Genomic DNA, 52658 nt, shown 5'->3' with positions numbered 1-52658 from the left:
TGCCCTTGCTGCAGCAGCAGGGCATCAAGATCCGCGCCCATGATCCCGAGGGCATGGCGGAAGCGAAGAAGCAGCTGCCGGACCTCGACTATCGCGACGATCCCTACGCGGCGATCGACGGCGCCGACGCGCTGGTGATCCTGACCGAGTGGAACAGCTATCGCAGCCTCGACCTCGACCGGGTCAAGGCGCTGCTGAAGGCGCCGGTCTTCGTCGATCTCCGCAACATTTATCGTCCCGCCGAGATGCAAGCCGCCGGATTCCATTATTCCAGCCTCGGCAGGACTGCATGACGAAGCCTGCCGTCCTGGTCACCGGCGGCGCCGGCTATGTCGGCAGCCATGTCTGCAAGGCGCTCGACCGCGCGGGCTTCCTGCCGGTCGCCTATGACAACCTCGCGACCGGCCACCGCTGGGCGGTGAAATGGGGGCCGCTGGAGGAAGGCGACGTGCGCGACGGCTATCGGGTCGAGACCGTGCTGCGGCGCTATCGCGCCACCGCGGTGCTGCATTTCGCGGCGCTGTCCCTGGTCGGCGCATCGGCCAAGCAGCCGTTCGACTACTACGACGTCAACGTGAACGGCGCGCTGTCGCTCAGCCATGCGATGCGGCAGTGCGGCTTGCGCAAGCTGGTCTTCTCCTCGACCTGCGCGGTCTATGGCATGCCGGAGCGGATGCCGATCGAAGAAGAGGCGCCGCGGCTGCCGGTCAACGTCTATGGTCGGACCAAGCTCGCGGCCGAGCACCTGTTCGCCGACCTCGCCGCCGCCGGCGAGATCGACGTCGTCATGCTGCGCTACTTCAACGCCTGCGGCGCCGACCGGGACGGCGAGATCGGCGAGGCGCATGAGCCGGAATCGCACCTGATCCCGCTGGCGATCCAGGCGGCGCTCGGCGCAGGCGGGCCGCTCTCGCTGTTCGGGACCGACTACCCGACGCCGGACGGAACCTGTCTGCGCGACTATATCCATGTCGAGGACCTGGCCGAGGCGCATCTCAAGGCCCTGACCTTGCTCGAAACCAAGTCCGGGGCGCATGCCTTCAATCTCGGCACGGGGATCGGCGTCTCGGTGCGCGAGGTGCTGGCCGCGGTCGGCAAGCTCGCGGGCAAGCCGGTGCCGGTCAACGAAGGCCCGCGCCGCGAGGGCGATGCGCCGCAGCTCTATGCCTCGCCGGCCAAGGCGGAACGCGAGCTTGGCTGGCGCGCCCAGGCGACCGACATAGAAAGTATGGTCGGGTCTGCAATAAACTGGCATCGGAAACCACTCCCGGCCGCCTAAGATCACCCGCATGTCCGACCCTGCCCAGAAGGCGCGGCTGCGCCACGCCGAGCTCGTCCTCATCCTTGCCGTGCTCAGTCTGATCGCCCCCCTGGCGATCGACATGTATCTGCCGGCCCTGCCCTTCATCGCCGCCAGCCTCGGCGCCACCGACGCGCAGGCGCAGCTGACCTTGCCCACCTACTTCGCCGGCTTTGCGATCGGCCAGGCCTTCTACGGCCCGATCGCCGACCGCTTCGGGCGCAAGCCCCCGCTCTATTTCGGCCTGGCGATCTACATCGCCGCCTCGATCGGCTGCGCGCTGGCGCCCAACATCGAGACCCTGATCGCGCTGCGCTTCCTGCAGTCGGCCGGCGGCTGCGCCGGCACGGTGGTGGCGCGCGCCATGGTGCGCGACCTCTTCTCCGGCGCCGATGCGATCCGGGTCTATTCCCGGGTGCTGCTGGTGTTCGGCGTCGGCCCGATCCTGGCGCCGATGATCGGCAGCGGCGTGCTGATCTGGTTCGGCTGGCGCGAGATCTTCTGGCTGCTCACCCTGATCGGCGTTCTCTCCATGGTCCTGATCTTCGTCCGCATGCCGGAATCGCTGAAGCCGGAGCATGTGCGGCCGCTGCGCCTCGAATCCGTCATCGTCGGCTATTGGCGCCTCTTCACCCATCGCAACTTCGTCGGCTATGCCCTGACCGGCGGCACGATGATGGCGGGGACCTTCGCCTATATCGCCGGCCTGCCCTTCGTGATCGTCAACGTCTACGGCTATCCCGACTATTATTTCAGCGCGGTCTTCGGCATCAACGCGGTCGGCTTCATCATCGCGAGCCAGGTCAACGTCGTGGCGCAGCGGCGCAGCTCGCCGGAGCGCGTGCTGCTCACCGCCCTGCTGATCCAGATCGCCGCCGCCGCGGTCTTCGTGGTCGACGTGGCCGCCGGGATCGGCGGGCTGTTCGGCATCCTGCTGCCGCTGTTCGTCTGGATCGCGACCATGGGCTTCGTGATCCCCAACACCACCGGCCTCGCCATGGGCCCCTTCGCCGCCAATGCGGGTGCGGCCTCGGCGATGCTCGGCGTGCTGCAATTCGTGCTCGCCGCCTTGAGTTCCGGCCTGCTCTCCTGGCTGACCAAGTTCGACGACACCGCCCTGCCAATGATCGGCGTGATGGCGGGCTTCAGCCTGCTCTCGCTGCTGATCAACCGCTTCGTGGTGAAGCGGATGGCGTAAGCCGCGCGCCTGCAGTGGCGCATCCCGGACGACACGGACGGGTTGGCGCCCCGGCGGGGGGCAAACTGCGGCAAGCTGCTGACGATGCAGCGTTTCCCGCTAGCGGACGGCGCCGCCGAATCTCAATTCTGTCCGGGTTGGGTCCGGGTTACCGTGCGGCGTGTGGGTCGGCGGAAGCTCAATTCTGTCTGCGTCCGGTCTGTGTTGCAGGTGCAGCAACCGGCGCTGCGGCGACCGGCGCGCGGGACCTTTACAGCCTGCACCATTCTCGAAGGCCGAAAGGCGGACCAAGTCTCTGACACGGCAGGCCTTTGTCCCATCCGCCCGCGCGAAACGGATTCCTGCTGTGGTAAAGGCCCTGTAAAGGTTCCGGCTGCGCCGGTGGGAATGGGCGCGCCTTGGTCTCGGGCGCGCTTCGTTTGATGCGTCGTTCGACGCGGAGTTCACAATCTCAAACAGCGCGCTGAGTGTAGCACAAGCGGCGTCGTTTGTCCGAAACGCAGTGGGATGAACTCAGGTTGTTTGCTGCGGAAGTGGGTCTGGTACTGATCACCGGCGGCAAGAATTCATCGCTGACCCCGATTGCTAAGACTTGTGGTCCGACAAATGGAGGCTTGCTGTACCTTCCAAGATTCTTGCTTAGCGGAGAAGTTGTTTAATACGCTCTTGCAGGGGAAGCGCACTCGGAATGTTCGCCGAAACCATGATCGCCGCGATATCAAGAACTGCTTGACGCGCAGGAGGATCGCCCGCGAGTGCGCGCCTATCTTTATTGATAGTTGTATCGAGCAGTTCAACTAGGGAATCGGGCAAGCCATTGCGCCACCACCGCGTCGGTCGCTCGCTTTGCTTGAGTCTAGACGAGATCCAGCATAGGCCGGCTAGCCTTAACGGCGCCCCTGCATCCGCTGTGAGAAATCGATTGAATCTTACGAAGCAATCATCATCGTGCCCCAGATGACCTTCCGCCCAGCGCTCGTAGAGGTCTCTGAATTTAGACACCGCGCCTGGAGCGCTTTGCGCCAGGATCCTTTCGTTTCCGTAGCCCAAAAGGCTGCACAGCATCCGTTCTCCATAGGACCAATGATCGCCGCTTCCCCAGTCCCGAGCAAGCGCGTACTCAATCATCTCGCGCCATACGACTTCAAACGGAACGATCGAAGAGCCTCGGCCGAGCGCCTCGAAGATACCGAGGATATACTGTTGTATTGCGTAATGAGCATTCGGCCCATGGCGGAGGACGGATTCCCACAGAGGGCGCGCCGCTCCGGCGGGAGCACTTAGGGTTAGATCTGCCAACTTTGTCAGGACACCATACCCGAACTGTTGGCCAGGAATATCATACTCTCCAGACTCTCTACGCTCCGCTTCAGCTCGAGCAATATCGAACTGCCAAAGCTCAAGCGCAATCCGGGTTTCCTCGGACCACTCTCCTGGGCTGCCGCCAACAAGCAACCAACCAAAGACATTCCCAAGGACATGTGAGTCGAGGAGGGGCGCTCGCGGCTTTGGGCGCCTCCCTCTGAAGCGCAGCTCCTCCTTCTCATACGACCGTTCCCGTCGCGCAAAGAGGAGCTTTTCGGTCAGAGTTGCAACGCGCTGGAACCGAAATTCATCGACGGGAGCGTTTACTCCGGCGATCTTGAGCTTCCGGAAACTGGCCAACCATTTGCTCCACAACACCTCACTTTGCTCATCGTCACCGAAATGGGGTGTCAGTAGAATCAGCGCCGACCACAAAACACCCAGATGAAGCAACCGCCACCAGGACGCCCCCAGACTCTGCCGGTAGGCATGACCAATCGCAAAGACAAGCGACGACGCCGCGCCGCTACCGCTTGTCATGAGCATTAGGATCGCCTCCTCCCATTCGCTGGCTTCGGCACCACCTTTCCGCCAGCGATGCATCGCGGCATAGGTAAGGAACTTAAGCTTCTCGTCGCCCGGACCAATCCGTCGCGATCGCATTTCTTCAGCGGAAGAAGGGATAGCCGAAAGGCCGCCCCTTATTATGTCCAGGATCTCCTTCTCTGCTTCGGGGTTCTTCAGGAGCCAGGATTCACCATTGACGACGAGCGTGGCCGCTAAGGCAAACCGATAGGTGTCGTTCCACCCGGCCTCGCCTCCTTCATCATTGGTAGTCTCGGCTTCCTGGAGCAGGCTGAATACCTTCTCCGAACTGTCTAAGGTGATCGCCTTCTGACCCGCGAGCACCTGTTCGAGCTGTTCTGGCATAAGTAGCTGTTGGCGGGACGCTTGGTGCTCGGCGTCCCAATCGGACACCTTTTTTTGCAGCCACTCCGGGACAACGAAGGCCATCTTCTCCCGACCCGTCTCAGGATCGACCTGGCGGTGATGGTTGTCTCGATCGAGCGCGGCACTGATCAGTTCGAACTCGATCAGTTCCTTTCGATTTTCCGGTTTTACCCATTGAGCGACTGCTGCCTTGACATCGGCAGCGAATGCATCATCCGCATTTAGCAAGTCTGAAATGACACTCAGAAGTACCTTCTGGCGATGAGGCGCAAGCACCCATGACTTGGCGAGCGCAAATACGAACTCATTTGGGGGCGGCATCGTCCAGGCGCTCATGTTCCAGGATAAGTCGCGCACGCGATATTGGTCCCAATCGAAGCAATCGAAATTTGTCAGCAGAGATTTGAGCGGGCTTAAAAAAAGCTCCGGCCGATACTTTCCTACGTTGATCAGCAGCCCGATGACTGCAGCCGATGGGCATTCATGCAGGAGTCGGTGAAGATGAGGTGTCAGATCGATGCCAGCGCTTACTTGCAGCGTCAGCCACCGTTCGACCGAATCCAGTGCAGATGAGAGAGATCCAATCCGCATGTCGTTGTGCTGAGTCCAATCGAAAACGTCACGACGGCCGAAGTACTGTCTTTGCGTCCCGTCTGAGGACGTGAGGGATATTCGCGGGGCCTCACCATCGCGATCCTTAACGACCTGCTCCTTCCAGCGATCGGTGCAGAAGTTGACCAAGTCGATCACCGTGCCTAGTGCCGTGTCCGGCGACACTTGTAGGAAACTGAAGAGGGGGCTCTTCCAGTAAGCGGTCGGGTAGCTATCCTGCGCGTACTCCAATCCTAGCTCGATCTCATACCGGCTGCTGTCGCGCTCCGGCTCGTCTTCCACGATCAATGCCAGCAATATCTCTGCTGCCGCCGCTGGCCGGACGACCATCAGCGGAACGAGCCCGTTCTCCTTGAAAACCGCTGTCCGGAGGTCGCGGTCAGTCTTAAACTGGGCACCAATCGGCCAAGGCGGTAGCTCTTCACTACTGGAAAGGAAAGTGGGCAAATTTTCTCGCCGTGCGTTGTTCAGTCGGTAAATCGGATCGTCGCGCAATCTCTGCTGATGCTTCTCCTCTCTGAGACGCAGAATTGATTGCACGCGGTCTAACACGTGCGTCGAGAGATCACGGCGGCCGCAGAGCTCGAGCGCCCACTGGGAGACTTCTTCCGGAAGTTCAACTGCAGCAGCAAGCGCAGCGGTGTATGGCGAGAAATCCTGCACAGCGTAAATGGTGCCGCTCCACTTTTCGACTTGGATCGTCCGTGCCATTTCGAGTGCTAATTCCGCTGCCTCTCGACGAAAGCGAACCGGTGTCCCGTCCGAAAAGAACCGAGGCGTTCCCGTCAGCCAAGCCTGCAACGCCTTTGAGAGGGATGGCAGCACCAGCCCGCTCAGCCTTTCGCGATGGGTGACGACGAAACCCAGCAAAGGGAACCATTGACCAATGACGACCGTCCGAAATTTCGTCTCCATGTAGAGGGCAAGGTCGGACTGAATCGCTGAGGCGCCTCCCTTCGGGACGGTGGCGAGATGATGGAACCGATTCAATAGGCGATTGAGATAGAAGCCCTCATTCGCCATCAGGAGATCCACCCGCTCACCCATGAAGCGTTCGGCGTCCGGATCGAGGCACAACGCGTCCAGAAGGAGATCACTTGCAGATGTGAGCCTTTCCGCTTCCGCCGCCTTGAATCCGACGTCCCAGCCAGCCTCCTGGTCCTCTGTTTCGCGTAACAGGAACTGCCCAAGCATTCGAAGGGCGTTGGTCCAGAGAGGATTGCCGGCGAGGGCGGCCCACCGCCTCGTATCCGCTGCAAATGACTTTAGATACTGATACCGAGCCCAGTCGGCCGCCAAATCATGTTCAAACTCTATGGATTTGGTTCGATCGTTCAACCGCAGCGGCAAAGCCGCCGGACGGCCATCGAAGACTTTAAGTTCGGACACTTCGATGCTCGTTAAGGGAAAGCTTCGCTCGAACGAAGCCTCACGCTCGGCGAGCTTCATAACGAAGACCTCAACCTCGGTGCGATCACCCGTCCAAAACCGCCACAACCGATCTGCTATCGCCGTATGCGAAGCCAACCCGGCTGACCTCGCAAATGCGGGCCCAGCATCGACGACCCAGGCGAGTGTCCGGAGATTGGTCAAAACCGCCACTGTTTCGTCATGAGCAGTCAGCCAACTCATCGCAGGAGAAGCCTGCAGTGCTGCCCTAACATCACCCTTCGTGAGGGCTTCCACTCCGAACGGCGCTAAGTTGCGACCGATCAGCAGAGTGTCCGCCCAGTCCGCCCAATTCTGCGGTTGCGTCACGAACACGATGTGCCATGTCGCATCAGCAACTTCTGCCAAGGCCGGACATATGCTTTGGATAAGCTGGTCGATAACCGCCAGCTCGGACGGGTCGATACGTTCGACGGAATCGATGACGAGAATGTTCTTCGGCCTCGACGCCGCATTTAGTACTAACGTCAGATCGTGCCGCAGGCCCAAGGAAGAGCGGCGGCCAGCACTCAACGCTATTTTCAATTCGTCCGGGCCGAACCAGACCTGTTCGAAATCGGCGAATTCACCATCGAGCACAGTCTTGACGAGCGCGGACTTGCCTGAGCCTGATTCGCCGAACACGACGGTGAAGATGTTGTTCGCTATCGCTTGTTTAAGGGTGGCCACCTCAGTAGGCCGTGCGATCTGATGACCGGATGACAATTGAGTCTTGATGCGGCGCTTGTGGTCATATGTCACGCCACGGAGAATCTCCCAATCGGGTGCATAGTCTGGGTGATCGCGGAGGCGAAACTTGGTGCGCAACGCGGACCAGAGTTCCTCAATTGTCAAGGTGCCGGATGAAAGCCTGACCTCTTTCGCCATTGCAATCAGAGCGTCCCAGAGCTCTTCTCCCTCCGTCGCGTCCCTGCTGATCAAGAGTTGGCGACATTGTCCGATCACCTGATTCTTTGTATCGGAATAGGAGGATTGCAGGTCCATTGGAAGAACATGCAGGTGACGAATGAGCGCAATCGTCTCATCGTCTGGCGCTCCTGGCTGGTCATCGTTCGGTTTTTGAACGCTGTGGAAGACCTTGGATTGCTTGGCGGCCTCGCGAATACGGCGCATCGATAAGATGCTATCCGAACCGCTGCAGGCTTTCGTCACTTCCGCCCAAGGTGCGTCGAAATCTGGACGGCTTCCCTGAGTGACCAGTGCAAAGCTATCCCGGCTTCTATCCATGATCCCATTGGGATCGCGCCACATCTTCCAAGCCCGTGAAACGAAATCGGATGGCAGGCCGGCAGAGGTGACTTGGGTGTTGCCTTTCGCCGAGATGGCGAGATGCCGGCCATGCGACGTCGTGACCAAGAGATCATCAATAAGCCAACCGAGGGCTCCGACCTGGGCTTGAAGCATGATGCCAGTGCCCCCGATGCCTGGGATGGTCTCGCCGAACAGCATCTTCACCATCAGCCAGGCACTTATTTGGTCTTCAAAATCAAATCCGGCACCACTGGTGGCACGGAGCGGCGTGACGGCTTGCGGCTTCACGCCGGCTTTCTTCTTTGCCGCTTTATTTTTCTTCGCCAATGACATATCGCCTGCTGCGCGATCGGACGATTCCGAATCGCAAGTGAATTGTAATCCTAGGCGAGTACCCTCTCCACCTCGCGAGCGCCACGCCGCAGCGGCGCGCCATCTCGACCGCGCCGTACTGTATCACTCCGAACTAGACTGACGAGCCCTACCGCCGCGCCTTGTTGTGCCAGGCCTTCAGGCGCCGCGCTGCTTCCGCCATGTCGGCGGTGGCGCCGGCAAACGAGAAGCGCATGAAATGCGCGCCGCGGGCGGGGTCGAAGTCGAGGCCCGGGGTCGCGGCGATGCCGGTCTCCGCCAGCATGCGCTTGGAGAAATCCAGACTGTTCGCGGTGAAATCGGCGACGTCGGCGTAGAGGTAGAAGGCGCCGTCCGGCACCGTGAGCTTGGTGAAGCCGGCTTTCGGCAGCTCGTCCAGGAGCAGCGCGCGGTTCTCGGCGTAGCGGCGGACGTTGACGTCGAGCTCCTCCATCGCGTCGAAGGCGCCGAGGCCGGCGGCCTGGCTGACCGCGGGCGGCGAGATGAACAGGTTTTGCGCCAGGCGCTCGACCGGGCGCATCAGGTCCGGCGGCAGGCCGAGCCAGCCCAGGCGCCAGCCGGTCATCGAGAAATATTTCGAGAAGCTGTTGATGACGATTGCATGGTCGCTGAACTGCGCCGCGGTCGCAGCAGTCATCCCGTAAGTGACGCCGTGGTAGATCTCGTCCGAGATCAGGCGCACGCCATGGGCGTCGCACCAGTTGGCCAAGGCTTCGAGTTCGGCGGGCGTGACCATGGCGCCCACCGGGTTCGATGGCGAGGCGACGATCAGGCCGTCGATCTTGCCCCCATCGATCCTGCCCGCGAGCTGGTCGAGCAATTGCGGGGTCGGCTGGAACTTGGTCTCGGGCTGGGTTTCGATCAGTACCGGCTCGATGCCGAGCACCGAGAGGATCTGCCGGTAGCAGGGATAGCCGGGACTGGCCAGCGCCACCCGGTCGCCGGGATCGAAGGCGGCGAGGAAGGCCAGCAGGAATCCGCCCGAGGAGCCGGTGGTGGCGGCGATCCGCTCGACGGGGAGCGTGCAGCCGTAGAAGTCGGCATAGTGTCTGGCGATCCGCTGCCGGAGCTCGAGCTGGCCCAGCGCCTCGGTATAGCCGAGCGGCCCCGCCTCCAGCGCCGCGGCGGCCGCTTCGCGCGCGCGGCGCGGCGCCGGCGTGCTCGGCTGGCCGACTTCGAGATGCACCACTTCGGGCAGGTTCTCCGCGGCGGCGCGGCGCGCATAGTCGCCGGCCGCGCGCATCACATCCATGACGATGAAGGGATCGATCGCCGAGCGCTTGGAGATCTTCGGCGCCGGCTGATTCACGGCAAGAGACTCATTGATTGTTCACGATGGTGGTGAGGCCGCTGCCGCGGAAGTCGTTCTTAAGCTGGCAGGTGTCGGGCGAGGACGGCGTGCTCTTCGGGCACCAGATCGCGTTCACCCGGGCGAGCTTGTCGGCATGCTCGACCTTGAAGCCGGCGCCGCTGACCGCAGCTTGTGCGCCGGCGAGGGCACCCTCCAGATAGACCGTGCCGGCGCCGTCGGCGAACAGGCGGCCGTCCGCCATCGCCTTCTCGATCCCCTCGTCCTGGCTGGTGACCGAGTGGAACAGCAGCGCCTTGGCGATGTCCGCCGGCACGCCGCCGCCGCCCGCCGCCAGGAAGTAGAGCCGGCCGCTGGAATTGCTGGCCTGCATGATCGGGCCCAGAGCGCTGAAGCCCGCGCCCTTGTCGTTCGGCGCCGGCGCCAGGATGATGCCGGTGCCGGGCGCGATCCGCGCCGAGCCGAAGGGCGCGTTCATGGTGAACTCGCAGGCGACGCCCTGGCCGTCGGAATCCATGGTGACGATGCCGGTCGCGGAGGGGTTCTCCTGCATCGCCGCACCCGGTGCGTCGAGCCGGGCGTTGAGCGCGGCGCCGACATGGTCGGCGGTCGTGACATCGCCCACCGCCTTGGTCGCATCGCCGCCGGGCTTCATCCAGCCCTGGCGATCGGCGATCAGGCCGTTGACCGCCTTCGCGACCTCGGCGGGATTGTCGGCGTCGATGTCGTCGAGCGCCACGATCATCTGCGCGGCGAGCGTACCGCCGGAAGAAGGCGGCGCCGGGAAGAACAGCTCCTGGCTGCCGACCTCGATCGAGGCCGGCGGATAAACGACGGTCTTCGAGGCACGCAGGTCCTCGATGGTCAGGGGCGCGCCGATCGACTGCGCGGCATCGGCCAGGTTGCGGCCGAGCGGGCCGCTGTAGAACTCGTTGACGCCGCCGATCCGGATCCGCTCCAGCGCGGCGCCGAGATCGGTCTGACGCAGGTTGTCGGTCTCGCCGCGCGGCTGGCCGTCCTTGGTGAAGATCGCCGCCATCTGCGGATCCTCACCAAGACGTGATCCGGCCGCTTGCAGCTCGTTGGCGAGCGCGCGGCTGATCGCCGTGCCGGTGCCGGCGAGGTTGGCGCCGGGGTTCACCAGCTGCGCCCAGGGCAGCCGGCCATAGCGCGCGTTGACCGCCGCCATGCCGCGCACGTTGCCCGGCACCGCGACCAGCCCGCCTTTCGCCGCCCGCGGCAGGAAGTCGAAGACCTCGGTGGTCTCCTTCTCGGCGTCGTGCACCAGGCAGACGCCGCCGCCGCCGAGCCCGGCCGCGGAGGGCAAAGTCACCGCCAAGGTGAAATAGGCCGCGACCGCCGCATCGGCGGCGTTGCCGCCGAGCGCCAGCACGTCGCGGGCGACCAGCGCGGCGCGCGGCTCATCCACCACCGCGCCGCCGCGCATGTCGGAATCCCACCAGCTGCCGCCGCCGAACGGGCCGACATTCTCCGGGTTGCCGGCCGCGCGGGTGGATTGCAGCCGGTCGTTGGAATTGGTGGTGACCCGGGCGGTCGGCCCAGAGCCGCAGGCCGCCAGCGCCGGCAGCATGGCCGCGCCGAGCAGCATCGCCTTGGCGCGGGTGTGGGCCCGCAGCAAGCCGCCGAAATGTCCGATTTTCCGCCGCGCGTCGCGGCTTTTTGACCCGTTCTGCCCAGCGGGGGCGACCCTGGATCGCACCGGTAAAGTATGATAGGCGCTAGGCATGTTCTGCTCTCCAAAGGGATCGACATTGCACCCGCGGTTCAGCGGCTCGGCGTCGCTCCAACTTGCTAGGGGCCCGCGGCTGCAACCCGCCCGCGCCGGCACCGTTCTTCAAGGTGCCCGCCCGAGCCGGGGCGAGCATAGAGAAGGACCCAGGATTTGATCAACCGACTGCTTGTCCGCGCCGGTTGTCTGCGTATTGGCAGTCTGGCCCTGGCGGCGGTCGCCCTGCTGGCCGCGTCGCTGCCGGCCGCGGCCCAGGGCGGTGCGCCGCTGATCCGCGACGCCGAGATCGAGGCGACGATCCGCGCCTATGCCGAGCCGGTGTTCAAGGTCGCCGGCCTCGATGCCGCGGCGATCAAGGTGCATCTGGTCAACAGCAACCAGATCAACGCCTTCGTGACGCCGGGCATGAACATGTACATCAACACCGGCCTGCTGATCCGCGCCGACACGCCGAACCAGGTGATCGGCGTGATCGCGCACGAGACCGGGCACATCAGCGGCGGCCACCTGGTGCGGATCCAGGACGAGCTGCACAACGCCATGATCGAGAATATCGTGGCGATGCTCGCCGGCATCGCGGCGGGGGTCGCGACCGGCAATGCCGGCGTCGGCGCCGGCACGGCGATGCTGGGCCAGCAGATGGCGCTGCGAAACATCCTGAAATACAGCCGGACCCAGGAATCCTCGGCCGACCAGGCCGGCATGAGCTTCCTCGACAAGACGCATCAGTCGGCGCGCGGCATGCTGGAATTCTTCCAGAAGCTCGACAGCCAGATCCTGCTGAACACCAGCAGCCAGGATCCTTACCTGCAGACCCACCCGCTGACCCGCGACCGTATCGATTCAGTGCAGCAGCATGTCGATCATTCGCCCTATTCCGACGTCAAGGACCCGCCGGCGCTGGTCGAGCTGCACCAGCGCATGCTGGCCAAGCTGAAAGGTTATCTCTGGCCGCTCGACCAGGTGATGCTGGCCTATCCGAAGACCGACACCTCGCAGCCGGCGCGCTACGCGCGCTCGATCGCCTTCTTCCGCGTCAGCCGGGTGAAGGATTCGATGACGCTGCTGGACAGCCTGATCCAGGAATCGCCGGAGGATCCGTTCTTCATCGAGCAGAAAGGCTGGTTCCTGTTCCAGAGCGGGAACCTGCGCGAGGCGCTGCCGCTGCTGCACCGCGCGGTCGAGCTCAGGCCCGGCGAGGCGCTGCTGCGCCAGGAGCTGGGCCAGGTCGAGCTCGAGACCGAGGACCCGCGCTATGTGAAGCTCGCGATCGCGAACCTGGAATTTGCCGCCGGGATGCAGAGCAACGATCCCGACGTCTGGCGGTTGCTGGCGATCGCCTATGGCCGCGACGGGCAGATCCCTATGTCGCAGCTCTCCCAGGCCAAGCAGTTCATGGCGGCCAACAACCGGAAGGAAGCGCGCATGCAGGCGAAGCGCGCGCTCAAAAGCCTACCGACCGGCTCGCCCGGCTGGATCCAGGCCAACGACATCATCTCCGCCACCGGTGGACCGGACGGCGAGGACGACGATGAATGAGAATTCTCCAATGAAGGACCGAAGATGAAAACCTTGTTCAGCGCCCTGCTGGCGCTCCTGCTCATGGCCCCGCTCGCTTCCGCCCAGGAAGCGGGCATGACCCCCGATGGCATGACCGGGGCGCAGAAGACCGAGATCGAGAAGATCGTCCACGATTACCTGCTGAAGAATCCCGAGGTGATCCGCGAGGCGATCCAGGCGCTGCAGGCCAAGGAAGAGCAGAGCAAGGCTGACGCCCAGACCGAGCTGGTGGCGCGGAACAAGGACGCCCTGTTCAACGACCCGGCCTCGCCGGTCGACGGCAACCCGATGGGCGACGTGACCGTGGTCGAGTTCTTCGACTACCGCTGCCCCTATTGCAAGGCGGTCGCCGCGCCGCTGCAGAAGCTGATCGAGGAGGACAAGGGTGTGCGGCTGGTGATGAAGGAGTTCCCCATCCTCGGCCAGGATTCGATCCTCGCCTCGCAGGCGGCGCTGGCTTCGGTCGGTCAGGGCAAGTATTGGGAATTCCATCAGGCGCTGATGGAGCACAAGGGCCAGTTCGACATGGAGGTGATCAAGGGCATCGCCGCCAAGGTCGGGCTCGACCCCGCCAAGCTCGAAGCCGACATGCAGGGCGACAAGATCAAGCCGGCGATCTCGGCCAACCATGCCCTGGCCAAGACCCTCGACATCGGCGCGACGCCGACCTTCATCATCGGCGACCAGGTGGTCGAAGGCGCGGTGCCGCTGGAGCAGCTGAAAGAGCTGATCAAGAAGGCCCGCGGCAGCTGATTTTCCAACGATTTCCGGCTTTTGCCAGGCGGCGGCACGGCCTCTGCCCGGGCCAAGGGCCGGTTTGGTTGCGATCCCTCGGGGCGCTGGCTATAAGGGCCGGACGACAAGCCCCCCGGCGGGGCGTTCCTTGATTCTTGGCGAGCGATCCTTGGCGAAATCCGCAAAACGCGAATCCACCGATCTCTTGGTGCTGAACGGGCCGAACCTCAATCTGCTGGGGCAACGGCAGCCGGAGATCTATGGCCGCGCCACGCTCGGTGACATCGCGGCCGCGGTGGTCGCGCGCGCCGCGGAATTCGGCTTGAGCGTTGACTTCCGCCAGTCCAACCACGAAGGCCATCTGGTGACCTGGGCCCAGGAGGCGCGTGGCAGCGCCCGCGCCATCATCATCAACCCGGGGGGCTTGAGCCACACTTCGGTGGCGCTGCTCGATGCGCTCACCTTCACCGAGCTGCCGGTCATCGAGGTGCATCTCTCCAACATCCACCGCCGCGAAAGCTTCCGGCATCATTCCTTCGTCAGCGCCATCGCGGCCGGCGTCATCGTCGGGCTCGGTCCCCAGGGCTATGTGCTGGCGGTCGAAGCGGCCGCGAGCATCCTGAAGGCGGCCGGCCCCAAGTCCAAGAAGAGGCGTGCATGAGCAAGTTCGACGTCGATGAAGCGCTGGTCCGGAAACTGGCCGGGCTCTTGAAGGATACCGGCCTCGCCGAGATCGAGTTCGAGAGCGAGGGCAAGCGCATCCGCGTCAACACCGGCGCCGTCGGCGCCGTGCATGTTCCGGTCGCGGCGGCCGCACCGGCCGCAGCCGCGCCCGCCGCACTGGCGGCAGCGCCGGCCTCCGGCGGCGGCGTGCCGGCGGGCGCCTTGACCTCGCCGATGGTCGGCACCGCATATCTCGCACCCGAGCCGGGTGCGGCGCCCTTCGTCAAGGCGGGCGACCGCGTCAACAAGGGCCAGACCGTGCTCATCATCGAGGCGATGAAGGTGATGAACCCGATCCAGGCGCCGGTCTCCGGCACCGTGAAGGATATCCTGATCGCCGACGGCCAGCCGGTCGAGTTCGGCGAAGCCATGATGATCATCCAGTAGCCGAATGTTCGAAAAGGTCCTGATCGCCAATCGCGGCGAGATCGCGCTTCGCATCCATCGCGCCTGCCGCGAGATGGGCATCCGCACCGTCGCCGTGCATTCCACCGCCGATGCCGAGGCGATGAACGTGCGCCTGGCCGACGAGAGTGTCTGCATCGGGCCGCCGGCCTCGCGCGATTCCTATCTCAACATGGCGGCGATCATCTCCGCCGCCACCATCACCGGCGCCGACGCGATCCATCCCGGCATCGGCTTTCTTTCCGAGAACGCCGCCTTCGCGCAGATGGTCGAGGAGCACGGCATCACCTTCATCGGCCCCTCGCCGGAGCATCTGGTCATCATGGGCGACAAGGTGCAGGCCAAGGACGCGGCCAAGCGTTTCGGCATCCCGGTGGTCCCGGGCTCCGACGGCGAGATCAGCGGCGAGGCGGAAGCCAGGCGCATCGCCGAGGAGACCGGCTATCCGGTGCTGATCAAGGCCGCGGCCGGCGGCGGCGGCAAGGGCATGCGGGTCGCGACCTCCGAAGCCGACCTGATGGCCGCCTATTCGATGGCGCGCACCGAAGCCAAGGCCTCGTTCGGCAACGACGCCGTTTACATGGAGAAGTATCTCTCCCATCCGCGGCATATCGAGATCCAGATCATCGGCGACAGCCACGGCAACGTGGTGCATCTGGGCGAGCGCGATTGCTCCTTGCAGCGCCGCCACCAGAAAGTCCTGGAAGAAGCGCCGTCGCCGGCCTTGAACGCCGCGCAGCGCGCCAAGATCGGCAAGATTGCGGCCGATGCGATGAAGTCGATGGGCTACAAATCCGCCGGCACCATCGAGTTCCTGTTCCAGGACGGCGAGTTCTACTTCATCGAGATGAACACCCGGCTGCAGATCGAGCATCCGGTGACCGAGATGATCACCGGCATCGATCTCGTCCGCGAGCAGATCCGCGTCGCCGCCGGCGCGCCCCTGTCCTTCACGCAAGAGGACGTGGTGATCAACGGCCATGCGATCGAGTGCCGCATCAACGCCGAGGATCCGGAGACCTTCCTGCCCTCGCCCGGCCGCATCACAGACTATCACCCGGCAGGGGGCCTCGGCGTGCGGGTCGATTCCGCGCTCTATTCCGGCTACCGCGTGCCGCCCAACTACGACAGCCTGGTCGCCAAGCTGGTCGTGCATGGCCGCAGCCGCAACGAATGCCTGATGCGCCTGCGCCGCTCCCTGGAAGAGATGGTCGTCGGCGGCATCAAGACCAACACGCCGCTGCACAGCCGCATCATCGCCGCACCCGATTTCATCAACGGCGCCTACGACATCCGCTGGCTGGAAAAGTTCGTCGCCGGCGAGATCTAGGTCTCGGCCACCAGCAGCTCCTCGGCATTCCTCGGCGGGCGCAAACCGTCACTGCGTCCGGCAAAATAGCGCGCCGTGATGTCGTCGGCCGAGACATGCCGCACTTCTCTGAAGCCGCAGGCGCGGGCGAGGTCCAGCATCTCCGCCGGGCGGAAGAAGCTGATGAAGGGCGTGCCCCTTGCCGCGGCGCCTTTCGCGGCGAGTTCCATGGCGGGGCGGAGAGCCGGCTCCGACATTTCGATCGGCAGCAGGAAGGACATGGCGAAGGTCGAGCCCGGCGCCAGCGCCGCGACCTGGCGCAAGGTGGCGGCGATCGCGGCATGCGTGAGATACATGCTGACGCCGGTCGAGGCGACCAAAGCCGGTTTGGCGCTGTCGAAGCCGGCCGCCAGCAAGCCGTCCCACCAGGATTCCCCGGCCTCGAAATCGACCGGCACCAGGCGCAGCCCGTCCCGCACGCCGTAGCCGCATTCGATCAGGCGCTGCCGCTTCCAGACCTGCGGCCCGGCCTGGTCGACCTCGAATATGGTGAGGCGCGATGCGAGCTGCGGCCGGCGTTGCGCGAAGCTGTCGAGGCCGGCGCCGAGGATCACATATTGCGCGACGCCGGCCGCGGCGCGTTCGGCGACCAGGTCCTCGATGAAGCGGGCCCGGCCGACGATCGCGGCGCGGAACGGGGCGATGAATTGCGGGTGCATGTCCGGCCGATTGCGCCAGCCTTCCGGCGGCGCCACCAGCTCCAGCCCGACCAGGTCCTCGAGCACCGGCGGGGCCGCGTCGACTTCGAGATGCAGGGCACGCCAGAGTGCTACCCGCACGGCGGTATCCTCCGGCGCGGCGGCTTGCTGGTCAGTCAGCTGGGTTCTCCCGGATGAAAGCTGCGCTGCGGCTTTTGGATCGAATTTTAGCGACCGCCCGCCATGCTAGCGACTCGTCACATCCCGCTGTCAATCCTGTGTGATTCGGGAAGGAAATCGACTCATTCCGGGTGGCCAGCGGGCGCGCGGCGGTGCTAGCCTTCGGAAACCGAATTGCGTGGACCCCGACCGGAATCAATGTCGAACAGGGCAAAGCCGGCCAAGATCACCGCGGAGATGCTGCTCCGCGCTTACGCAATCGGGATCTTCCCGATGGCCGAGGCACGCAACGATCCCGAGCTCTACTGGATCGATCCCGAGGCGCGCGGCATCATCCCGCTGGATTCCTTCCATGTCTCGCACAGCCTCAGAAAGACCATCCGCAACGGTCCCTTCACCGTCACCTGCGACACCCATTTCGAGGAAGTGATCGAGGCCTGCGCGGCACCGGCACCCGGCCGGCGCCAGACCTGGATCAACCAGACCATCTTCGATCTCTGCTGCCAGCTCTATCGCATGGGCCATGCCCACAGCGTCGAGACCTGGGCCGACGGCAAGCTGGTCGGCGGGCTCTACGGCATCTCGCTCGGCGGCGCCTTCTTCGGCGAAAGCATGTTCTCGACCGCGACCGATGCCAGCAAGGTCGCCTTGGTGCATCTGGTGGCCCGGCTGCGCCAGGGCAATTACGGGCTGCTCGACACCCAGTTCGTCACCAAGCATCTCTCCGGCTTCGGCGCGCTGGAGATCCCGCGCGAGGATTATCGCAAGCGCCTGACCTCGGCCCTGGCGCGGCAGGCGCATTTCTCGATCGACATGGATCCGGAAGCGCTCGACGCGCTGATCGGGAAGAAGTAGCAGCGCGTTCTCGCTGGTCCCGCCTCAAGCTGCGGCAAGCCCCTCACCCCAACCCTCTCCCTACGGGCGAGGGGGCGCATCAGAGCGCCCGCAGTCACCCAATCAGAATGGCTGCTGCGACAGCGTTCCCTCTCCCGTAGGGAGAGGGACAGGGTGAGGGCCTTGAAGCTGCGTGAGACCTATCCGGCAGTGCTACTGCGGCGCGGGTTCCGCCGGCGCTGCGGGCTGGGCCGGCGCGGCGTCGGGATTGGCGGCCGGGGGCTCGCCGGTGCTGCCGTCGGCGTTCACGCAGTCGAGCACGGTCAGGTCGTAGACCGGGTGCTCCAGGGCCGAGAGCGCCGGGCTGGAGGCGAACATCCAGCCCTTGAAGCGCTCGACCGGCTTCTCGTCCGGCTTCACCTCGACCACTTCGAGGAAGGCGGAGGCTTCCGGCGCTTCCTCCGGCGGGTGCTTGTCGCAGGCCCGCGCGGTGATTTGCAGCGCGCCGAAGGTGACGGTGCCGCCGACCGGGACCTTGATCTCGGAGACGCGGGCGGTGATCTTGTCCAGGCCCTGCAGCAGGACGGTGTCCATGGGAATCGCGGCAGCCGGAGAGGACAGCAGCGCCAGCGTCGCCGCCGCGAGAGAGATCCGGGTCAGACTCATTTCGGCTTTCGGTAGGGGTTCTTCAGGCCTTCGAGCATGTCGTTGAACACGGCGCGGATCTGCGCCTCGTCGCAACCCATCAAGACCGCGTCTTCCAGGGCGTCCTGGGCGAGACCGCGAATCTCCTCGATGTTCTGATTGAGGACTTTGATCTTTTCAAGGCAGGAGACCGGCTTGCCGTCCGGCTGCTTCCAGGTCGGGGGGGAAAACTCTTTGCCGTCGGTGTCGCTGGTCGCCATGGCTCTTATGTTAGCAGCCGTCGGGGCTCCGACAAGAGCCCGGGAAATCCCCTATTGGACCTGGTCTTCGCTCTTCTTGTCGCCGCCGGACAGCGCCATGCCGATCAGCTTGTTGAGGCTGAGCGCGCCGGTGGCATAGCGGAAGGTATCGCCGTCCTTCAGGAAATCGGAGCCGCCGCCGAGCTGCAGGTTGACGTAAGGATTCCCGAGCAGGCCGTCCTGATCGACATTGGCGGCGGTCTCGGTGTCGAGCTGGACGTCGCCGGCGATGTCGAGGGTGATCACCGCCTGGAAGTTCTTGGCATCGAATTCCTGCTTCACCACGGTGCCTACCTTGACGCCGGCGGCGCGCACGTCGGTGCCCGGGGTGATCGAGCCGCCCTGGTCGAGGCGCATGATCAGGTGATAGCCGTTGCTCGCCTGCTTCACGCCCGAAGCGTTGTAGACGATGAATAGGAAGGCCGCCGCGGCCAGCAGCACCACGGCGCCCATCACGGTTTCCAGCACATTGCGCTGCATCTCGATCGCTCTCCCCATCAAGAGCGCGCCGCCTCACCCCGGATCGGCGCTGCTCGTCTCATCTGGTCTAAATCAGGCCCCTTGGACTCAAGCCGGCGTCCAGGGCTCATAATCGCCGGTCGCCTTGGCGCGGTGCCCGCCCATCAAGGTATGGCCCGGCGGCAGATAGGCCTGGCCGGTGCCGGTCAGGTTCGGAATATGCGGCTTCTGCCAGGCCTTCGGCGCGGTGCCCTGCACCGGCGGCTCGGCCAGGTTCGAATGCAGCCAGGCATGCCACTCCGGCGGAACCTTGCTCGCCTCGGGGGCGCCCTTGTACATGACCCAGCGGCGCTCCCGCTTCTCGCCCTTGGTGCGGCGGTCGATGTAGTAGCGGTTGCCGAAGGCATCCGTCCCGACCAGTGCGCCGTGCAGACGGGTGAAAAGCCAAGTGCCGAACGACATGGGACTCCGAAAGGTTGAGAACCGGCCTGAAATCGGCCGCACTATAGCCAGCGGCACCCTCTGAAGCAAGGCAGCCGGAACCCGGCCGAACCGGCCCAACTGCCCGTCATTCCAGGGATTTTTCCATCACCAGATAGGTCGGAGCGGCGAATCCCGGATGGGCCCGGCGGTCGGTTTCGCGGTAGCCCAGGGACTGGAACAGGGCGATGTTCCCGCCGAGCGCGATCCGCACCTGGACCGCGCAGATCCGGTGACCGCGGGCGCGGACGAAGCCCTCCCCCGCCTGCATCAGCCGCCGCGCCAAGCCCTGGCGCCGGAGGCTCGGATCGACCGCGAGGCGGCCCAGATAACCCATGGGATAGCCGTGCCCGTCTTTCTCCTCGGCGATGATGCAGCCGACCGGCCGGCCGTCTTGTAGCGCCAGGAAGCCGCCGCCGCCGGCCAGCTTCTGCGCGATCAACTCCGGCGTTTCCACGAAGACACTCGATTCCGGCTGGAGCACGCCGCGATATTCAGCGAAGGCCCGGCGCATGACGTCGAGCAGCACGGCCGCTTCGCCGGGCGCGGCGGGGCGGATGACGATCGTTTCCGGCATCGCTGGACAGTAGCGGAACCGGCTTGCGATAGTCAGCCGCCTTTCCGGAGGGAATCCTGAGCACCGAACATCCCAGCGACCCGAGGCGGCGCTATGCGATCGGCCTCGCCATGGTCCTGTGCAGCGCCGCATTCTTCGGGCTGATCACCACCTTCTCGAGACTCGCCTATGACGCGGGCGCTAACCCGTTGACCGTGGTCGAGACCCGGACCGCGGCCTTCGTCCTGGTGTTCGGCGCTTTCCAACTCATCACCGGCCGCGGCCTCGGGCTGCCGCAGCGCAACTGGATCGCGACCCTGCCGATGTCCGTCGGCATCATGGCGATGTCGATCGGCTATCTCGCCTCGGTCTTCTTCATCAAGGTCAGTCTCGCGGTGGTGCTGTTCTACAGCTTCCCGCTGATCGTCGGCGTGATGGCGACGATCAGCGGCCGGGAACGCTTCGCTTTGCCCAAGGCTTTGGCCCTGCTGATCGCCTTCGGCGGCTTGATGATGGCGATCGGGCTCGAAAGCGAGAGCGTCGATTGGCGTGGCGTCGCCCTGGTGATGCTGGGCGCCCTGGGGGTTGCCTGCAATCTCACCTTCACCGGACCCTATTTCGCGGGAGTCGACGGCCTGACCGTCAATGTCTGGAACAATTTCTGGGGGGCGCTGGCGCTCGGCGCCTATCTGCTGCTCTCCGACAGCCTCGCCTGGCCCAGCACGGGCACCGGCTGGGCGGCCCTCGGCGGGGTCGCCACCTGCTACGTTTTGGGGCTGCCGCTCATGTTTGGCGCCTTGAAATACCTGCCGCCGAGCCAGACCGCGGTCATGTTCAACCTGGAACCCGTGGTCTCGATCATCGTCGCCAGCTTGCTGCTCGGCGAGGTGACGCAGCCGCTGCAATGGTTGGGCGTCGCTATCATGTTGGGCGCGCTGTGCTTTTCCGCTCTTCGCGGTGCGAAATCGGAAAGCTAATCGGCCTTTTTCGCGGCTTTTCCTGACAGCAGATTCAGCGACGCGGCTGTTTACGCGGGGGAGCACAATATCTAGGGGCGTCAACATCAAAGATCGCCAAATCTAGAAATTTCTCCGTTGCACCCCGGCGTAACCCGGACGCAATATCTGGCGGTGGGCGCCGGCTGGGTCACCAGTAATAGCGCGCCGCATCAACCCCTTCGATCACTTTGCTGAAGCGATTTCTGCAGAGGGAGGGGGATTCTCTTCGGGGCTAGCGGTTAACCACCGTTTCGAACACGTGACCACGAGTGCAGCAGGGGTCTGAACATGCGCATTGAACGCCGTTTCACCAAAGCCGATCAGTCGCCTTACGCGGAGATCAAGTTCCAGGAATTGACCAGCGAGATCCGGAATCCGGATGGCTCGGTGGTGTTCAAGCTGGACGGAATCCGGGTGCCTGCCGACTGGTCGCAGGTGGCGAGCGACGTTCTCGCACAGAAGTATTTCCGCAAGGCCGGAGTCCCGACGTGTCTGCGTCCGGTCGTTGAAGCCGACGTGCCGGAATGGCTGTGGCGCAAGGAGGCCGATCGCGAGGCGCTGATCAAGCTGCCGGCGAACGAGCGCACCACCGGCGAGAAGAGCGCCGAGGAAGTGTTCGATCGCCTGGCCGGCACCTGGACCTATTGGGGCTGGAAGGGCGGCTATTTCGATTCCGAGGCCGACGCGAAAGCCTTCTTCGACGAGATGCGCTACATGCTGGCTAAGCAGATGGCCGCGCCGAATTCGCCGCAGTGGTTTAACACCGGCCTGCACTGGGCCTACGGCATCGACGGTCCGAGCCAGGGCCACTACTACGTCGACTTCAAGACCGCGCAGCTCACCGCCTCGGCTTCGGCTTATGAGCATCCGCAGCCGCATGCCTGCTTCATCCAGTCGGTCTCCGACGATCTGGTCAACGAAGGCGGCATCATGGACCTCTGGGTCCGCGAGGCGCGGCTCTTCAAATACGGCTCCGGCACCGGCTCCAATTTCTCCAAGCTGCGCGGCGACGGCGAGCGTCTCTCCGGCGGCGGCCGTTCCTCGGGCCTGATGTCGTTCCTGAAGATCGGCGACCGTGCTGCGGGTGCGATCAAGTCGGGCGGCACCACCCGCCGCGCCGCGAAGATGGTGACGGTCGATCTCGACCATCCGGATATCGAGACCTACATCAACTGGAAGGTCACCGAGGAGCAGAAGGTGGCCGCCATGGTCTCCGGCTCCGCGCTCTGCAACCTGCATCTCAACCGCGTGATGCAGGCTGCCCATGCCGGCGAAGGCGAAGGCCGCTTCGATCCGAAGCAGAATCCGGCGCTCAAAGCCGCGATCCGCGAAGCGCGCAAGGCCACCGTCTCGGAGAACTACATCCAGCGCGTCATCCATTTCGCCGAGCAGGGCTATCGCCAGATCGAGTTCAAGACCTATGACACCGACTGGGACAGCGAGGCCTATCTCACCGTCTCCGGCCAGAATTCCAACAACTCGGTCCGCGTCTCCAACGACTTCGTGCAAGCGGTCGTCAATGACGGCGACTGGAACCTGATCCGCCGCACCGACGGCAAGGTCCACAAGACGCTGAAGGCCCGCGACCTCTGGGAGAAGATCGGCTTCGCCGCCTGGGCCTCCGCGGATCCGGGAGTCCAGTTCGACACCACGATCAACGAATGGCACACCTGCCCGGAATCCGGCCGCATCAACGCCAGCAATCCGTGCTCGGAATACATGTTCCTGGACGACACGGCCTGCAACCTGGCCTCCATGAACCTGATGACGTTCAAGGATGAGGCGGGGTTCGACATCGCGGCCTATGAGCATGCCACCCGGCTCTGGACCGTCGTCCTCGAGATCTCGGTCTTGATGGCGCAGTTCCCGTCCAAGGAAATCGCGCAGCTCTCCTATGAATTCCGGACGCTGGGCCTCGGCTACGCGAACATCGGCGGCCTGCTGATGGAGATGGGCATCGGCTATGACAGCGACCAGGGCCGCGCGCTGACCGCGGCGCTCACCGCGATCATGACCGGCGTCTCCTACGCGACCTCGGCGGAGATGGCGGGCGAGCTCGGCGCCTTCCCGAGCTACAAGCAGAACAGCGCGTATATGCTGCGCGTCATCCGCAACCACCGCCGCGCCGCTTACGGCGAGACCGCAGGCTACGAAGGCCTCTCGGTCCTGCCGGTGCCGCTCGACGCCGCGAACTGCCCCGACCAACGCCTGATCGAAGCCTCGAAGCGCGCCTGGGATCGCGCCCTGGAGCTGGGTGAAGCCCACGGCTATCGCAATGCGCAGGCGACCGTGATCGCGCCGACCGGCACGATCGGCCTGGTCATGGATTGCGACACCACCGGCATCGAGCCCGACTTCGCGCTGGTGAAGTACAAGAAGCTCGCCGGCGGCGGCTATTTCAAGATCATCAACCGCACCGTTCCCGATGCGCTGAAGACGCTGGGCTACGCGGCCGGCGAGATCGAGGAGATGGTGCGCTACGTGGTCGGCCACGCCACGCTCCGCGGCGCGCCCGGCATCAACCACCAGACCCTGAAGGCCAAGGGCTTCACCGACGTCGCCCTCGACGCGGTCGAGAAGGCCGTCGCCACCGCTTTCGACATCCGCTTCATCTTCAACAAATACACGCTCGGCGAAGGCTTCTGCCGCGACGCGCTGGGCTTCACCGAGGCCGAGCTCAACGAGCCGACCTTCGACATGCTGAGCGTGCTCGGCTTCAGCAAGGCCGATTACGAAGCCGCCAACACCTTTGCCTGCGGCGCGATGACCCTCGAAGGTGCCCCGTTCCTGAAGGACGAGCACCTGCCGGTGTTCGACTGCGCCAATCCCTGCGGCAAGATCGGCAAGCGCTACCTCTCGGTGGAGAGCCATATCCGCATCATGGCGGCGGCGCAGAGCTTCATCTCCGGCGCCATCTCCAAGACCATCAACATGCCGAACCGCTCGAGCGTCGAGGCCTGCAAGGACGCCTATATGCTGTCCTGGCGGCTTGGCGTGAAGGCCAACGCGCTCTATCGCGACGGCTCGAAGCTCTCGCAGCCCCTCGCCTCCTCGGTGCTGGGCGACGAGGACGCGGTCGAGGATGTGATCGAAGCCAATCCCGCCGCCCGCGCGCCCATGGTCGCCGAGCGGATCGTCGAGCGGGTGATCGAGCGCGTCATCGAGAAGGTCGTGGAGAAGGATCGCGAGCGTCTCCCCGAGCGCCGCAAGGGCTATACCCAGAAGGCGATCGTCGGCGGCCATAAGGTCTATATCCGCACCGGCGAATACGAGAACGGCAAGCTGGGCGAGATCTTCATCGACATGCACAAGGAAGGCGCCGCCTTCCGCTCGCTGATGAACAACTTCGCGATCGCGATCTCGATCGGCCTGCAATACGGCGTGCCGCTCGAGGAGTATGTCGAGGCCTTCACCTTCACCCGCTTCGAGCCGAACGGCATCGTCGAGGGCAACGACGTGATCAAGATGGCGACCTCGATCCTGGACTACATCTTCCGGGAGCTTGCGGTCTCCTATCTCGGCCGCAACGACCTCGCCCATGTGAAGCCGGACGATCTCGACTTCGACGCCATGGGCTCGGGCGAGCGCGAGACCGCCGCCCGCGAGGCGGTGAAGGCCGATCGCGGCCTGGAAGTGGTGAAGAAGATCGCCTCGACCGGCTATGTCCGCTCGAACCTGGTGCTGTTCAAGAACGTCGGCAACACGGCGCTCGCCCAGGAGCATCACGAGCACCACGAAGCGGTGGTGATGGAGCGGAACGGCGCCCCGGCCTCGGCCGGCGTCGCGATCGCGGTCGAAGCCTCGATCACCTCAGCGGAGAGCGCCATCATCGGCCAGACCGTGGCCAAGGCGGTCGATGACCGCATGGCGAAGATCCGCGAAGCCCGGGTCAAGGGCTACGAGGGCGACTCCTGCGGCGAATGCGGCAACTTCACCCTGGTGCGCAACGGCACCTGCATGAAGTGCAACACCTGCGGTTCCACGAGCGGCTGCAGCTAAGACCCCTAAGTCCTTAGTCGAAGGCCCCAGCATCGGGCTCCCGGAGCAATCCGGGGGCCCGATGTGTTTCTGGGGCAGCGGCGCCCTTCAAGAGCAGTTCGGTGGGCTGATTTCCGGCGTGACGCCCATAGCCCTTTGCGCCAAGATTGTTTCTTTGCGCAACCCGAAGGAACTCGACCATCAATTCGACCATGCAGCAGCTTGAACGATCGCCGAGCGCGTCCCCTGCCTTTGAGGCGGGGACCTGCCGGGCTTTCGTCATCCACAACCCGATCTCCGGTCGCCGCGGCGGCAGGCTGCGCAAGGTGCTGGCGCAGCTGGAGGAGATGGGCTGCCGGTTCGTCGTGCAGCACACAACGCATCGCGGCCATGCGCGGGAACTGGCCGCGCAGGTCTCGGCATCCGAGTATGACAGAATTGTCGTCTCCGGCGGCGACGGCACGATCAACGAGGTGTTCAACGGCTTGAACCCCCAGTCGCCGCCGGTCGCGATCGTTCCGCGCGGGACGGCCAATGTACTCGCCGCCGAAATCGGCCTCGGCCTCAACGCCGGCGAGATCGCGCGGACCATCGTCCATGGCGAGCCGCGCCGGGTCAGCCTGGGCGACATCAACGGCCACAAGTTCCTGCTGATGGCCGGAGTCGGTTTCGATGCGCAAGTGGTGGCGACGGTGTCGTCCCGGCTGAAGCGCGCGATCGGCAAGGGCGCCTATGTGCTCGCCAGCCTGCAGCAGATGATCCGCGGCAACTTCCCGCGCTTCCAGTTGCGGGTCGACGGCGTTCCCTGCGAGGCGGCTTCCGTGGTGATCGCCAACGCCCATTACTATGGCGGCAAGTTCGTCTGCGCCCCGGCGGCGCGGCTGGAGAGCGCCGACCTGCAGGTCTGCCTGTTCGGGCATGGCAGCCGCTTCTTCGTCGCCGTCTACGGCTTGGCGCTGATGCTCGGCTTCCTGCCCAAGGCGCCCGGCTATCGCATCCTCACCGCGACGCGGGTCGAGATCCTGCAGCCGGACGGCGCGGAGATTCAATGCGACGGCGACTTCATCGGCCATACCCCGGCCGTGGCGACCGTGACCCCGCAAGCGGCCCGCCTGGTGTTTCCGCGGTAGTATTCGAGCATCGGGCTCCCGGGCCGATCCGGGGGGTGTGTGTTTTAGTGAACGCTTGGAGTCACCCAAGTCTGTCGTGGGGCAGGTTCCGGACGACGCGGTCCAGCAACATGCTGTCGTGTACGAAGCCGAGGATATCCACCACGTTATCGGCGCCGATGCGGAACAGCATATAATGCCGCGGTTCCGCCACTCGGCCGAACTCCGCCGGCACGCGGTTGCGACTATGCTCGACGTGATAAACGCCGATCTCGATACCTCGCGTGCGATGCCAACGGACGGTCGGCTGATCCGGCGCATCGGCAACATTCTGCATGGCTTCGAACAGGAGCGCGTTGTAGCGCTCCCGCGCCTGAGAGCCGAAATTGCTCTCGCTCCAGTCCAAAATTTCGTCGAGCTCCGCGGCGGCCGAGCCCGAGAGTCTGAATTCACCCACGCTTGGCTTTCGGGGCGCGACCGCGCTCCGCGGCGCGCTCGGCAGCGCGGGCATTGAACCGCTGCATCAGTTTCCCCGCTTCCTCCGGCCCTCGGACATGGGCGAAGTCGCCGCGCGCGATGGCCGCCGAACCCCGCGCCGCCACCTTCTCGATGACGGCGATGTTGGCGCGCTGGATGAGAAGATCCTCTTCATAGCGCCGCAGCGCTTCACGCACCACCTCGCTCGCATTCTGATGCCGACCTTCGGCGACCTGATCGTCGATGAAGTCGCTGAGACGCGGGGTGAGGCTGAAGTTGCGACCGGCCATGATCCACTCCTGGGGTTGAGTATCAAATTTTGATACCTGGGACGCAGTTGTCAAGACGCTGCTAAGATCCTGCCCTGAACCGGGCTTTCCCCAGGTCTGGATTGGAGGGAAGATGGCGCCATGACCACGCTTCCCAATCGCCCGAACGCGGCGCTGCTGGTCATCGACATGCAGATCGCGGTCGTGGCCAAGGCGCATGCGCGCGACGCCGTGGTCGCGAATATCGCCGCGCTGGTCGAGCGGGCGCGGGCTGAGCGCGTGCCGGTCGTGTGGGTGCAGGACATGGAAGTCGACGGCGGCAAAGGCAGTGCCGGCTGGCCGCTGGTGCCGGAGCTCAAGCCGCGCGACGGCGAGCCGCTGGTCGAGAAGGCCTACGGCGACTCGTTCGAGGACACCCGACTCGCGACCGTGCTCGCGGGGCTCGGGGTCGGGCGGCTGGTGGTGGCCGGGGCGCAGACCGATCAGTGCATCCGCTGCACCATCCACGGCGCCTGCGCCCGGGGCTATGACGTCATCCTGGTGAGCGACGCTCATACCACCGAGGACCAGGCGGCTTGGGGCGCGCCGCCGCCCGAACAGGTGATCGCCCATACCAATCTCTATTGGGCCCACCACACGGCGCCGGGGCGGAAGGCCGGGACGGCCAAGACCGCGGACGTGGATTTCGACGCCTGAACTGTTACCGGCCGGTTGCGGCAAGGCCCGGGCGGAAGGGCATTTCAGGACATTCAGCTTCAGACCGCCTTCTGGAAGAATTTTAACTATATTTTCCCTGCCCAGCCCCTGCATACCTGGATAGGCTTTTGTCGACGCGTGGTGAATTCGTTTTCAGGGGCGGATGATGAAAATGCGTTTGGCTTTTGCCGTGGCCGGCCTGGCCTTCGGCGCTCTTCTCGGGTCCGCGGTCGCGCAGGCGGCGACCTATGACCTGGCGGCGGATTTCAACGGCGCCAACGGCCCCGGGAGCCCCTGGTCGATCACCTATTCCGGCGGCACCCTGCCGAGCCAGGCCGCCGTGGGCAGCAACGGCAACCACCTGGAGCCGGCCTTTACCGGGCCCTACTTCGGCACCGGCACCAACCTCAACGCCGACAACCCGTTCGCCTTCCTGGCGGGCAGGGACGGTTCGCAAGCCGGTCTCACCGATGGGGACTTCCTGACCGGCGACGTCGTCATCCACACGCCCAACGACGGCAGCGACCTTAAGATTGCCTGGACCGCGCCGTCAGCGGGCATCATCGACAACCTGGTCTTCGATGTCTGGTACGCGCATTCCAGCGTCCCGCGCTCGAACGACGTGGATTTCAACCTGGGGGCCAGCGCCTTCAGCTGGGTGACCTCGACGGTGCTGAACTCCAACCGCCCGGGCGCCGGCGGGATCACCGGCGGCCCGGTCGCGGTCAATGCCGGCGACCTGCTGACCCTGACCTTCGCCAAGACCGCCGGCCAGACTTTCGGATCGTTGACCGGGCTCAACCTGTCGTTCGATTTCACCGCCAGCGCGGTGACCCCGATCCCGGCGACGCTGCCGCTGTTCGTCAGCGCGCTGGCCGGTCTCGGCTGGTTCGCGCGCCGCCGGCGACAACCGGCCGCCTGACGGTTCAGACTTCGCTCTCAGGGGAAAGACCGCCGCACGCGGTCTTTTCTTTTTGTGGCGGGTTCAGAAGAACCGGTCGTTCAGGAACTGCGTGGATCTCCAGAACAGCCCGCGCGTTCTGCGGCTCATGCCGTCCCTCAGTGACCCGCGACCGGCAGCGATCGCCCGTCGATGATCTTCACCGCCAGCGCCAGCGTGTCCAGCCCCTCGACGCAGCCCAGATTGACGCGATAGCCGTCCTTCCCGTTCTCGCCGTCGGCGATGTAGGCGAAGATTCCGCAATGCCTGCAGAAGTAATTGCCGAGGACCTGCTCGTTCCAGAGATAGCAGCCGAGGTCCGAAGGGTTGCCGTGCGGCGTGAAATCCGCGGCCGGGATGTAGCGCGGGCTGAGCCAGGCGGCGCGGCGGATGCAGAGCGAGCAGTCGCAGCGCGCGGCGGTGGTGATCGCCGGACTCCTGAACGAGAAGCGGACCCGGCCGCAATGGCAGCTGGCCTGATAGTCGATCTTGGCTTCCATGCCGCACCTCCCGCTTGAGGTTCCGGCCGGAGAGACGCCAGCGTCAAGCCGGCTCTCCAACCCGCCGCTGCGCGCGGGCATTTATTGTTCAGAGCGCGGAATATCCTCCTGGATCGCTCGTTCTCCCGGAGTTCTCCGGCACCGGGAGGGGACCCGTGCGCAAATGGTTCGCATACTTGGTTATGACGGGCCTGCTCGGCTGCCCGGCGCCGGCGGCTGCGGTTGAGACACCGGTCGCGGCGATGGAGCAGGTCCAGCGCTCGGTCTACGGCACGCCGCCGCAGCAGAACCAGGCCGTCAAGCGCCTGGGCGACCATGTGGTCTTCTCGGAATCACTGGAGACCTTGACCGAGAGCCGGGCCCTGGTCCGCTTCATCGACGGCTCGGGCCTGGCGCTGGGCGCGAGCACCAAGGTCCTGGTCGATGCCTTCGTGTTCGACCCCGGCACGCTCCAAGGCAATGCGGTCATCGACATCACGGTCGGGACCCTGCGCTTCGCCACCGGCGCCATGCCCAAGGGCGGCACCGTGATCAAGACGCCGGTCGCAACCATGACCCTGCGCGGCACCGATGTCACCGTGCATGTCCATCCCAGCGGGCAGACCGAAGTCCTGGTGCATGAGGGCCTGGTCGAATCCCAGAACAACTTCACCGGCGCGACCACCACCTTGGCGCCGGGCCAGGGCCTGGTCGATACCGAGCTCGGCAGCACCGAGTTCCTCGGCGATCTGCAGCAGTTCGGCTTGAACGAGGCGATCCCCGCAGTCAGCCTCGCCGAGGCCGCGGCCATGTTCGAGGACATCACCACCGCCGCCGGCCCTGACGGGTCGAGCGGCGATTCCAGCGACGGTTCGGGCGGCTCCACCGGCGGCGGCAGCAAGGGCGGCGGCAAGGGCAAGGGCGGCGGCAATGGCGCCGGCGGCGGCGGCGGCGGAAACAGCGGTGGCGGCGGCGGCGGCAACGGGGGTGGCGGCGGCAACGGCGGCGGGAAGGGCGGCGGCAAAGGGAATAAGTGATCCCGCTGCGGCGGATCGGCAAACTATGCAGCTCGGCACCGGGCCGTTAGGATCGCGGCCGGTTGTCCGTATCCAAGAGCCCGCCCATGCCCGCCCCCACGGTCCTCGCCGCCAATCTGCAATTCCCGGAAGGTCCGGTCGTCGACCAGGACGGCGCGATCATCCTGGTGGAGATCGAGCGCCGGACGATCACCCGGGTGAAGGACGGCAAGACTTCCATCCTGGCGACACTCGACGGTGGGCCGAACGGGCTGGCCTGGGGGCCCGACGGCGCTCTCTATGTCTGCAACAACGGCGGCTTCCTGTTCACCAAGGCGCCGGACGGCGGCAACCGGGTGCGGCCGGGGACGCCGGAAGGCTATGTCGGCGGCTGGATCGAGCGTTTCGATCCGCAAGGCGCCAATGGGATCCTGGAGCGCCGCATCCTCTACAGCCGCTGCGGCGAGCATAACCTGGTCGGGCCCAACGACCTGGTGTTCGACTCAGAGGGCGGCTTCTACTTCACCGATTACGGCAAGTTCTTCCCGCGCCACCGCGTCAACGGCGGGCTCTACTATGCGCTGGCCGACGGCTCGCAGATCGTCGAGGTCGCCTATCCGCTGATCACGCCCAACGGCGTCGGCCTCTCGCCCGACGGCAGGACGGCCTATGTCGCGGAGACCGAGACCGGCCGGCTCTGGGCCTTCGACCTCGAAGCGCCCGGCAAGGCGAAGCGCGATCCCAAGAGCTTTGCACCGCATGGCGGCCGGATCCTCTACGGCGCCGGCGGCTATCAGCGCTTCGACAGCCTCGCGGTCGAGGCCGGCGGCAACATCTGCATCGCCACCATCGTCTCCGGCTGCATCACCGTCGTCAGCCCCGAGGGCAAGCTGGTCGAGCAGGTGCCGACCGGCGACGTCGTCACCACCAACATCTGCTTCGGCGGCGCGGACCGGAAGACGGCCATCATCACCTGCTCGAGCGGCGGCACGCTGATTGCGATGCCCTGGGCGCGGCCCGGCCTCAAGCTCGCTTACGGCTGAGGCAGGCATGGACTTCCTGTTCTATTGCCGCGACAAGCCGAACGTAAGCGCACTGCTCGAGCGCCATGTCGAGGCGCATTGGTCCTACATGGACGGCTATGCGGAGCGGCTGCTGACGCGCGGGCCGAGCCTGAGCGACGACGGCGAGGTGCATACCGGCAGCCTGCATATCGTGCGCCTCGACGACCGCGCCGAGGCCGAGGCCTTCGCCTATCAGGAACCGTTCTACCGCGCCGGCGTCTACGGCGAGGTGATGATCCGGCGCTGGCATGACCGGCTCGGCCGCGGCATGCGCGACTTCAAGCCGGCCAACGACGACCCGCTGTTCCTGGTGCTCGGCCACGCCGCGGCGACCCCCGATCTCGCGACCCGGCTCGGCGACCGCGCCGCGGTCTATGGCGGCACGCTCACGCTCGACGGCACGGAGCAGGCCGGCTTCGCCGCGATCCTGCAGGCACCCTCGCGCGATGCCGTCGCCGCCCTGCTCGGCGGGACGCAAGCGGAGATCCACCGCTGGCGCATCGGCGGCCGGCACTGAAGGTGTTGTCGAAGTTCGATCTCTTGCGCTGCCCAGTCTGCCGCGCCGATCTCACGCTGGTCGAGCGGACCTTGCGCTGCCCGCAGCGGCACAGTTTCGATCTGGCCCGCGCCGGCTATGTCAACCTGCTGACCGGCCACGGCGCGGCGCCGGCCGAGGGCGGCGACGACGCACGGCAGCTCCAGCGCCGCGACGCCTTCCTGGCCAAGGGCCATTTCGATCGCGTCACCGACGCGATCCGCGCCGTGCTGCCGCCGGGCGGCGGTGCGATCCTCGACGCCGGCTGCGGCACCGCCTATCACCTGCAGCGGCTCGCGACCGGCGACCATCCCTGCGCCGGCATCGATGTCTCGAAGGAAGCCTGCGCTTTTGCCGCCAAGCGCTATCCCAAGTCCGGCTTCGCCGTCGCCGACATCTGGCGCGACTGGCCGGTGCGCGACGCTTGCGCGGATCTCGTGCTCAGCATCTTCGCGCCGAGGAATTTCGTGGAAGCGGCGCGGGTGCTGCGGCCGGGCGGCATTCTTGCTGTCGCCTATCCCGGGCCCGACCATCTGATCGAGCTCCGCCGGGAATTCGACCTGATCGACCAGGGCGAAGCCAAGACCGAGACCTATGCCGCGGGGATCGCCGCGGCGACCGCCGCCCCTCGCCACCAGCGCCTGCGCGCCGCAGCGCGGCTCGACGCCCCGGGGATCGCCAACGTCATCCTGATGGGGCCGAACGCCCGCCATGCCCGGCTCGAGGCATTGCCGCCGGAAGCCACGCGCGATGTCAGCTTCGACATCGAGCTGCTGATCGCGCGCAAGCCGGCCTGAGCCTGCATCCGCGGTTACTTCCCCCCGCCAACCGCCTGCACTAAACTCCGCTTCCGAATTGCCACTGCTTCGCATTGCCACTGGGGACCGACCCTCGATGTCCACGCCTGAGCGGACCACCCGGATCCGAACGCCCGCCACAGCCTTTGCCGCGTCTCTCGCCGTCCTGCTGCTGGTCGCCGCCGCGGCGTCGCCGGCCGGCGCCATCATCAACGGCAAGCCGATGACCGGTAGCGAGGACTATGCCCATGCCGTGGTTGGGGTCGTGCCATACGACGAGTACGATCACCCCGGGGCCTGCACCGGAATCCTGATCGCGCCGCGCGCCGTGCTGACGGCGGCACATTGCGTCTCCGGCGAGGATGTCAAGCACGTCGACGTCGTGTTCGCCCTGACGCTCGCCGCCCCGCAGAAGGTGATGACCACCAAGGCGGTTATCCACCCGAACTACAAGTCCAACGGACACAAATTCTCGATCGGTGACATCGCCATCATCTTCCTTGCCCAGCATGATTATCCCACGGTGATCATCCCCCTGGATTCCAGCGAGGACTTCACCGACGGCCAGCAATTCGTGTTCGCCGGCTACGGACGCAGCATCGCCCACCGCTCGCGCTCGATCGGCACGGCGCGCAAGGCCTCGATCGCAGCCACCGGCGAAAACACATCGCAGACGGTGATCCTGAAGCCGCTGGCGGCTGCCTGGATCTGCGACGGCGATTCCGGCGGCCCGATCATGCGCAAGGACATGAGCGGCCGCTACTTCTTGACCGGGATCATGAACGCCGTTCCGCCCGGGCCGGTCGGCGAATGCCTGTTCGAGAATTCCATCATGGCCCCGGTTCACTACTACCGCGACTGGATCGCCGAGACGCTGGCGAAGGGCGGCTGAGCGCCGCCGAGCACCGGTCAGTTCGAGGAGCGCCGACGCTATGGGCAAGTTCAGTATCTGGCATCTCCTGATCGCACTAGCGGCCGTGCTGGTGCTGTTCGGCGGTCGGGGGAAGATTTCCAGGATCATGGCCGACTTCGCTCAGGGCATCGAAGCTTTCAGGCAGGGTCTGCAAAACATGGACGATCCGGCGCGACGGCCGCCGCGTCGCGGCCTTTCGCCCGGCCTGCTCCTGATGGCGGTCGCGGCGCTGGCAATCACCATCGCGGCCACTGTAAAAACCCTGCAACAGAACTGACACAAACCCCGATTTGCGGCTATGCTGCGCCCAAGACGTGCAGGAGACCGGGGGACGCACCATGGTGCTGAGGCTGTTTCGCAAGCTGATGCCGCGCGACGAACGCTTTGTCGAGCGGTTCTGTCGCCATTCCGCGATCGTGGTCCAGGGCGCGGAGGAATTCCGCAAGATTCTCAGCGGCACCGACTACGAGGCGCATTGCCAGGAACTGTTCCGCCTGGAAGACGCAGCGGACGACATCACCAAGGAAACGGTGCATGCCGTGCACCGGAGCTTCATCACCCCCTTCGACCGCTCCGAGGTGCTGGAGCTGATCTCGACCCTCGATGACGTGATCGACATCATGAAGGATGCCGCCAAGCGCATGGGGCTCTACAAGGTCGCGTTCACGCCGGAGATGATCGGCATGGCGGACTGTGCGATCCGCGCCTCGACCGCGATCCGCGACGCGATGCCGGCACTCAATGCCATCGGCCGCAACGAAGCGGTCTTCGCCGCGATGCAGCAGAAGGTCCGCGCCGCCGAGAGCGAGGCCGACGAGCTTTTGCAGCGCGGCCTGAAGACCCTGTTCGCCGGATCCGATTCCGCCGGCGACAAGCTGATCGGAGAGCGGGTCTATGAGCTGATCGAGGCCGTGGTCGATCGCTGCGAGGACGTGACCGACGTCATCGCCGGCATCGTCGTCGAGCACGTCTGAAGCCCGGGTCTGCGCGCATGATCTCCATGCACCTCCTGGTCGGGCTGATCGTCATCGCGCTCGCCTTCGATTTCCTGAACGGCCTGCACGACGCCGCGAACTCGATCGCCACCGTGGTCTCGACCCGGGTGCTGTCGCCGGTCTTCGCGGTGTTCTGGGCCGCCTTCTTCAACTTCATCGCCTTCCTGGTGTTCGGCCTGCACGTCGCCGACACCATGGGCAAGGGCATCATCGAGGCCAACATCGTCGATGCCCAGGTGATCTTCGGCGCGCTGGTCGGCGCCATTTTCTGGAACGTGCTGACCTGGATCTACGGCATCCCGTCCTCGAGCAGCCACGCGCTGATCGGCGGGCTGGTCGGCGCCGGGATCGCCAAGGCGGGATTCGGCGCAGTGATCTGGAGCGGGCTCGGCACGGTCGCGCTGTTCATCGTGCTGTCGCCGCTGATCGGGCTCTGCCTCGCCGGCGTTCTGGTGATCCTGTCGTCCTGGGCCTCGGTACGCGCGACGCCCTTCGTCGCGGACCGCCGCTTCCGGGTGCTGCAGTTCATCTCGTCCTCGCTGTTCAGTCTCGGCCATGGCGGGAACGACGCGCAGAAGACCATGGGCATCATCGCGATCCTGCTCTATTCGCAGGGCCATATGCCGGAGGGATTCCATGTCCCGTTCTGGGTGGTGATCACCTGCCAGGCGGCGATGGGACTGGGGACGCTCGCCGGCGGCTGGCGGATCGTGAAGACGGTGGGCTCGAAGATCACCGACCTGAAACCCATCCAAGGCTTCTGCGCCGAGACCGGCGGGGCCATGGCGCTGTTCGGCGCGACCTGGCTCGGGATTCCCGTCTCCACCACACATACCATCATCGGCGCGGTGGTGGGCGTCGGCGCGATGCGCCGGACCTCCGCCGTGCGCTGGGGCACCGCCAGCAACATCGTCGTCGCCTGGGTGGTCACCCTGCCCGCGGCCGCCCTGGTCGGCGGCATCTTCTACGAGATCGCCGCGCTGTTCGGCTGAGGTTGCACTAAGCCAGCGCCGCCGCGGTTTCCTTGCCGGGGGTGACCGGCAGGATCTCGAACTCGACCAGGTCGGCCCATTCCGCGACCCAGCGCTGCAGCAGGGTCACGTCGTCGCATTCCATCACCTGGAAGCAGCGGCCGAGATCGGCGGTGACCCAGCTGGCGACGAAAGTGAGCCCGTCGGGCATGAGCCGGCCCTTTTCCCGGAACCTTGCATAGACCGCCTTGGCGTTCTGGTTGCGGAATTGCTCGATCACCATGAACTGCAACGCTCTCTCCCCCTTAGCGCCTCTCAGCGGACCACCAAGGACGCGGCCCCGCGCGCCTTGAAGCCGTAAGTATAGGCGTAAACCAGGATGATCCCGACCGTCTCGCCGTCCCGGGTCAACGGCAGGTAGACGGTATCCTCCCGCTCCTCCCAGCCGTCCGGCGTCAGGTAGGGCTCGCAGAAGCAGAACGGCCGCCGCTCCCGGGCCACATATTCATAGGCCGCCAGCGCCTCCTCGGCGCTGCCGGCATAGAAGGCCTCGGCCACCGAAAGGCCGGTCGGGTCCCGGCCGCGCCCCGCCACCTCATGGGTCCCAACCAGGCGATAGATGAAGCGCCGCGTGTCGTGGACCACGTCCACCAGCATCATGGCGGGCAAATAGGGCTTCAGATCGGCGGGCTCGATATCGCTGCGGGTGGGCATGCGGCGGCCGGCCGCCCGTTGCCGCCAGTAATCGTAAACGGTGCGGACGCTGTCATGGCTGGCGGCGATCCGCCGCTCGACCTCGTCCTCGGTCACTCCTTCATACATGCGACGATCCGGGCATGCGGCGATCCGGGGCTTTCTTTAGGACCTCAAAATCGGCTAGAGAACCGCTCAAACGCGCTTTTCAAAGGATACAACGCCCATGGCCGCCCAAATGACCGCCCCGAAAATCCATGCCGAAACCGATGCCCTGCTGCAGAGCCTGGGCATCGCCCGCGAGCACTATACCGGCGGTAGCATGGCCGTCCACTCGCCGATCACCGGCGAGGAAATCGCCAAGGTTCCGGTCGCCACCCCGGCCGAGGCCAAGCAGGCCGTCGAGGCGAGCCACCAGGCCTTCCTGGCCTGGCGCGAGGTCCCGGCCCCGAAACGCGGCGAGCTGGTCCGCCTGCTCGGCGAGGAGCTCCGCGCCCATAAGCACGCCCTCGGCCGCCTGGTCTCGATCGAGGTCGGCAAGATCGAGAGCGAGGGCCTGGGCGAGGTCCAGGAGATGATCGACATCTGCGACTATGCGGTCGGCCTGTCGCGCCAGATCTTCGGCCTCACCATCGCGACCGAGCGCCCGAACCACCGGATGATGGAAACCTGGCACCCGTTGGGTGTCACCGGCATCATCACCGCCTTCAACTTCCCGGTGGCGGTCTGGTCCTGGAACTCGGCGGTCGCGCTGATCTGCGGCAACAGCTGCATCTGGAAGCCGTCGGAGAAGACGCCGCTGACCGCGATCGCCACCACCGCCCTGTTCGAGCGCGCCGTCGCCCGCTTCACCGAGGCCGGCAACAGCGCGCCCGCCAATCTCATGAGCCTGCTGGTCGGCGACCGCGCGGTCGGCGAGATCCTGGTCGATCACCCGAAGGTCGCGATCCTCTCCGCCACGGGCTCGACGGCGATGGGCAAGGCGGTGGCGCCGAAGCTCGCCGCGCGTTTTGCCCGCGCGATCCTGGAATTGGGCGGCAACAACGCCGGCATCGTCTGCCCCTCGGCCGATCTCGATCTCACCTTGCGCGGCGTCGCCTTCGCCGCCATGGGCACCGCCGGCCAGCGCTGCACCACCTTGCGCCGCCTGTTCGTGCATTCGAGCGTCTATGACAAGCTGGTGCCGCGGCTGATCAAGGCCTATGGCTCGGTCACCATCGGCAACCCGCTCCAAGCGGGAACGCTGATCGGCCCGCTGATCGACGAGCGCGCCTATCAGGGGATGGAGCGCGCCTTGAACGACGCCAAGGCCGCCGGCGGCAAGGTGCATGGCGGTGGCCGCGCCGCTTCCGACACCTTCCCCGATGCCTATTACGTGCATCCGGCGCTGGTCGAGATGCCGAAGCAGACCGGCCCGGTCGAGCAGGAGACCTTCGCGCCGATCCTCTATGTGATGAAGTACGACGACTTCGACGCGGTGCTCGCCTTGCATAACGGCGTGCCGCAGGGCCTCTCCTCCTCGATCTTCACCAGGGATCTCGGCGAGGCCGAGCGGTTCCTGTCCGCGGCGGGTTCGGATTGCGGCATCGCCAACGTCAACATCGGGCCTTCCGGTGCGGAAATCGGCGGCGCTTTCGGCGGCGAGAAGGAAACCGGCGGCGGCCGCGAGGCCGGCTCGGATTCCTGGAAGGCCTATATGCGCCGAGCGACCAACACCATCAACTACGGCAAGCAGCTCCCGCTGGCCCAGGGCGTGAAGTTCGACGTTGAGTAAGGCGCCACTGTTCGAGATCTGCGTCGAAGGCGTGGATGGCGCCGTCGCCGCCCAGGAAGGCGGCGGCGACCGCATCGAGCTCTGCGCCAGCCTGCTGGAAGGCGGGCTCACGCCGAGCTTCGGGACGATTCGCGCGGCATTGAAGCTCTGCTGGAAGCCGATCCATGTGATCCTGCGCCCGCGCGGCGGCGATTTCCTCTATTCCGATGCCGAGTTCGCCAGCATGCTGGACGACGCGCGGGAGATCGCGCGGATGAACGCCGCCGGCATCGTCATCGGCTGCCTGACCGAAGACGGCCGGATCGACGAAGCGCGCATGAAGGCGCTGATCGCGGCGGCGCAGCCTTTGAGCGTCACCTGCCACCGCGCCTTCGACATGACGCGCGATCCGGAAGAAGCGCTGGAGGCACTGATCCGCTGCGGCATCCATCGCGTGCTGACCAGCGGCCAGAAATCGACGGCCGTCGAGGCGATTCCGCTGCTGAAGAAGCTCAACCAGCAGGCCGCCGGGCGGATCATCATCATGGCCTGCGGCGAGCTGGCGCCGGACAACGTCGCGCAGGTCGTGCGCGAGACCGGCGGCACGGAGTTTCACTTCGCCGCTTTGAAGCCCATCCCGAGCGGCATGCACTACCGCAATCCGTCGGTCGGCATGGGCGGTACCGAGCTTGACCGCGAATACACCAACACCGTGACCGATCCGGATCTGGTGCGCGCCACGATCGCGGCGGCCCACGGCGCATAGCGCCGCCGCTCACTCGGTCGTCATCCCAAGCCTTGGGCTTGGGATCCACGAGTTTGCCACCGCCGCACCGCACTGACCCATCGAAACTCGTGGATGCCAAGGCCAAGCCTTGGCATGACGAGCCTTTGTGGATCGAGCAGCGAGCAGACCGTCCGGCTTCCAGCTCAACTCAACAGCTGTGCGTCAAGCTCGGGCATGACGCGTTTGAAAATGTGGGCATAAAAAGAGCCCCGCCCCGGTTCCCGCGCTCTGGAGATTGCGGGACCGGAACGGGGCGTCAGCGAGCGTAGCCCCCTACGCCGCCTTCCTGAGGACCGCTTGCACGGTCGAACCGATTTCCGCCGGCGTCGGCGAGATGGCGACACCGACCTCGCGGAGGATTTCCACCTTCTCGTTGGCGCTCTCGCCGAAGGCCGAGATGATCGCGCCGGCATGACCCATCTTGCGGCCCTTCGGCGCCGACAAACCGGCGATATAGGCGATCACCGGCTTGGACATGTGGGTGCGGACATATTCCGCCGCCTCGGCTTCCTGCGGGCCGCCGATCTCGCCGATCATCACCACCGCATGGGTTTCCGGATCCTTCTCGAACAGCTCGAGGATGTCGCGGAACGAGCTGCCGTTGATCGGGTCGCCGCCGATGCCGACGCTGGTGGAGACGCCGATGCCCAGCTCCTTCATCTGCGCCGCAGCCTCGTAGCCGAGCGTGCCGGAACGGCCGACAATGCCGACGTTGCCCGGCTGGTAGATATGCCCCGGCATGATGCCGAGCAGCGCTTTCCCCGGGCTGATCACACCGGCGCAGTTCGGGCCGACCAGGGTCATGCGATGCTCGGCGCGATAGCGGCGCATGTAGCGCTTCACCTGGATCATGTCCTGGGAGGGAATGCCGTCGGTGATGGAGACGCAGAGCCGGATGCCGGCATCGGCCGCTTCCATGATGGAATCAGCGGCGAACGGCGGCGGCACGAAGACGATCGAAGCGGTAGCTCCCGTCTTCTCCACCGCTTCCTTGACGGTGTTGAAGACCGGCACGCCCTGCTCGCTATGGCCCCCCTTGCCGGGCGTCACGCCACCGACGACGTTGGTGCCGTATTCCTTCATCTCCTTGGTGTGGAAGCTGCCGATGCGGCCGGTGATGCCTTGAACGATCACCGGCGTGTTGCGATCCAAGAGTACGGTCATGTTACGCCACCGCTTTCGGCTGCTTCAGGGAGACGTCGTTCTTCCAGGCCTGCACGGCGCGCTCCGCCGCCTCGGCCAGGGTGTTGGCGCGGATGATCGGCAGGCCGCTGCGCGCCAGGATGCGCCGGCCCTCCTCCACATGCGTGCCGGCAAGGCGCACCACCAGCGGCACATGCACGGGGTTCTTCTCCAGCGCCTGAACGATGCCTTCGGCGACCCAGTCGCAGCGGTTGATGCCGGCGAAGATGTTGACCAGGATCGCCTGCACGTTGTCGTCCGACATCACCAGGCGGAAGGCCTTGGCCACGCGGTCCGGCGTGGCGCCGCCGCCGATGTCCAGGAAGTTGGCCGGCTCGCCGCCGGCCAGCTTGATCATGTCCATGGTCGCCATGGCGAGGCCGGCGCCATTGACGATGCAGCCGATATTGCCGGTGAGGCCCACATAAGAGAGGCCGCGATCGGCGGCGCGGGTCTCGCGCGAGTCCTCTTGGCTCTTGTCGCGGAGCTCGGCGACGCTGGGGTGACGGAACAGCGCGTTGTCGTCGAAGGTCATCTTGGCGTCGAGCGCGATGACTCCTTCCTCGGTCACGACCAGCGGGTTGATCTCCACCATGCTGGCGTCGAGCGACTCCAGCGCCTTGTAGCAGCCCATAATCAGCGAGACGGCCTTCTGCACATGCTCGCCCGGGATCCCGAGGCCGAAGGCGATCTCGCGGGCCTGGAAGGCCTGCATGCCGACCGCCGGCTCGACCACGCTGCGGATCAGGGTGTCCGGCTTCGAAGCGGCGATGTCCTCGATCTCCATGCCGCCGGAAGCCGAGGCCACCACCATCACGCGTTCGGTTTTGCGGTCCAGGACGATGCCGAGATAGATTTCCTTGAGGATGTTGACCGCGCCCTCGACATAGACGCGGTAGACGATCTTGCCCTCCGGGCCGGTCTGGTGAGTGACGAGCCTTTTCCCGAACATCTCGTCGGCCGCGTCATAGACCTCGTGCTCGTTGCCGCAGACCTTGACGCCGCCGGCCTTGCCGCGGCCGCCGGTATGGACCTGGGCCTTCACCACCCATTTGTTGCCGCCGATCTCGCGGGCGCGATAGGCCGCCTGCTCCGGGCTATAGGCGAGGCCGCCGCGCGGGACCGGCACGCCATAGCCGGCGAGGATTTCCTTGGCTTGATATTCGTGGATGTCCATCTTTCCTGCCCCTGACTCTTTCTTATTCGGCGGCGGCCGCATTGAGCGTGACGCCTTGCTGATGGAAATAGTCGACCGCGGCGCCGACGCCGCTGCCGGCCTTGATCGGCACGCCGACATCGCGCAGCGCCAGCTCGACACCGCCCAGGGCGGAGAGGACCATGAGCTCGTTCAGGTCGCCGAGATGACCGATGCGGAACACCTTGCCGTTGAGCTTGGCCAGGCCCATGCCGAGCGAGAGGCCGTAGCGTCGATAGGCATGGCGGATGAGATTGTTGGAGTCGAAGCCTTCGGTGAGCTGGATCGCGCTGACCGTGTCGGACTGCCAGCGCTTCTCCTTGGCGCAGAGCTTCATGTTCCAGGCCGAGACCGCGCGGCGCACGCCTTCACCGAGGCGATGGTGGCGGGCGAAGACATTCTCGAGGCCTTCGGCCAGCAGCATGTCGACCGAGGTCCGTAAGCCGCGGATCAGCTGCATCGGCGGCGTATAGGGGAAGAAGCCGTCCTTGTTGGTGCGGATCATGTCGGCAAAGTCGAAGTAGCAGCGGCGGAGCTTCGCCGACTTGGCGGCTTCCAGCGCCTTCGGACTGACGCAGAGAATGGCGAGCCCGCCCGGCAGCATGAAGCCCTTCTGCGAGCCGCAGACCGCGATATCGACGGCCCATTCATCCATGCGGAAATCGATGCTGGCGATCGAGCTGACGCCATCGACGAACAGCAAGGCCGGATGGCGGGTTTCGTTCAAGGCGCGGCGCACGCCGGCGATGTCGCTGGTGACACCGGTCGCCGTCTCGTTGTGGCAGGCAAGCACCGCTTTGATCTTGCGGCCGGTATCGGCGGCGAGGATCTCGGCATAGGTCTCGAGCGGCACGCCCTCGCCCCACTCGACGTCGATCAGCTCGACCTCGAGTCCCAGGCGCTGGCACATGTCGATCCAGAGATGCGAGAACTGGCCGAAGCGCGACGCCAGGACCTTGTCGCCCGGCGAGAGCGTGTTGGTGAGGGCCGCTTCCCAGCCGCCGGTGCCTGAGGACGGGAACAGGAAGACCTGGCCGGACTCCGACTTGAAGATCTTCTTCAGGTCCTGGAACAGCGGCAGCGTGAACTCCGGCAGATCCGGCGCCCGCTGGTCTTCCATCGGGATGTCCATGGCGCGGCGCACGCGATCCGGGACATTGGTCGGGCCTGGAATAAAGAGACCCCGCATACCTGCCATGACGCCCTCCTCCGTGAATGCCGGATCGCTCCAGCCTTGTTTATTTCAGGTCAGTCTGGGCGGGTAGGTTCTTGGCCACAACGCTCAAAAGCCCCATCCTTCATGATCCTTTAGGGTGGGCATAATCCCATCCTTTTGGATTGTTTCGATCATTGGGATGAGATAGTCTCCTATCCGAAGGGATAGGAATTATCGATGGCAAATCCGGCTTCGACCCTCCAAGGGCCGATCAGCGTCGCCTTGGCGGATAACAACCCGCTGATGCTCTCGGCGCTTTCGGACCTGTTCGAGCGCGATTCGCGCTTCACCCTGGTCGCGACCCTCTCCAGCGCCGAGGCTTTCCTGGAGATGATGGGACGAGTGCCGACGCGAATCGGTGTCGTCGATTGGACGCTGCCCGCGCTGGGCGGCGAACGGCTGCTGGAGAATCTGCGCGGCCGGCCGAACGCGCCGCGGGTGCTGGTCTACGGGCCGGAAGGCGATCTCGACCTGGTGCGCAAGGCGATGGCGGCGGGCGCCGCTGGTTTCTGCGCGCGCAGCAACCTGCCGCAGCAGCTGATCGACGTCGCCTATGCGGTGGCGCAGGGGCAGATGGTGTTTCCCTTCATCGACGTGCGCGCGCTCAACCACGACCCGAAGGCGGAGCTGACCTCGCGCGAGCGCGCCTTGCTCTCGGCTTTGGCGCGCGGCCTCGCCAACAAGGATCTCGCCGCCGAGCTCGAGATCTCGGTCAACACGGTGAAGTTCCACCTCAGGAATCTCTACGACAAGCTCGGCGTCAACAGCCGCGCCCAGGCGATCGCCTTCTATTACTCAACCGGTGGGACGCGCTGAGCGGCGAGCCCCGCGCCTTTACCAATCGGTAGCGTTTCCGGCCCTAGCCTGAACATCCCGATGACCAGCGCGAGTCGACGACATGCGCCCCCATAATGCCGCGGCACCCCCCGCTCTCGACGGACCGCTGGCGCGCCGACATCGCGTCAGCGCCGACGGGCGTGGCGGGCCGGTCCTGCTGATGCTGCACGGCTTCGGCACCGACCAGAGCGTCTGGAGCCGCATCGTGCCGAAGCTCGGCGAGGAATACCGGGTGATCCGCTTCGACCTCGCGGGCGCCGGACCGAATGCGGAGAAGACTTTCGACCCGCGGCGCTACGGCGATATTCAGGCGCATGTCGAGGATCTGCTGCTCCTGATCGACGAACTCGGCCTCAAGGCCTTCCACTTCGTCGGCGCCTCGGTCGGGGGCATGATCGGTGCCCTCGCCAGCATCGAGAAGCCGGCGCTGTTCCGTAACCTGATCCTGCTCGGTTCCTCGCCGCGCTATCTCAACGACCAGGGCTACTACGGCGGCTTCGAGGAGAAGGATCTCGACGGCCTGTTCGCCGCGATGAACGCCGACTATCGCAACTGGGTCTCCGGCTTCGCGCCGGCGGCGGTGCGCGGCGTGCCGGACAGTGCGGCGGTCGCCGAGTTCGCACAGAGCCTGTTCCGGCTGCGGCCGGACATCGCGATCAGCTCGGCGCGGGCGATCTTCTATTCCGACTTCCGGGCCAGGATGCCCGGCATCACCGCGAAGACCTCGATCCTGCAAATGCCAAACGACATCGCGGTGCCGATGGAAGTCGGCGACTTCCTGAACGGCAGGATCGGCAACTCGGTGCTCGAGGTCATTGACGCCGAGGGGCATTTCCCCCATCTCAGCAAGCCCGCAGTGGTCTACGACGCCCTCCGCCGCCATCTGAAGCGCTGAACCCTACAGCAAGGCGCCCACCAGCCTTGCGACCCAGTCGGCGGGCTGAGCCGCCGATCCGAGAAAAAGCTCGGATCAGTTGAGGCAGTCGCGCGTTCTATGACCAACGGAGTCCTATCCGATTAGGTTAACGCGCGCATGAATGTCGACCGCGGCTACAGCATACCGACCGAGGAAACCCCGCAGCTGCGCAAGCTGCAGGGCCAGCTCGAGGCGGTGCTGGGCCAGGCTTCCCTCGGCCTGGTGCTGACCGATGGAGATGGCGGCAGCCTGGTGAACCCGGTCGCCGCGGCGCTGCTGGCCCTGCCCAGCGGGGCCGGCACGGCGGCGCAAGCGGACGCGGCGATCGCCAGCCGGCGGGCGACCTGGCGCGTCCACCGGCCGGCCGATATGGAGGCGCCCTATCTCGACTTCAGTGCGCATGACGGCGAGTACTGGGAGCTGCCCGGCAATCGCGGTCTGATCCAGGTCGAATGCCGGCCCGTCCCCGGCAGCGGCACGGAGGGACGGCTCTGGATCTTCACCGACCTCAGCCCGGCCTGGTCGTTGAGCCTCAACCTCAGCCAAAGCGTCGCGACGTTGCAGGTCCTCAATCGCGAGCTCGACCGCGAGGTGAAGCGGCGCCTGGATGTCGAGGAGCAGCTCCGCGAATACAATGCGGAGCTCGAGACCAGGCGGCGCGCCGTCGAGCGTCGCGCGGTGCAATCGGCCCGCCTCGCCGAGCTGCTCGCCCAGGAGAAGAAGCAGCTCGAGCTGTCGAAGCAGGAAAGCGACTTCCTGGCCAGCCATGATCTGCTGACCGGATTGATGAATCGACGCGCCTTCGAGCAGCGGCTGCGCCTGATGATCGAGACCGACACGCAGGAGCATGCGACCACGGCCGTGATGTTCATCGATCTCGACAACTTCAAGACGGTCAACGACACACTCGGTCACGACGCCGGCGACAACCTGCTGAAGGACGTCGCCAGCCGCCTGACCGGGATGTTGCGCGACACCGACCTGGTGGCGCGCCTCGGCGGCGACGAGTTCGTGATCGCCACCAGCCATGCCGAGGACCCCGGGCCCTCCGGTCTGCGCCTGCTCGCCGACCGGGTGCGCGACACGCTGCAGATCGAGGTGCCCGCGGCGGGCAAGGTGATCCAGGTCGCCGCCACGATCGGCGTGGCCGCGGCGCCGGACGACGGCACTACGATCGAAGCCCTGCTCCAGAATGCCGACCAGGCGATGTATGTCGGCAAGCGGCACGGCCGCAACACCGTGGTGTTCCACGCCGATCTGGGACGCCAGGGCTGACGCTCAGGCAACCGGCTTGGTCTGCTCCCAAAGCCCGCGCAAGGCATTGCCGTGGCCCACGAAGCGGTCGCTGAGCAGCTTCAGCGAGGCGATGCGATCGACGCGGAAGTGGCGGAAGTCGTCGCGCAACTCGCACCAAGCGGCCAGCACCGCGACCTCGACGTAATAGACCAGCGCGATCGGCCGCACCACGCGCTGGGTCGGCTGGTTGCCGGCGTCGAGATAGCCCAATCGCAGCTTGCGCTCCTCGCGGATGGCGCGGCGCACCGCCTTCATGTCGATCCCCGGCACCGAGGCGCCCCAGGTCGAGACGTGCAGCATGCGCGTGTCGAGGCTCTGCTCGCTCTCCTGCGGCAGGACCTCGGCGATCTTGGTGCCGACGCTGGCCGCGGCCCGCTGCAGCCCGGCATCCCCCGTTCGCCGGAGCAGGGCCAGGCCGACCACGATGGCCTCGACCTCGTCGGCGTCGAACATCAGCGGCGGCAGATCGAAGCCGCGGCGCATGACATAGCCGATCCCCGCCTCGCCCTCGATCGGGATGCGCATCGCCTGGAGTGCCGCGATGTCGCGGTAGATGGTGCGCTGGTGCACCTCCAGGCGCTCGGCGATGGCCAGCGCGGTCAGGGGTTTGCGCGCGCCGCGCAAGACCTGGATCACCTCGAACATGCGATTGGAGCGGCCCATAGCCCGGGAACCATAACAGGCCTGCTGACACACAGATGTCAGCAGTGTTTGGCTATGACGGGAAATCGCAGGCGTTTCCAGGGGCGGGACGGCATGAATCCAGACACACAGTATCGGCTCGGCCTGATCCTGGTCACCGGGGCGGCGCTTGCCTGGAGCACGGCCGGCTACTTCACCCGGCTGATCCCGCTCGACAACTGGACCTTGCTGTTCTGGCGCGGCCTGTTCGCGGCGATCGGCATCTTCGCGTTCATGCTGGTGAAGGACGGGCGCGACGCCTGGCGGCAGTTCGGACGCCTGCGCGGGCCGGGCTGGCTGTTCGCCATCATCTCGGGCGCGGGCATGATCGCCTATATCACCGCGCTGACGCTGACCACGGTCGCGCATGTGGCGATCATCTATTGCATCGTGCCTTTCGTCGCGGCCGCCCTCGCCTTCCTGCTGATGCGCGAGCGGCCGACCCTGGTCTCGATCGCCGCGAGCTGCGTTGCGCTGATCGGCGTCGCCGTGATGGTGCGATGGGGCGGCGGCGAAGGATCGCTGCTGGGCGATTTCCTCGCGCTGCTGATGACGGTCGGCCTCGCGGCGATGATGGTGATCTCGCGCCAGCATCGCGACATTCCGATCATGGCGGCGGCCTGTCTCTCCGCGATCCTGAGCTCTGCCGCCGCCTGGCCTATGATCGCCGCCGTCCTTCCGCCCCTGGAGCAGCTTTTCCAGCTCGCCCTGTTCGGCCTGGTGAACTCGGCGATCGGGATCGTGCTCTTCACCCTCGGCGCCCGGCTGATCCCGGCCGTCGAGACCGCCCTCATCACCGCGCTGGATGCGCCGCTGGCGCCGGTCTGGGTCTGGCTCGCCTTCGGCGAGACGCCGGGGCGGGCCACGATCCTCGGCGGCGCCCTGGTGCTCGCCGCCGTGCTCGCCAACATTTCGCTGGGCGCGAGGTCGCGGGCGCTCGCAAACTAGCCGCAATCCGGCTTGGAACCGATGGGGGCCGGCGGCTATGCTGCCGGCCGTTTACCATCTGGGACCAAGGAGACACCCATGCCCGGCAAGATCGATTCCCGCCTCGCCGAACTGAAGATCGAGCTGCCCAAGGCGGCGGCCCCTGTCGCCAACTATGTGCCCGTCGTCGTCTCGGGCAAGACCGTCTACACCTCCGGCCAGGTCACGGTCTTCAACGGGGAGTTCAAGTACCAGGGCAAGCTCGGCAAGGAGTTCTCGGTCGAGGACGGCCAGAAGGCGGCGCGGCTCTGCGGCCTCAACGTCATCGCCCAGGTCAAGGCGGCGATCGGCGACCTCGACAAGGTGAAGCGGGTCTTGAAGCTCACCTGCTTCGTGAACTCGGTGTCGGAGTTCACCGACCAGCCGAAGGTCGCCAACGGCGTCTCGGACCTGATGGTCGAGGTGTTCGGCGATGCCGGCAAGCACGCGCGCTCGGCGGTGGGCGTCAACGTGCTCCCGCTCAACGTCGCCTGCGAGGTCGAGGCGATCTTCGAGATCGAGTAACCAAACTGACAATGGGGGCCGCTTGCCAGAGACGGGCGGGCGGCCCACATTAGACGCGGCATGCACGCGTCCGCTCCCCGACAGCTCACCGCCAACGTCATCGACCGCATCGAGGCCGTCCCGGCCGCCGACTGGGACGCCCTTTCGGCAAGAGGGGGCGCGGGTCCCGACAATCCCTTCCTGCGCCATGCCTTCCTCAAAGCCCTGGAGGATTCGGGATCGGTCGGGCGCAAGACCGGCTGGCTACCGCAGCACCTCATCCTCAGCGACGAGAGCGGCGCGGTCCAGGCGGCGGCGCCGATGTATGTGAAGGGCCATTCCCAGGGCGAATACATCTTCGACCATGGCTGGGCCGACGCCTTTGAGCGCGCCGGCGGGCAGTATTACCCGAAGCTGCAGGTCGCGGTGCCCTTCACGCCGGTGCCGGGGCCGCGGCTGCTGGCCCGGGGCAATGATGCCGATGTCCGAGAAGCGCTGATCGGCGCGCTGCGTTCGGTCGCCGAGCAGTCCAAGCTCTCCTCGCTGCATGTCACCTTCTGCACGGAAGATGAAGCGGCAGCGATGGGCGAGGCCGGCTTTCTGCACCGGATCGGCGTGCAGTATCACTTTAACAATCCCGGCTACGGAAGCTTCGACGATTTCCTCGGCGCGCTTTCCTCGCGCAAACGGAAATCGATCCGCAAGGAGCGCGAGCAGGTCCGGGAGTATGGCCTCACCATCCGCGCGCTGAGCGGCGCGGAGATCACGCCGCGGCATTGGGATGCCTTCTTCGCCTTCTACATGGATACCGGCGGGCGGAAATGGGGCCGGCCCTATCTCACCCGGCGCTTCTTCGATCTCATCGGGAGCACGATGCCGGAGAACGTCGTGCTGATGTTCGCCGAGAAGGACGGCGACCCGGTGGCGGGCGCGCTCAATCTCAAAGGCAGCGACTGTCTCTACGGCCGCAACTGGGGCTGTCTCGAGGAATACCGGTTCCTGCATTTCGAGCTCTGCTATTACCAGGCGATCGACTACGCGATCGAACACCAGCTCAAGCGGGTCGAGGCCGGCGCCCAGGGCGAGCACAAGATCCAGCGCGGCTATCTGCCGGTCGCGACGCATTCGGCGCATTGGATCGCCGAGCGCAGCTTCCGCGCGGCGGTGGCGGATTACCTGGAGCGCGAGCGCCGGGTGATCCAACAGGAAATCGCCGGGCTCGCCGAATTGAGCCCGTTCCGCAAGGCCGAGTGCTGACTTCCCGCCTGCGGACTGTTGCAACTCCAACAATTATTAACGGCCATTTCTGTGACTTCTGTCACTGGACCGATCCGGTCGTTCGGCGCTATCCCCGCCCAACAACAGAGATTGCCGGCTCCGTGGCCACTCCCAGCCCCGGGCGGCTTGTTGGAACCTCAACAATCTGAAGCTCGGAGGAGCCAGGCCATGAACATGCAGACCACCACCGCGATGCCCGACCTTGCCGCCGTCAAAGCGAAGCAGCAGATGGCCTGGGGCTCGGGCGACTACGCCATCATCGGCACCACCTTGCAGATCGTCGGCGAGATGCTCTGCGAGGCGGTCGATCTCCGCAGCAATCAGAAGGTGCTGGACGTCGCCGCCGGCAACGGCAACGCGACCCTGGCCGCGGCGCGCCGCTTCGCCGACGTGACCTCGACCGACTACGTGGCCTCGCTGCTGGAGCGCGGCAAGGAACGCGCGATGGCCGAGCGCCTCGCGGTCAAGTTCCAGGAAGCCGATGCCGAGGACCTGCCCTTCAAGGACGCGAGCTTCGACACCGTGCTCTCGACCTTCGGCGTGATGTTCACCCCGCACCAGGAGCGCGCCGCGCGCGAGCTGCTGCGGGTCGCCAAATCCGGCGGCAAGATCGGCATGGCCAACTGGACCCCGGAAAGCTTCATCGGCCAGCTGTTCAAGACCTTCGGCCAGCACGTGCCGCCGGCCGCGGGTGTCAAGTCGCCGGCGCTCTGGGGCAACCGCGCCCATCTCGAGATGCTGTTCGCCGGCGCCGCCGGCATCTCCGCCACCGGCCGGCACTTCGCCTTCCGCTACAAGTCGCCCATGCACATGCTGGAGATCTTCCGCACCTTCTACGGCCCCGTGCACAAGGCCTTCGCGGCACTCGACGCCGGGAAGCAGAAGGCGCTCGAAGCCGACATCCTCGCGCTGATGGACCGCTTCAACACCGCCAAGGATGGCACCCTGGTGATCCAGAGTGAGTATCTGGAAGTCGTGGTGACGAAGAAGTAATCGAATTGTGGCGGCGGCGCATTTCGGTGCGCCGCCGCCTCTACTCTATGGCAATGCACCCGGTCGAATGGACCGCCCAGGGATCTTGCTTGCGATCGAGGTCGAACGAGCGGCCCTGGCCGGTGCCGCGGCCGATGCTCCAGAAGATGAGATAGCCGCATTCGTCCCGGGCATCCTCCACGGTGATGCTTACCGCCGACCGCCCGGTCGCGGTTTCCTTGAACCCGAAGCCATCTCGATGGCAGGCCGAATCCAGGCGCAGAACCAGGCCTCTGCCCGCATCCGCAAGGGCGTCCGTCAAGCTCTGGATCAGGCGCTCGCTGGGATCCCGTGACTTGGCGTCGGAAGCGATGCCGTTCGCGATGCAGACGACGTCGCCATCATCGATGAACTGCACCCCTCCGTTGCGGAGAAAATCGCGCAGCAGCAGATAGGCGATATAGTCTTTCTCCTGCCATCCATCCGGAATGCCTTCCGCTCGCGCTGGACCAGAGACCAGGAGCGCCAGCATCGCCATGCCGACAATGCGGGCGCGGACCATTCACCGCTCCCAGCGCCACTTGCCGACGCGGCGGCGGTGCTCGATCTCTTCCAGCAGCAGCTGGTGCTCCCAGCGTTCCGGCCAGGCCCAGGTGAAGCCCCAGGCGAGATAGCCGACAATGCCCAAGCCGACCAGCGCGCCGACCAGCTGCTCGGTCGGGCTGAGGGCGGGCGACGGCGTGATCGAGATCACGAGGGCGACCAGCGCGACGATGCCCACTGTCTGCCAGACTCGGCGGTAGTAGCGCTCCCGGGCCCGGTCGTGCAGCAGATCGCCGATCCCGGCCGGAATCTCGGCCAGCAGCTCCTGGTCAGCCGAGAAGTCGGAGAGGCGCGCATTGGCGCCCAAGGCTGGGTCGGTCATGGATGAAGCGCCCTCAAACAAAGATCCAGGTTAGCAACGCGCCGCAAGCGACTCAATCGGCGCGGCGCGGTTCGGGGAGACCCAAGCGGGTTCACGCAGACGATCTTCGCCCAACGGGAGGGCGCAAAGCCGCATCAAGCCTCTGACGATGAACGCTTTCGCGCAAGGTGAGCGGTGAAACCGAAAACTCATTCTGTCTGTGTCCTGTCTGCGATGCAGCGCAGCAAACAGGGGGCAACTGAATCCGGGGAAATTGCATCTTGTCTGTGCTGGGTCTGCGACGCGGTGCAGCAAGCATGGGGGTGACTGGAGACGCGCATCACCTTTACGGGCCTCCACGATTTCAGCAGGTCAAAGATCGAACCAAACCTCTGATGAGAAAAGCATTTTGTCCCTTCAGGAGCGCAACTGACTTTCTTGGCGTGGTAAAGGCCCTGTAAAGGTTCAGCCGTGACGCGGAGGACGCGGACCCGGGCGATGAGTCTTTCGGCAGCAGATTCACGATTTCAAACAGCGCGCCGATTGTAGCAGAAACGGGGCGCGCTGTCGCCGCGCAGGTTCGCATGAATTCAGGATTATGCAGCCAGAGGAATTCGGGCGATTAGCGCTCCCAGCGCCATTTGCCTTCGCGATGGCGATAGAGCAATTCGCGTTCGACGCCTTGGATGATGAGCCAGGGCCAGCAGTAGTAACACGCCGTCCCTACCACGATGACGAATATAAGGGCGATGGGGTTTCCCGCCGCCAAACTCGGCAGCAGGAAGAATGCAGCGGCGCCCAGGCAAAAGACCTTGGCTCGAAACAGGCCTTCGCTGACCAGTTGCCGGAACATCGGTTCGGGAATCTCATCGACGTAGCGGCTGTAGAGCATATGGGCCGCCAACCTGCGATGCAGTTGCGCGACCTGTCGGTCGAGGATCCGGGAGCCGATCGTTGCCTTCGGAGTTTCGGCCCGGACTGCCATCCTTAGCGCTCCCAGCGCCACTTGCCGTGCCGGCGGCGGAAGGTCACTTCGCGTCGCACAGCCCATCGCTTCAACAGGCTCGGAAGAATGTGCAGGTTGAGAACGGCAAAGAAGAGGAGCAGATGCCCGATGAACCTCGGCCAGATGACGTCCATGGCGAAGGTCCCGACCAGGAGAGCCGAACCGTAGTAGTCCAAGCAGGCAAGGAGCAATAGAAGCAGCAGTCCGATCGCCAATCCCAAGCTCCAGCCGCTGGATTCCAGTTTTATGCGATTCAGCTTCGGCATCTCCGCGACGAGAACATCGTCGAAGGACATCGCAGTCGGGCGGAGGCGAACTGCACGAGATCTGAGTATCACGGGATCAGCGCTCCCAGCGCCACTTGCCGTGCTGGCGGCGGAAGGAGAACTCACGGTCCACGCATTGCGTGACCAGCCTGCGCCAATTGAGCAGAAAGATCGCGGAACCGAAGATTGCCGCGACCACCGCATTGGCGACATTTCCTTCCGTGCGCCAGACCGCCAGCGGGACCAGAAGAGTTGCAAGCAGAAAGATGTAAAATCCCAATGTCCGACTGAGACCGTCCAGGATCAGCTGTCGGAACATCGGCTCGGAAATCTCCGGAACCCAATCGGCGCAGCTCTCGTGGTGTTCAGCCAGATAGCGGCGCAGGTAGCCCGCGAAGCGCGGCTCCACTGCTCGATACGGTCTGGAAAGAAGGAGTTCAATCACAGCGCCCTCCGGATCACCTAGCAGGCTGTTGAAGAAGTCGGCCACGGACGGGCGGTGAAGTTTGCTTCATCGCCGTTGTGGAAGCAGATTTGGCCCTTTAGCGAGCCGTTGGGCTGCAATTTTGCCCAGCCATCACCTGAAGCG

Annotated in this window: 54 protein-coding genes; 31 read left to right on the top strand and 23 right to left on the bottom strand. The window is 65.3% G+C overall.

The features are described 5' to 3' along the window. The 3 genes from ACH2CY_RS26230 to ACH2CY_RS26220 all read left to right on the top strand — a co-directional run. Nucleotides 1–293: UDP binding domain-containing protein (locus ACH2CY_RS26230; protein ID WP_395022867.1), on the top strand; the 293-nt coding region annotated here is incomplete at its 5' end. Continuing rightward, nucleotides 290–1279, top strand: a complete 990-nt coding sequence (gene galE / locus ACH2CY_RS26225) for a UDP-glucose 4-epimerase GalE (RefSeq protein ID WP_395022866.1) — start codon at nt 290–292, stop codon at nt 1277–1279. The genes ACH2CY_RS26230 and galE, both read left to right, overlap by 4 nt. A 10-nt stretch (nt 1280–1289) precedes the next feature. Next, entirely contained in the window at nt 1290–2498 is a 1209-nt protein-coding gene (locus ACH2CY_RS26220; protein ID WP_395022864.1) for a Bcr/CflA family multidrug efflux MFS transporter, read from the top strand. Between the two features lie 639 nt (nt 2499–3137). Here the strand turns inward: ACH2CY_RS26220 and ACH2CY_RS26215 are convergent. The 3 genes from ACH2CY_RS26215 to ACH2CY_RS26205 form a co-directional block, all read right to left on the bottom strand. Beyond that, nucleotides 3138–8393, bottom strand: coding sequence for a hypothetical protein (locus ACH2CY_RS26215; RefSeq protein WP_395022863.1), 5256 nt, complete (start codon nt 8391–8393; stop codon nt 3138–3140). Nucleotides 8394–8547: 154 nt separating this feature from the next. Next, nucleotides 8548–9690 (bottom strand): pyridoxal phosphate-dependent aminotransferase, encoded by a 1143-nt coding sequence (locus ACH2CY_RS26210; RefSeq protein WP_395022871.1) that lies wholly within the window; start codon nt 9688–9690, stop codon nt 8548–8550. 67 nt (nt 9691–9757) lie between these two features. Continuing rightward, the gene (locus ACH2CY_RS26205; protein WP_395022862.1) at nt 9758–11386 is read right to left on the bottom strand and encodes a gamma-glutamyltransferase; all 1629 of its coding nucleotides are present in this window, start codon (nt 11384–11386) and stop codon (nt 9758–9760) included. Nucleotides 11387–11650: 264 nt separating this feature from the next. Here ACH2CY_RS26205 and ACH2CY_RS26200 point away from each other — a divergent pair, with 264 nt between their 5' ends. The 5 genes from ACH2CY_RS26200 to accC all read left to right on the top strand — a co-directional run bounded on the left by ACH2CY_RS26200 (nt 11651) and on the right by accC (nt 16250). Next, nucleotides 11651–13036: a M48 family metalloprotease gene (locus ACH2CY_RS26200; protein WP_395022860.1), complete on the top strand. Its 1386-nt coding sequence runs from the start codon at nt 11651–11653 to the stop codon at nt 13034–13036. Nucleotides 13037–13060: 24 nt separating this feature from the next. Continuing rightward, nucleotides 13061–13810, top strand: coding sequence for a DsbA family protein (locus ACH2CY_RS26195; protein ID WP_395022859.1), 750 nt, complete (start codon nt 13061–13063; stop codon nt 13808–13810). Nucleotides 13811–13961: 151 nt separating this feature from the next. Further along, entirely contained in the window at nt 13962–14453 is a 492-nt protein-coding gene (gene aroQ / locus ACH2CY_RS26190; RefSeq protein ID WP_395022857.1) for a type II 3-dehydroquinate dehydratase, read from the top strand. Next, entirely contained in the window at nt 14450–14902 is a 453-nt protein-coding gene (accB, locus tag ACH2CY_RS26185; RefSeq protein ID WP_395022855.1) for an acetyl-CoA carboxylase biotin carboxyl carrier protein, read from the top strand. Before aroQ ends, accB begins: the two co-directional genes overlap by 4 nt. A gap of 4 nt (nt 14903–14906) precedes the next feature. Beyond that, complete coding sequence (gene accC, locus ACH2CY_RS26180) at nt 14907–16250, top strand: acetyl-CoA carboxylase biotin carboxylase subunit (RefSeq protein ID WP_395022854.1); 1344 nt, start codon at nt 14907–14909, stop codon at nt 16248–16250. Here accC and ACH2CY_RS26175 read toward each other — a convergent pair. After that, entirely contained in the window at nt 16247–17068 is an 822-nt protein-coding gene (locus tag ACH2CY_RS26175; protein WP_395022853.1) for a class I SAM-dependent methyltransferase, read from the bottom strand. The genes accC and ACH2CY_RS26175 overlap by 4 nt on opposite strands. A 237-nt stretch (nt 17069–17305) precedes the next feature. On the opposite strand from ACH2CY_RS26175, the gene aat reads away from it, so the two are divergent. Next, on the top strand, nt 17306–17962 hold the full coding sequence (gene aat, locus ACH2CY_RS26170; protein WP_395022852.1) for a leucyl/phenylalanyl-tRNA--protein transferase: 657 nt from the start codon (nt 17306–17308) through the stop codon (nt 17960–17962). A 192-nt stretch (nt 17963–18154) separates the two neighbouring features. Here the strand turns inward: aat and ACH2CY_RS26165 are convergent, their stop codons facing one another. The 5 genes from ACH2CY_RS26165 to ACH2CY_RS26145 form a co-directional block, all read right to left on the bottom strand. Beyond that, a complete protein-coding gene (locus ACH2CY_RS26165) occupies nt 18155–18607 on the bottom strand; it encodes a DUF2155 domain-containing protein (protein WP_395022851.1) in 453 nt (150 codons plus the stop codon). Further along, nucleotides 18604–18846, bottom strand: coding sequence for a hypothetical protein (locus ACH2CY_RS26160; protein ID WP_395022850.1), 243 nt, complete (start codon nt 18844–18846; stop codon nt 18604–18606). Before ACH2CY_RS26160 ends, ACH2CY_RS26165 begins: the two co-directional genes overlap by 4 nt. A gap of 51 nt (nt 18847–18897) precedes the next feature. Next, on the bottom strand, nt 18898–19365 hold the full coding sequence (locus ACH2CY_RS26155; protein ID WP_395022848.1) for an MlaD family protein: 468 nt from the start codon (nt 19363–19365) through the stop codon (nt 18898–18900). A gap of 87 nt (nt 19366–19452) precedes the next feature. Then, a complete protein-coding gene (locus ACH2CY_RS26150; RefSeq protein ID WP_395022870.1) occupies nt 19453–19839 on the bottom strand; it encodes an NADH:ubiquinone oxidoreductase subunit NDUFA12 in 387 nt (128 codons plus the stop codon). A 73-nt stretch (nt 19840–19912) separates the two neighbouring features. Further along, nucleotides 19913–20401 carry a GNAT family N-acetyltransferase gene (locus ACH2CY_RS26145; RefSeq protein WP_395022847.1) on the bottom strand — a complete coding sequence of 163 codons (489 nt, stop codon included), beginning with the start codon at nt 20399–20401 and terminating at the stop codon, nt 19913–19915. 110 nt (nt 20402–20511) lie between these two features. Here ACH2CY_RS26145 and ACH2CY_RS26140 point away from each other — a divergent pair, with 110 nt between their 5' ends. The 3 genes from ACH2CY_RS26140 to ACH2CY_RS26130 all read left to right on the top strand — a co-directional run bounded on the left by ACH2CY_RS26140 (nt 20512) and on the right by ACH2CY_RS26130 (nt 26486). Then, complete coding sequence (locus tag ACH2CY_RS26140) at nt 20512–21357, top strand: DMT family transporter (RefSeq protein ID WP_395022845.1); 846 nt, start codon at nt 20512–20514, stop codon at nt 21355–21357. 309 nt (nt 21358–21666) lie between these two features. Next, on the top strand, nt 21667–25377 hold the full coding sequence (locus ACH2CY_RS26135) for a vitamin B12-dependent ribonucleotide reductase (protein ID WP_395022844.1): 3711 nt from the start codon (nt 21667–21669) through the stop codon (nt 25375–25377). Nucleotides 25378–25568: 191 nt separating this feature from the next. Then, nucleotides 25569–26486 carry a diacylglycerol/lipid kinase family protein gene (locus ACH2CY_RS26130; protein WP_395022842.1) on the top strand — a complete coding sequence of 306 codons (918 nt, stop codon included), beginning with the start codon at nt 25569–25571 and terminating at the stop codon, nt 26484–26486. 61 nt (nt 26487–26547) lie between these two features. Here the strand turns inward: ACH2CY_RS26130 and ACH2CY_RS26125 are convergent, their stop codons facing one another. Both ACH2CY_RS26125 and ACH2CY_RS26120 read right to left on the bottom strand, forming a co-directional pair. Continuing rightward, complete coding sequence (locus ACH2CY_RS26125; RefSeq protein ID WP_395022841.1) at nt 26548–26922, bottom strand: type II toxin-antitoxin system RelE/ParE family toxin; 375 nt, start codon at nt 26920–26922, stop codon at nt 26548–26550. Further along, nucleotides 26915–27232 carry a type II toxin-antitoxin system ParD family antitoxin gene (locus tag ACH2CY_RS26120; RefSeq protein ID WP_395022840.1) on the bottom strand — a complete coding sequence of 106 codons (318 nt, stop codon included), beginning with the start codon at nt 27230–27232 and terminating at the stop codon, nt 26915–26917. Before ACH2CY_RS26120 ends, ACH2CY_RS26125 begins: the two co-directional genes overlap by 8 nt. A gap of 120 nt (nt 27233–27352) precedes the next feature. Here ACH2CY_RS26120 and ACH2CY_RS26115 point away from each other — a divergent pair, with 120 nt between their 5' ends. Next, entirely contained in the window at nt 27353–27907 is a 555-nt protein-coding gene (locus ACH2CY_RS26115) for an isochorismatase family protein (protein WP_395022838.1), read from the top strand. A 166-nt stretch (nt 27908–28073) separates the two neighbouring features. Beyond that, a complete protein-coding gene (locus tag ACH2CY_RS26110) occupies nt 28074–28829 on the top strand; it encodes a hypothetical protein (protein WP_395022837.1) in 756 nt (251 codons plus the stop codon). Between the two features lie 137 nt (nt 28830–28966). Here the strand turns inward: ACH2CY_RS26110 and ACH2CY_RS26105 are convergent, their stop codons facing one another. After that, nucleotides 28967–29347, bottom strand: a complete 381-nt coding sequence (locus tag ACH2CY_RS26105; protein WP_395022835.1) for a GFA family protein — start codon at nt 29345–29347, stop codon at nt 28967–28969. A 182-nt stretch (nt 29348–29529) separates the two neighbouring features. Here ACH2CY_RS26105 and ACH2CY_RS26100 point away from each other — a divergent pair, with 182 nt between their 5' ends. From ACH2CY_RS26100 to ACH2CY_RS26065, 8 genes are all read left to right on the top strand, one after another. After that, nucleotides 29530–30363, top strand: a complete 834-nt coding sequence (locus tag ACH2CY_RS26100; protein ID WP_395022833.1) for a FecR domain-containing protein — start codon at nt 29530–29532, stop codon at nt 30361–30363. An 86-nt stretch (nt 30364–30449) separates the two neighbouring features. After that, the gene (locus ACH2CY_RS26095; RefSeq protein WP_395022831.1) at nt 30450–31385 is read left to right on the top strand and encodes an SMP-30/gluconolactonase/LRE family protein; all 936 of its coding nucleotides are present in this window, start codon (nt 30450–30452) and stop codon (nt 31383–31385) included. Nucleotides 31386–31392: 7 nt separating this feature from the next. After that, nucleotides 31393–31923, top strand: a complete 531-nt coding sequence (locus ACH2CY_RS26090) for a YciI family protein (protein WP_395022829.1) — start codon at nt 31393–31395, stop codon at nt 31921–31923. 2 nt (nt 31924–31925) lie between these two features. Next, nucleotides 31926–32738: a putative RNA methyltransferase gene (locus tag ACH2CY_RS26085; protein ID WP_395022827.1), complete on the top strand. Its 813-nt coding sequence runs from the start codon at nt 31926–31928 to the stop codon at nt 32736–32738. A 97-nt stretch (nt 32739–32835) separates the two neighbouring features. Beyond that, complete coding sequence (locus ACH2CY_RS26080; RefSeq protein WP_395022826.1) at nt 32836–33630, top strand: S1 family peptidase; 795 nt, start codon at nt 32836–32838, stop codon at nt 33628–33630. A gap of 40 nt (nt 33631–33670) precedes the next feature. Continuing rightward, nucleotides 33671–33928, top strand: a complete 258-nt coding sequence (locus ACH2CY_RS26075) for a twin-arginine translocase TatA/TatE family subunit (protein WP_395022824.1) — start codon at nt 33671–33673, stop codon at nt 33926–33928. Nucleotides 33929–33989: 61 nt separating this feature from the next. Further along, on the top strand, nt 33990–34625 hold the full coding sequence (locus ACH2CY_RS26070; RefSeq protein WP_395022822.1) for a DUF47 domain-containing protein: 636 nt from the start codon (nt 33990–33992) through the stop codon (nt 34623–34625). Nucleotides 34626–34642: 17 nt separating this feature from the next. Continuing rightward, complete coding sequence (locus ACH2CY_RS26065) at nt 34643–35638, top strand: inorganic phosphate transporter (protein WP_395022821.1); 996 nt, start codon at nt 34643–34645, stop codon at nt 35636–35638. A gap of 7 nt (nt 35639–35645) precedes the next feature. Here ACH2CY_RS26065 and ACH2CY_RS26060 read toward each other — a convergent pair whose 3' ends face one another. Together ACH2CY_RS26060 and ACH2CY_RS26055 are read right to left on the bottom strand one after the other, a co-directional pair. Further along, the gene (locus ACH2CY_RS26060) at nt 35646–35900 is read right to left on the bottom strand and encodes a DUF3303 domain-containing protein (protein ID WP_395022868.1); all 255 of its coding nucleotides are present in this window, start codon (nt 35898–35900) and stop codon (nt 35646–35648) included. A gap of 32 nt (nt 35901–35932) precedes the next feature. Further along, the gene (locus tag ACH2CY_RS26055) at nt 35933–36439 is read right to left on the bottom strand and encodes a PAS domain-containing protein (RefSeq protein WP_395022820.1); all 507 of its coding nucleotides are present in this window, start codon (nt 36437–36439) and stop codon (nt 35933–35935) included. Between the two features lie 97 nt (nt 36440–36536). On the opposite strand from ACH2CY_RS26055, the gene ACH2CY_RS26050 reads away from it, so the two are divergent. Further along, nucleotides 36537–38084, top strand: coding sequence for an aldehyde dehydrogenase family protein (locus tag ACH2CY_RS26050; RefSeq protein ID WP_395022819.1), 1548 nt, complete (start codon nt 36537–36539; stop codon nt 38082–38084). Next, complete coding sequence (locus tag ACH2CY_RS26045) at nt 38077–38829, top strand: copper homeostasis protein CutC (RefSeq protein ID WP_395022817.1); 753 nt, start codon at nt 38077–38079, stop codon at nt 38827–38829. The genes ACH2CY_RS26050 and ACH2CY_RS26045 overlap by 8 nt, the downstream gene beginning before the upstream one ends. A gap of 294 nt (nt 38830–39123) precedes the next feature. Here the strand turns inward: ACH2CY_RS26045 and sucD are convergent, their stop codons facing one another. The 3 genes from sucD to ACH2CY_RS26030 are packed head-to-tail and all read right to left on the bottom strand — an operon-like array spanning nt 39124 to nt 42425. Then, nucleotides 39124–40014 (bottom strand): succinate--CoA ligase subunit alpha, encoded by an 891-nt coding sequence (gene sucD / locus ACH2CY_RS26040; protein WP_395022815.1) that lies wholly within the window; start codon nt 40012–40014, stop codon nt 39124–39126. A 1-nt stretch (nt 40015) separates the two neighbouring features. After that, nucleotides 40016–41209 (bottom strand): malate--CoA ligase subunit beta, encoded by a 1194-nt coding sequence (locus ACH2CY_RS26035; protein WP_395022813.1) that lies wholly within the window; start codon nt 41207–41209, stop codon nt 40016–40018. A 22-nt stretch (nt 41210–41231) separates the two neighbouring features. Continuing rightward, nucleotides 41232–42425: an aminotransferase class V-fold PLP-dependent enzyme gene (locus tag ACH2CY_RS26030; RefSeq protein ID WP_395022812.1), complete on the bottom strand. Its 1194-nt coding sequence runs from the start codon at nt 42423–42425 to the stop codon at nt 41232–41234. A gap of 195 nt (nt 42426–42620) precedes the next feature. Here ACH2CY_RS26030 and ACH2CY_RS26025 point away from each other — a divergent pair, with 195 nt between their 5' ends. The 3 genes from ACH2CY_RS26025 to ACH2CY_RS26015 all read left to right on the top strand — a co-directional run bounded on the left by ACH2CY_RS26025 (nt 42621) and on the right by ACH2CY_RS26015 (nt 45471). Further along, on the top strand, nt 42621–43259 hold the full coding sequence (locus ACH2CY_RS26025; RefSeq protein WP_395022810.1) for a response regulator transcription factor: 639 nt from the start codon (nt 42621–42623) through the stop codon (nt 43257–43259). Nucleotides 43260–43341: 82 nt separating this feature from the next. Next, nucleotides 43342–44175 carry an alpha/beta fold hydrolase gene (locus tag ACH2CY_RS26020; RefSeq protein WP_395022809.1) on the top strand — a complete coding sequence of 278 codons (834 nt, stop codon included), beginning with the start codon at nt 43342–43344 and terminating at the stop codon, nt 44173–44175. A 138-nt stretch (nt 44176–44313) separates the two neighbouring features. After that, nucleotides 44314–45471 carry a diguanylate cyclase domain-containing protein gene (locus ACH2CY_RS26015; protein ID WP_395022807.1) on the top strand — a complete coding sequence of 386 codons (1158 nt, stop codon included), beginning with the start codon at nt 44314–44316 and terminating at the stop codon, nt 45469–45471. Nucleotides 45472–45474: 3 nt separating this feature from the next. Here ACH2CY_RS26015 and ACH2CY_RS26010 read toward each other — a convergent pair whose 3' ends face one another. Continuing rightward, a complete protein-coding gene (locus tag ACH2CY_RS26010; protein WP_395022806.1) occupies nt 45475–46155 on the bottom strand; it encodes a helix-turn-helix transcriptional regulator in 681 nt (226 codons plus the stop codon). Between the two features lie 93 nt (nt 46156–46248). On the opposite strand from ACH2CY_RS26010, the gene ACH2CY_RS26005 reads away from it, so the two are divergent. The 4 genes from ACH2CY_RS26005 (at nt 46249) to ACH2CY_RS25990 (ending at nt 49914) form a co-directional block, all read left to right on the top strand. Further along, nucleotides 46249–47121, top strand: coding sequence for a DMT family transporter (locus ACH2CY_RS26005; protein WP_395022804.1), 873 nt, complete (start codon nt 46249–46251; stop codon nt 47119–47121). 78 nt (nt 47122–47199) lie between these two features. Further along, nucleotides 47200–47664 (top strand): RidA family protein, encoded by a 465-nt coding sequence (locus tag ACH2CY_RS26000; protein WP_395022802.1) that lies wholly within the window; start codon nt 47200–47202, stop codon nt 47662–47664. A gap of 60 nt (nt 47665–47724) precedes the next feature. Then, nucleotides 47725–48900, top strand: coding sequence for a GNAT family N-acetyltransferase (locus tag ACH2CY_RS25995; RefSeq protein WP_395022801.1), 1176 nt, complete (start codon nt 47725–47727; stop codon nt 48898–48900). A gap of 189 nt (nt 48901–49089) precedes the next feature. Next, nucleotides 49090–49914, top strand: a complete 825-nt coding sequence (locus ACH2CY_RS25990) for a class I SAM-dependent methyltransferase (protein WP_395022799.1) — start codon at nt 49090–49092, stop codon at nt 49912–49914. A 40-nt stretch (nt 49915–49954) separates the two neighbouring features. On the opposite strand, the gene ACH2CY_RS25985 is transcribed toward ACH2CY_RS25990, so the two are convergent. From ACH2CY_RS25985 to ACH2CY_RS25965, 5 genes are all read right to left on the bottom strand, one after another. Then, nucleotides 49955–50455 carry a hypothetical protein gene (locus tag ACH2CY_RS25985; RefSeq protein ID WP_395022797.1) on the bottom strand — a complete coding sequence of 167 codons (501 nt, stop codon included), beginning with the start codon at nt 50453–50455 and terminating at the stop codon, nt 49955–49957. After that, a complete protein-coding gene (locus tag ACH2CY_RS25980) occupies nt 50456–50818 on the bottom strand; it encodes a hypothetical protein (RefSeq protein WP_395022795.1) in 363 nt (120 codons plus the stop codon). It abuts the gene before it with no gap. 601 nt (nt 50819–51419) lie between these two features. After that, nucleotides 51420–51782: a hypothetical protein gene (locus ACH2CY_RS25975; RefSeq protein ID WP_395022793.1), complete on the bottom strand. Its 363-nt coding sequence runs from the start codon at nt 51780–51782 to the stop codon at nt 51420–51422. Nucleotides 51783–51784: 2 nt separating this feature from the next. Then, nucleotides 51785–52099, bottom strand: coding sequence for a hypothetical protein (locus tag ACH2CY_RS25970; protein ID WP_395022792.1), 315 nt, complete (start codon nt 52097–52099; stop codon nt 51785–51787). A gap of 46 nt (nt 52100–52145) precedes the next feature. Next, nucleotides 52146–52514 (bottom strand): hypothetical protein, encoded by a 369-nt coding sequence (locus ACH2CY_RS25965; protein ID WP_395022790.1) that lies wholly within the window; start codon nt 52512–52514, stop codon nt 52146–52148. Between the last annotated feature and the right edge of the window lie 144 nt (nt 52515–52658).

The sequence above is a fragment of the Dongia sp. genome (genome assembly GCF_041905885.1).
GTDB lineage: Bacteria > Pseudomonadota > Alphaproteobacteria > Dongiales > Dongiaceae > Dongia.
The sequence above is the reverse complement of the archived record's forward strand: the minus strand, read 5'-3'. Positions and strand labels throughout refer to the sequence as shown.

Coding starts and splice junctions, on each gene's coding strand:
- ACH2CY_RS26145 (WP_395022847.1), bottom strand. CDS start 20,401: ATGCCGGAAACGATCGTCATCCGCCCCGCCGCGCCCGGCGAAGCGGCC.
- ACH2CY_RS25990 (WP_395022799.1), top strand. CDS start 49,090: ATGAACATGCAGACCACCACCGCGATGCCCGACCTTGCCGCCGTCAAA.
- ACH2CY_RS26105 (WP_395022835.1), bottom strand. CDS start 29,347: ATGGAAGCCAAGATCGACTATCAGGCCAGCTGCCATTGCGGCCGGGTC.
- ACH2CY_RS26030 (WP_395022812.1), bottom strand. CDS start 42,425: ATGGCAGGTATGCGGGGTCTCTTTATTCCAGGCCCGACCAATGTCCCG.
- accB (WP_395022855.1), top strand. CDS start 14,450: ATGAGCAAGTTCGACGTCGATGAAGCGCTGGTCCGGAAACTGGCCGGG.
- ACH2CY_RS25980 (WP_395022795.1), bottom strand. CDS start 50,818: ATGACCGACCCAGCCTTGGGCGCCAATGCGCGCCTCTCCGACTTCTCG.
- sucD (WP_395022815.1), bottom strand. CDS start 40,014: ATGACCGTACTCTTGGATCGCAACACGCCGGTGATCGTTCAAGGCATC.
- ACH2CY_RS26100 (WP_395022833.1), top strand. CDS start 29,530: ATGACGGGCCTGCTCGGCTGCCCGGCGCCGGCGGCTGCGGTTGAGACA.
- ACH2CY_RS26025 (WP_395022810.1), top strand. CDS start 42,621: ATGGCAAATCCGGCTTCGACCCTCCAAGGGCCGATCAGCGTCGCCTTG.
- ACH2CY_RS26075 (WP_395022824.1), top strand. CDS start 33,671: ATGGGCAAGTTCAGTATCTGGCATCTCCTGATCGCACTAGCGGCCGTG.
- ACH2CY_RS25975 (WP_395022793.1), bottom strand. CDS start 51,782: ATGGCAGTCCGGGCCGAAACTCCGAAGGCAACGATCGGCTCCCGGATC.
- ACH2CY_RS26020 (WP_395022809.1), top strand. CDS start 43,342: ATGCGCCCCCATAATGCCGCGGCACCCCCCGCTCTCGACGGACCGCTG.
- ACH2CY_RS26095 (WP_395022831.1), top strand. CDS start 30,450: ATGCCCGCCCCCACGGTCCTCGCCGCCAATCTGCAATTCCCGGAAGGT.
- ACH2CY_RS26055 (WP_395022820.1), bottom strand. CDS start 36,439: ATGTATGAAGGAGTGACCGAGGACGAGGTCGAGCGGCGGATCGCCGCC.
- ACH2CY_RS26080 (WP_395022826.1), top strand. CDS start 32,836: ATGTCCACGCCTGAGCGGACCACCCGGATCCGAACGCCCGCCACAGCC.
- ACH2CY_RS25995 (WP_395022801.1), top strand. CDS start 47,725: ATGCACGCGTCCGCTCCCCGACAGCTCACCGCCAACGTCATCGACCGC.
- ACH2CY_RS26015 (WP_395022807.1), top strand. CDS start 44,314: ATGAATGTCGACCGCGGCTACAGCATACCGACCGAGGAAACCCCGCAG.
- ACH2CY_RS26210 (WP_395022871.1), bottom strand. CDS start 9,690: ATGGATGTGATGCGCGCGGCCGGCGACTATGCGCGCCGCGCCGCCGCG.
- ACH2CY_RS25970 (WP_395022792.1), bottom strand. CDS start 52,099: ATGTCCTTCGACGATGTTCTCGTCGCGGAGATGCCGAAGCTGAATCGC.
- ACH2CY_RS26195 (WP_395022859.1), top strand. CDS start 13,061: ATGAAAACCTTGTTCAGCGCCCTGCTGGCGCTCCTGCTCATGGCCCCG.
- ACH2CY_RS26155 (WP_395022848.1), bottom strand. CDS start 19,365: ATGCAGCGCAATGTGCTGGAAACCGTGATGGGCGCCGTGGTGCTGCTG.
- ACH2CY_RS26065 (WP_395022821.1), top strand. CDS start 34,643: ATGATCTCCATGCACCTCCTGGTCGGGCTGATCGTCATCGCGCTCGCC.
- ACH2CY_RS26160 (WP_395022850.1), bottom strand. CDS start 18,846: ATGGCGACCAGCGACACCGACGGCAAAGAGTTTTCCCCCCCGACCTGG.
- ACH2CY_RS26135 (WP_395022844.1), top strand. CDS start 21,667: ATGCGCATTGAACGCCGTTTCACCAAAGCCGATCAGTCGCCTTACGCG.
- ACH2CY_RS26220 (WP_395022864.1), top strand. CDS start 1,290: ATGTCCGACCCTGCCCAGAAGGCGCGGCTGCGCCACGCCGAGCTCGTC.
- ACH2CY_RS26005 (WP_395022804.1), top strand. CDS start 46,249: ATGAATCCAGACACACAGTATCGGCTCGGCCTGATCCTGGTCACCGGG.
- ACH2CY_RS26060 (WP_395022868.1), bottom strand. CDS start 35,900: ATGGTGATCGAGCAATTCCGCAACCAGAACGCCAAGGCGGTCTATGCA.
- ACH2CY_RS26050 (WP_395022819.1), top strand. CDS start 36,537: ATGGCCGCCCAAATGACCGCCCCGAAAATCCATGCCGAAACCGATGCC.
- ACH2CY_RS26000 (WP_395022802.1), top strand. CDS start 47,200: ATGCCCGGCAAGATCGATTCCCGCCTCGCCGAACTGAAGATCGAGCTG.
- ACH2CY_RS26165 (WP_395022851.1), bottom strand. CDS start 18,607: ATGAGTCTGACCCGGATCTCTCTCGCGGCGGCGACGCTGGCGCTGCTG.
- galE (WP_395022866.1), top strand. CDS start 290: ATGACGAAGCCTGCCGTCCTGGTCACCGGCGGCGCCGGCTATGTCGGC.
- ACH2CY_RS26130 (WP_395022842.1), top strand. CDS start 25,569: ATGCAGCAGCTTGAACGATCGCCGAGCGCGTCCCCTGCCTTTGAGGCG.
- ACH2CY_RS26035 (WP_395022813.1), bottom strand. CDS start 41,209: ATGGACATCCACGAATATCAAGCCAAGGAAATCCTCGCCGGCTATGGC.
- aat (WP_395022852.1), top strand. CDS start 17,306: ATGTCGAACAGGGCAAAGCCGGCCAAGATCACCGCGGAGATGCTGCTC.
- ACH2CY_RS26110 (WP_395022837.1), top strand. CDS start 28,074: ATGAAAATGCGTTTGGCTTTTGCCGTGGCCGGCCTGGCCTTCGGCGCT.
- accC (WP_395022854.1), top strand. CDS start 14,907: ATGTTCGAAAAGGTCCTGATCGCCAATCGCGGCGAGATCGCGCTTCGC.
- ACH2CY_RS26090 (WP_395022829.1), top strand. CDS start 31,393: ATGGACTTCCTGTTCTATTGCCGCGACAAGCCGAACGTAAGCGCACTG.
- ACH2CY_RS26120 (WP_395022840.1), bottom strand. CDS start 27,232: ATGGCCGGTCGCAACTTCAGCCTCACCCCGCGTCTCAGCGACTTCATC.
- ACH2CY_RS26115 (WP_395022838.1), top strand. CDS start 27,353: ATGACCACGCTTCCCAATCGCCCGAACGCGGCGCTGCTGGTCATCGAC.
- ACH2CY_RS26010 (WP_395022806.1), bottom strand. CDS start 46,155: ATGGGCCGCTCCAATCGCATGTTCGAGGTGATCCAGGTCTTGCGCGGC.
- ACH2CY_RS26070 (WP_395022822.1), top strand. CDS start 33,990: ATGGTGCTGAGGCTGTTTCGCAAGCTGATGCCGCGCGACGAACGCTTT.
- ACH2CY_RS25985 (WP_395022797.1), bottom strand. CDS start 50,455: ATGGTCCGCGCCCGCATTGTCGGCATGGCGATGCTGGCGCTCCTGGTC.
- ACH2CY_RS26140 (WP_395022845.1), top strand. CDS start 20,512: ATGGTCCTGTGCAGCGCCGCATTCTTCGGGCTGATCACCACCTTCTCG.